Annotated in this window: 41 protein-coding genes; 19 read left to right on the top strand and 22 right to left on the bottom strand. The window is 64.1% G+C overall.

What is annotated here, in order from left to right:
* The 5 genes from GXB81_RS17060 to glmS form a co-directional block, all read left to right on the top strand.
* Positions 1-653, top strand: a 653-nt coding sequence (locus tag GXB81_RS17060; RefSeq protein ID WP_205989838.1) for an SDR family oxidoreductase, incomplete at its 5' end; no start/stop codon positions are given.
* A gap of 90 nt (positions 654-743) precedes the next feature.
* Complete coding sequence (locus GXB81_RS17055; protein WP_167047507.1) at positions 744-1,139, top strand: dihydroneopterin aldolase; 396 nt, start codon at positions 744-746, stop codon at positions 1,137-1,139.
* A gap of 3 nt (positions 1,140-1,142) precedes the next feature.
* On the top strand, positions 1,143-2,180 hold the full coding sequence (ttcA, locus tag GXB81_RS17050; RefSeq protein WP_205989837.1) for a tRNA 2-thiocytidine(32) synthetase TtcA: 1,038 nt from the start codon (positions 1,143-1,145) through the stop codon (positions 2,178-2,180).
* A 148-nt stretch (positions 2,181-2,328) separates the two neighbouring features.
* Positions 2,329-3,690 carry a bifunctional UDP-N-acetylglucosamine diphosphorylase/glucosamine-1-phosphate N-acetyltransferase GlmU gene (gene glmU, locus GXB81_RS17045; protein WP_167047510.1) on the top strand — a complete coding sequence of 454 codons (1,362 nt, stop codon included), beginning with the start codon at positions 2,329-2,331 and terminating at the stop codon, positions 3,688-3,690.
* A gap of 55 nt (positions 3,691-3,745) precedes the next feature.
* Positions 3,746-5,563 (top strand): glutamine--fructose-6-phosphate transaminase (isomerizing), encoded by a 1,818-nt coding sequence (gene glmS, locus GXB81_RS17040; protein ID WP_205989836.1) that lies wholly within the window; start codon positions 3,746-3,748, stop codon positions 5,561-5,563.
* A 53-nt stretch (positions 5,564-5,616) separates the two neighbouring features.
* On the opposite strand, the gene GXB81_RS17035 is transcribed toward glmS, so the two are convergent.
* Positions 5,617-6,522 carry a collagen-like protein gene (locus GXB81_RS17035; RefSeq protein WP_240159210.1) on the bottom strand — a complete coding sequence of 302 codons (906 nt, stop codon included), beginning with the start codon at positions 6,520-6,522 and terminating at the stop codon, positions 5,617-5,619.
* Positions 6,523-7,058: 536 nt separating this feature from the next.
* Between GXB81_RS17035 and GXB81_RS17030 the strand changes: the two genes are divergently transcribed.
* Positions 7,059-7,649, top strand: a complete 591-nt coding sequence (locus GXB81_RS17030) for a rhomboid family intramembrane serine protease (protein ID WP_240159212.1) — start codon at positions 7,059-7,061, stop codon at positions 7,647-7,649.
* 223 nt (positions 7,650-7,872) lie between these two features.
* Here GXB81_RS17030 and GXB81_RS17025 read toward each other — a convergent pair whose 3' ends face one another.
* The gene (locus GXB81_RS17025; RefSeq protein WP_205989834.1) at positions 7,873-8,523 is read right to left on the bottom strand and encodes a hypothetical protein; all 651 of its coding nucleotides are present in this window, start codon (positions 8,521-8,523) and stop codon (positions 7,873-7,875) included.
* Between the two features lie 100 nt (positions 8,524-8,623).
* Positions 8,624-8,884 (bottom strand): DUF6723 family protein, encoded by a 261-nt coding sequence (locus GXB81_RS17020; RefSeq protein ID WP_167047524.1) that lies wholly within the window; start codon positions 8,882-8,884, stop codon positions 8,624-8,626.
* Between the two features lie 357 nt (positions 8,885-9,241).
* Between GXB81_RS17020 and GXB81_RS17015 the strand changes: the two genes are divergently transcribed.
* From GXB81_RS17015 to GXB81_RS17005, 3 genes are all read left to right on the top strand, one after another.
* Positions 9,242-9,931: a transglycosylase SLT domain-containing protein gene (locus GXB81_RS17015; RefSeq protein ID WP_205989833.1), complete on the top strand. Its 690-nt coding sequence runs from the start codon at positions 9,242-9,244 to the stop codon at positions 9,929-9,931.
* A gap of 208 nt (positions 9,932-10,139) precedes the next feature.
* The gene (locus tag GXB81_RS17010; protein WP_240159213.1) at positions 10,140-10,958 is read left to right on the top strand and encodes a DUF2242 domain-containing protein; all 819 of its coding nucleotides are present in this window, start codon (positions 10,140-10,142) and stop codon (positions 10,956-10,958) included.
* Between the two features lie 793 nt (positions 10,959-11,751).
* Complete coding sequence (locus GXB81_RS17005; RefSeq protein WP_167047530.1) at positions 11,752-12,003, top strand: hypothetical protein; 252 nt, start codon at positions 11,752-11,754, stop codon at positions 12,001-12,003.
* A gap of 37 nt (positions 12,004-12,040) precedes the next feature.
* Here GXB81_RS17005 and GXB81_RS17000 read toward each other — a convergent pair whose 3' ends face one another.
* Positions 12,041-12,970: a DMT family transporter gene (locus tag GXB81_RS17000; RefSeq protein ID WP_167047532.1), complete on the bottom strand. Its 930-nt coding sequence runs from the start codon at positions 12,968-12,970 to the stop codon at positions 12,041-12,043.
* Between the two features lie 486 nt (positions 12,971-13,456).
* Here GXB81_RS17000 and GXB81_RS16995 point away from each other — a divergent pair, with 486 nt between their 5' ends.
* Positions 13,457-13,672 (top strand): hypothetical protein, encoded by a 216-nt coding sequence (locus GXB81_RS16995; protein ID WP_167047535.1) that lies wholly within the window; start codon positions 13,457-13,459, stop codon positions 13,670-13,672.
* Between the two features lie 204 nt (positions 13,673-13,876).
* On the opposite strand, the gene GXB81_RS16990 is transcribed toward GXB81_RS16995, so the two are convergent.
* Together GXB81_RS16990 and GXB81_RS16985 are read right to left on the bottom strand one after the other, a co-directional pair.
* Positions 13,877-14,155, bottom strand: a complete 279-nt coding sequence (locus tag GXB81_RS16990; protein WP_167047538.1) for a hypothetical protein — start codon at positions 14,153-14,155, stop codon at positions 13,877-13,879.
* Positions 14,156-14,205: 50 nt separating this feature from the next.
* A complete protein-coding gene (locus GXB81_RS16985) occupies positions 14,206-14,964 on the bottom strand; it encodes a Mut7-C ubiquitin/RNAse domain-containing protein (RefSeq protein ID WP_205989832.1) in 759 nt (252 codons plus the stop codon).
* A 117-nt stretch (positions 14,965-15,081) separates the two neighbouring features.
* On the opposite strand from GXB81_RS16985, the gene GXB81_RS16980 reads away from it, so the two are divergent.
* Both GXB81_RS16980 and GXB81_RS16975 read left to right on the top strand, forming a co-directional pair.
* Positions 15,082-15,951 (top strand): NAD(P)-dependent oxidoreductase, encoded by an 870-nt coding sequence (locus GXB81_RS16980; RefSeq protein ID WP_167047544.1) that lies wholly within the window; start codon positions 15,082-15,084, stop codon positions 15,949-15,951.
* A 103-nt stretch (positions 15,952-16,054) separates the two neighbouring features.
* Positions 16,055-16,687 (top strand): LysE family translocator, encoded by a 633-nt coding sequence (locus tag GXB81_RS16975; RefSeq protein WP_205989831.1) that lies wholly within the window; start codon positions 16,055-16,057, stop codon positions 16,685-16,687.
* 337 nt (positions 16,688-17,024) lie between these two features.
* On the opposite strand, the gene GXB81_RS16970 is transcribed toward GXB81_RS16975, so the two are convergent.
* From GXB81_RS16970 to GXB81_RS16950, 5 genes are all read right to left on the bottom strand, one after another.
* A complete protein-coding gene (locus GXB81_RS16970) occupies positions 17,025-17,849 on the bottom strand; it encodes an OmpW family protein (protein WP_167047550.1) in 825 nt (274 codons plus the stop codon).
* Positions 17,850-18,034: 185 nt separating this feature from the next.
* The gene (locus tag GXB81_RS16965) at positions 18,035-19,285 is read right to left on the bottom strand and encodes a DUF2957 domain-containing protein (RefSeq protein ID WP_167047553.1); all 1,251 of its coding nucleotides are present in this window, start codon (positions 19,283-19,285) and stop codon (positions 18,035-18,037) included.
* A 147-nt stretch (positions 19,286-19,432) separates the two neighbouring features.
* On the bottom strand, positions 19,433-20,818 hold the full coding sequence (locus tag GXB81_RS16960) for a DUF2957 domain-containing protein (RefSeq protein ID WP_167047556.1): 1,386 nt from the start codon (positions 20,816-20,818) through the stop codon (positions 19,433-19,435).
* Between the two features lie 527 nt (positions 20,819-21,345).
* On the bottom strand, positions 21,346-22,293 hold the full coding sequence (argC, locus tag GXB81_RS16955) for an N-acetyl-gamma-glutamyl-phosphate reductase (RefSeq protein ID WP_205989830.1): 948 nt from the start codon (positions 22,291-22,293) through the stop codon (positions 21,346-21,348).
* A gap of 199 nt (positions 22,294-22,492) precedes the next feature.
* A complete protein-coding gene (locus GXB81_RS16950; protein WP_167284452.1) occupies positions 22,493-23,095 on the bottom strand; it encodes a YbhB/YbcL family Raf kinase inhibitor-like protein in 603 nt (200 codons plus the stop codon).
* A gap of 265 nt (positions 23,096-23,360) precedes the next feature.
* On the opposite strand from GXB81_RS16950, the gene GXB81_RS16945 reads away from it, so the two are divergent.
* Positions 23,361-24,050, top strand: a complete 690-nt coding sequence (locus tag GXB81_RS16945) for a response regulator (RefSeq protein WP_167047565.1) — start codon at positions 23,361-23,363, stop codon at positions 24,048-24,050.
* Between the two features lie 109 nt (positions 24,051-24,159).
* On the opposite strand, the gene GXB81_RS16940 is transcribed toward GXB81_RS16945, so the two are convergent.
* Entirely contained in the window at positions 24,160-24,849 is a 690-nt protein-coding gene (locus GXB81_RS16940) for an orotate phosphoribosyltransferase (protein WP_167047568.1), read from the bottom strand.
* 461 nt (positions 24,850-25,310) lie between these two features.
* Here GXB81_RS16940 and GXB81_RS16935 point away from each other — a divergent pair, with 461 nt between their 5' ends.
* Entirely contained in the window at positions 25,311-26,549 is a 1,239-nt protein-coding gene (locus tag GXB81_RS16935; RefSeq protein ID WP_167047571.1) for an MFS transporter, read from the top strand.
* A gap of 355 nt (positions 26,550-26,904) precedes the next feature.
* Positions 26,905-29,187 carry an NADP-dependent malic enzyme gene (locus GXB81_RS16930; protein ID WP_167047574.1) on the top strand — a complete coding sequence of 761 codons (2,283 nt, stop codon included), beginning with the start codon at positions 26,905-26,907 and terminating at the stop codon, positions 29,185-29,187.
* A 213-nt stretch (positions 29,188-29,400) separates the two neighbouring features.
* On the opposite strand, the gene GXB81_RS16925 is transcribed toward GXB81_RS16930, so the two are convergent.
* The gene (locus GXB81_RS16925) at positions 29,401-33,024 is read right to left on the bottom strand and encodes an indolepyruvate ferredoxin oxidoreductase family protein (protein ID WP_205989829.1); all 3,624 of its coding nucleotides are present in this window, start codon (positions 33,022-33,024) and stop codon (positions 29,401-29,403) included.
* Positions 33,025-33,402: 378 nt separating this feature from the next.
* On the opposite strand from GXB81_RS16925, the gene GXB81_RS16920 reads away from it, so the two are divergent.
* A complete protein-coding gene (locus tag GXB81_RS16920) occupies positions 33,403-33,585 on the top strand; it encodes a hypothetical protein (RefSeq protein WP_167047580.1) in 183 nt (60 codons plus the stop codon).
* 154 nt (positions 33,586-33,739) lie between these two features.
* Here the strand turns inward: GXB81_RS16920 and hppD are convergent, their stop codons facing one another.
* Positions 33,740-34,837, bottom strand: coding sequence for a 4-hydroxyphenylpyruvate dioxygenase (gene hppD, locus GXB81_RS16915; RefSeq protein WP_205989828.1), 1,098 nt, complete (start codon positions 34,835-34,837; stop codon positions 33,740-33,742).
* 190 nt (positions 34,838-35,027) lie between these two features.
* Here hppD and GXB81_RS16910 point away from each other — a divergent pair, with 190 nt between their 5' ends.
* Positions 35,028-35,525 carry an Lrp/AsnC family transcriptional regulator gene (locus tag GXB81_RS16910; RefSeq protein ID WP_167047585.1) on the top strand — a complete coding sequence of 166 codons (498 nt, stop codon included), beginning with the start codon at positions 35,028-35,030 and terminating at the stop codon, positions 35,523-35,525.
* A 114-nt stretch (positions 35,526-35,639) separates the two neighbouring features.
* Here GXB81_RS16910 and GXB81_RS16905 read toward each other — a convergent pair whose 3' ends face one another.
* The 8 genes from GXB81_RS16905 to paaA form a co-directional block, all read right to left on the bottom strand.
* Positions 35,640-36,308: a GNAT family N-acetyltransferase gene (locus GXB81_RS16905; protein WP_205989827.1), complete on the bottom strand. Its 669-nt coding sequence runs from the start codon at positions 36,306-36,308 to the stop codon at positions 35,640-35,642.
* Positions 36,309-36,631: 323 nt separating this feature from the next.
* Positions 36,632-37,243 carry a TetR/AcrR family transcriptional regulator gene (locus GXB81_RS16900; protein ID WP_167047591.1) on the bottom strand — a complete coding sequence of 204 codons (612 nt, stop codon included), beginning with the start codon at positions 37,241-37,243 and terminating at the stop codon, positions 36,632-36,634.
* 11 nt (positions 37,244-37,254) lie between these two features.
* A complete protein-coding gene (locus GXB81_RS16895; RefSeq protein WP_167047594.1) occupies positions 37,255-38,070 on the bottom strand; it encodes a DUF1835 domain-containing protein in 816 nt (271 codons plus the stop codon).
* Positions 38,071-38,282: 212 nt separating this feature from the next.
* A complete protein-coding gene (paaE, locus tag GXB81_RS16890; protein ID WP_205989826.1) occupies positions 38,283-39,371 on the bottom strand; it encodes a 1,2-phenylacetyl-CoA epoxidase subunit PaaE in 1,089 nt (362 codons plus the stop codon).
* 1 nt (position 39,372) lies between these two features.
* Positions 39,373-39,951 (bottom strand): 1,2-phenylacetyl-CoA epoxidase subunit PaaD, encoded by a 579-nt coding sequence (paaD, locus tag GXB81_RS16885; protein WP_205989825.1) that lies wholly within the window; start codon positions 39,949-39,951, stop codon positions 39,373-39,375.
* An 8-nt stretch (positions 39,952-39,959) separates the two neighbouring features.
* Positions 39,960-40,763 (bottom strand): 1,2-phenylacetyl-CoA epoxidase subunit PaaC, encoded by an 804-nt coding sequence (gene paaC / locus GXB81_RS16880; protein WP_205989824.1) that lies wholly within the window; start codon positions 40,761-40,763, stop codon positions 39,960-39,962.
* An 8-nt stretch (positions 40,764-40,771) separates the two neighbouring features.
* Positions 40,772-41,056, bottom strand: coding sequence for a 1,2-phenylacetyl-CoA epoxidase subunit PaaB (gene paaB, locus GXB81_RS16875; protein ID WP_167047604.1), 285 nt, complete (start codon positions 41,054-41,056; stop codon positions 40,772-40,774).
* 47 nt (positions 41,057-41,103) lie between these two features.
* The gene (gene paaA, locus GXB81_RS16870) at positions 41,104-42,102 is read right to left on the bottom strand and encodes a 1,2-phenylacetyl-CoA epoxidase subunit PaaA (protein ID WP_167284458.1); all 999 of its coding nucleotides are present in this window, start codon (positions 42,100-42,102) and stop codon (positions 41,104-41,106) included.
* A 249-nt stretch (positions 42,103-42,351) separates the two neighbouring features.
* Here paaA and GXB81_RS16865 point away from each other — a divergent pair, with 249 nt between their 5' ends.
* Positions 42,352-43,974 carry an NAD(P)/FAD-dependent oxidoreductase gene (locus tag GXB81_RS16865; RefSeq protein WP_167284459.1) on the top strand — a complete coding sequence of 541 codons (1,623 nt, stop codon included), beginning with the start codon at positions 42,352-42,354 and terminating at the stop codon, positions 43,972-43,974.
* Positions 43,975-44,086: 112 nt separating this feature from the next.
* Positions 44,087-45,364, top strand: a complete 1,278-nt coding sequence (locus tag GXB81_RS16860; RefSeq protein WP_167047613.1) for an SGNH/GDSL hydrolase family protein — start codon at positions 44,087-44,089, stop codon at positions 45,362-45,364.
* The last annotated feature ends 194 nt before the right edge of the window (positions 45,365-45,558 follow it).

The raw sequence follows: 45,558 nt of genomic DNA, 5'->3' as shown, positions 1-45,558 counted from the left end.
AAGTGGTCGCGCGGATCGCCGCAATGGGCCGCCGCGCGGTCGCGCTGCATGCCGAACTCGGCGACGAGGCGCAGGTCGAGCGGCTTTTGCCGGGCTGTACCGCGGCGCTCGGGCGGCCCACGTGCATCGTCAACAACGCGTCGCGTTTCGAGGAAGACACGGCGCGCGACGTCGGCTACGAGCTGCTGCTCAAGCTGACCGCGATGAACCTCGGCGCGCCGCTCGTGCTCGCGCGCATGCTGTTCGAGGCGACACCCGAGGCCGCCTTGCGCGACGAAAGCCAGCGCGCGGTGGTCATCAACGTGCTGGACCAGAAGCTGTACAACATGAATCCGGATTACCTGTCGTACACGCTGTCGAAGGCGGCCTTGCAGACCGCGACGGTCGCGCTGGCCCAGGCGCTCGCGCCGAAGGTCCGCGTGGTCGGGCTCGCGCCAGGCCTCACGCTGCAATCGGCCGATCAGACGCCGGACGGCTTCGAAGCCGCTCACCGAACGACGCCTCTGGGCCGTGCGTCGCGGCCCGAGGATATCGTCGCCGCCGCGCTGTATCTCGCGGATGCAGCCGGCGTCACCGGAACGACGCTGGTGGTCGACGGCGGGCAGCATCTCGTGCCGCTGCCGCGCGACGTGATGTTTTTGACGGGCGCCTGACATGCGCGCGGCCTGCCTTGCCGAGGCGGCCGGTGCGCGTGGTGATGCGCCCCTTTGCGTGCCACGCACGCTTTTTTGACTGGAACGAACATGTTTGACGCTCTTTCGCATCCCCGGCTTGCCGATTGCCGCCGGCTCTTTCTGCGCAATTACGAGGTGCACATCAATATCGGCGTGCACGACTTCGAAAAGCGCGGCGAGCAGCGCGTCGTCATCAACGTCGAACTGTTCGTGCCGCTGTCGCTGTCCACACCGGTGCACGACAAGCTCAACGAAGTCGTCGACTACGACTTCATGCGCTCGACCATCGCGCAGCGCGTCGCGCAAGGCCATATCCATCTGCAGGAAACGCTGTGCGACGACGTCGTAACGACGATGCTCGAACATCCGCACGTGCGCGCCGCGCGCGTGTCGACCGAGAAGCCGGACGTCTATCCGGACTGCGACGCGGTCGGCGTCGAAGTCTTTCGCATCAAGGAGATTTGAGCGATGAACGCTCCGCAAACGCTCAACGAAGGCCGGCACGACGCTCACGCCGAAGCCGTGGCACAGGCGGCGGCGCAAAGCGCGGTCGACGCCACCGAAACCGCTACGGCCCCGAAGTCGCCGCTCACGCGCCGCGAGCAGAAAGAGGCGTACGAGAACAACAAGCTGTTCAAGCGCCTCGCGCGCCAGGTCGGCCAGGCGATCGGCGACTACAACATGATCGAGGACGGCGACAAGGTGATGGTCTGCCTGTCGGGCGGCAAGGACAGCTACGCGATGCTCGACATCCTGATGCGGTTGCGCGAGCGCGCGCCGATCAATTTCGACATCGTCGCGGTGAATCTCGACCAGAAGCAGCCGGGCTTCCCCGAGCACGTGCTGCCCGAATACCTGACGCAGCTCGACATCCCGTTTCATATCGAGAACCAGGACACCTACAGCATCGTCAAGCGGCTCGTGCCCGAAGGCAAGACCACCTGCTCGCTGTGCTCGCGACTGCGGCGCGGCATCCTGTACCGCGTCGCGGGCGAACTCGGCGCGACCAAGATCGCGCTCGGCCACCATCGCGACGACATCCTCCAGACGCTGCTCCTGAACCTGTTCTACGGCGGCAAGCTGAAGGGCATGCCGCCGAAGCTGCAATCGGACGACGGCAGGAACATCGTGATCCGGCCGCTCGCGTACGTGAAGGAAACCGATCTGGAAAAATACGCGGAGCTGCGCGAATTTCCGATCATTCCGTGCAATCTGTGCGGCAGCCAGCCGAACCTGAAGCGCGCCGAAATGAAGGCGCTGGTCCGCGACTGGGAGAAGCGCTTCCCGGGCCGTATCGAGAACATGTTCAACGCGCTCTCGAATGTGGTGCCGTCGCATCTTATGGACCATCAGCTGTTCCCGTTCGCGGGGCTGCGCGCGAGCGGCGAAGCCGATCCGAACGGCGACATCGCCTTCGACGAAGAGCCGTGCTCGACCGGCAGCGACGAGGGCGCACCGCTCACCGGCGCGAAGACCATCTCGCTGGTCCAGTTCGACGACCTCTGAGAGCCGCCCGCGAAAAGCGCCCGATTTTGCGGATATGCCGGCGCTTTTCCGCTGGCCTTCTGTTCCCGCCAAGGCCGCACCCGCGGCCTTTTTTGCGGGTGCAGCATGCTAGAATCGTCGGCTCCAAACTCGTCTGATTGCCGACGCCATGAACATCGTGATTTTGGCGGCGGGTACCGGCAAGCGCATGCGTTCCGCGCTTCCCAAGGTGCTCCATCCCCTGGCTGGCCAGCCGCTCCTCGCTCATGTCATCGACACCGCTCGCGCGCTGAAGCCCGCGCGTCTGATCGTCGTGATCGGCCACGGCGCCGAGGCCGTGCGTGAAGCGGTCGCGGCGCCCGACATTCAATTCGCGGTGCAGGAGCAGCAGCTCGGCACCGGCCACGCGGTGCAGCAGGCGTTGCCGCTGCTCGATCCCTCGCTACCCACCCTCGTGCTGTACGGCGACGTGCCGCTCACGCGCGCGCAAACGCTGCAGGCGCTGACCGAACGCGCGGGCCGCGACGGCTACGGCGTGCTCACCGTCACGCTCGACGACCCGAGCGGCTACGGCCGCATCGTGCGCGACCCGAGCGGCAAGGTGCAGCGCATCGTCGAGCAGAAGGACGCGAGCCCCGAGCAGTTGAAGATCGCCGAGATCAACACCGGCATCATCGTCGCGCCGACCGCGCGGCTCGCCGGCTGGCTCGCGGCGCTGAAAAACGACAACGCGCAAGGCGAGTTCTATCTGACCGACGCGGTCGAAATGGCGATCGAAGCCGGCCTCGAAGTCGTCACCACGCAGCCCGACGACGAGTGGGAAACGCTCGGCGTGAACAGCAAGCAGCAGCTCGCCGAACTCGAACGGATTCATCAGCGCAACGTGGCCGACGCGCTGCTCGTCGCGGGCGTGACGCTCGCCGACCCGGCGCGCCTCGACGTGCGCGGCACGCTCGAATGCGGCCGCGACGTGTCGATCGACGTGAACTGCGTATTCGAAGGCCGCGTGACGCTGGCCGACAACGTGACAATCGGCCCGAACTGCGTGATCCGCAACGCGAACATCGGCGCGGGCACGCGCGTCGACGCGTTCACGCATATCGAAGGCGCAGAAGTCGGCGCGAAGGCCGTGCTCGGCCCGTACGCGCGCTTGCGTCCCGGCGCGGCGCTGCAAGACGAGTCTCACGTGGGGAACTTCGTCGAGATCAAGAACGCAGTGCTCGGCCATGGCTCGAAAGCGAACCATCTCACCTATATCGGCGACGCGGATATCGGCGCGCGCGTGAACATCGGCGCGGGCACGATTACCTGCAACTACGACGGCGCGAACAAATTCCGCACCGTGATCGAAGACGACGTGTTCGTCGGCTCGGACACGCAACTGGTTGCGCCGGTGCGCGTGCGGCGCGGCGCGACGATCGCGGCGGGCACGACGGTCTGGAAGGACGTCGAGCCCGATGCGCTGGTGCTGAACGACAAGACTCAAACGAGCAAAACGGGCTACGTGCGCCCGGTCAAGAAGAAAAACTGACGGAGACGGCGCGCGAGGCGCGCTTTCTGAATCCGGCTCTGAAAAGGAATAAACCATGTGCGGCATTGTCGGCGCGGTTGCGCAACGTAATATCGTTCCCGTCCTGATCGAAGGACTCCGGCGCCTCGAATATCGCGGCTACGATTCGTGCGGCGTCGCCGTGCTCGGCGCGAACGGACCGAGCCGCGCGCGCAGCGTTGCGCGCGTCGCCGACCTCGACGACCAGGTGCGCGACGGGCAGCTCGAAGGCGTGACGGGCATCGCGCATACGCGCTGGGCCACGCACGGCGCGCCGGTCACCGACAACGCGCACCCGATCTTCTCGCGCGACGCGCTCGCGTTGGTACACAACGGCATCATCGAGAATTACGAAGCACTGCGCGAGATGCTGCGTGGCAAGGGTTACACGTTCGTTTCGCAGACCGACACCGAGGTTATCGCGCACCTGATCCACAGCCTGTATCGCGGCGATCTGTTCGCGGCGGTGCGCGAAGCGATCGCGCAACTGCACGGCGCGTATGCGATCGCGGTGCTGCACAAGGACCAGCCGCACACGGTGGTCGGCGCGCGCCAGGGCTCGCCGCTCGTGGTCGGGCTCGGCGACGGCGAGAACTTCCTCGCCTCGGACGCGCTCGCGCTCGCGGGCAGCACCGAACGCTTCATCTTCCTCGAGGAAGGCGACGTGTGCGAACTGTCGCTCGACGGCGTGCGTATCGCCGATCGCAACGGCGAGCGCGCGCAGCGCGAAGTGCGCCAGGTCGCGGCCTATGGCGGCGCGGTCGAACTCGGCCCGTATCGCCACTTCATGCAGAAGGAAATTTTCGAGCAGCCGCGCGCGATCACCGACACGATTCCGCAGACCGATGCGTTCGATCCGTGGATCTTCGGCGACAGCGCGAGCAAGGTGTTCGGCGAGATCGACAGCCTGCTGATTCTCGCGTGCGGCACGAGCTACTACTCGGGGCTCACCGCGAAGTACTGGCTCGAATCGATTGCGAAGATTCCGACCCAGGTCGAGATCGCGAGCGAGTATCGCTATCGCGAGTCGGTGCCGAATCCGAAGTCGCTCGTGGTCGTGATCTCGCAGTCGGGCGAAACAGCCGATACGCTCGCGGCGCTCAAGCACGCACAGGCGCTCGGCCACGCGCACACGCTCGCGATCTGCAACGTCGGCACGAGCGCGATGGTGCGGCAGACGGAGTTGTCGTTCCTCACGCATGCGGGCCGCGAGATCGGCGTTGCATCGACGAAGGCGTTCACGACGCAACTGGTCGCGCTGTTCGTGCTCGCGGCCACGCTCGCGAAGCTGCGCGGTCACCTGAGCGACACGCAGGAAGCGGACTACCTGAAGCAGTTGCGCCATCTGCCCGCCGCGCTGAACAGCGTGCTGGCGCTCGAGCCGCAGATCATCGCGTGGTCGGAAGAGTTTTCGCGCAAGGAGCATGCGCTGTTCCTCGGCCGCGGCCTGCACTATCCGATCGCGCTCGAAGGCGCGCTGAAGCTCAAGGAAATTTCGTATATCCATGCCGAGGCGTATCCGGCCGGCGAGCTCAAGCATGGGCCGCTCGCGCTCGTGACCGAAGCGATGCCGGTGGTCACGGTCGCGCCGAACGATGCGCTGCTCGAAAAGCTGAAGTCGAATATTCAGGAAGTGCGCGCGCGTGGCGGCGAGCTTTACGTGTTCGCCGATTCGGATACGAAGATCGTCAACGACGAGGGGCTGCATGTGATCCGGATGCCGGAGCACTACGGGCTGCTGTCGCCGATCCTGCACGTCGTGCCGTTGCAGTTGCTCGCGTATCACACGGCATGTGCGCGGGGGACGGATGTGGATAAGCCGCGGAATCTGGCGAAGTCGGTGACTGTCGAGTGAGCTTTGGGCGGGACGCGATGGTATCCCGCCTCTCGCTTCTCTCCGGCACACAGCTACAACTCGAATTTATTGCTACGATCCCGCCGCGCATTCCCTTCCTGAAGCAGTTTCATTTGCTCGTCAAAGCGCTGCCGGGACATATTGAGTTCGTGCGCGTACTTCATTTCCATCAATCGCACTCTGAATTCGAGAAGATTCTTTTTGTGCGATTTTTCGTCGAGCAGTTTCTTCGCCAGTGCGCAACAGAGAAGCGCAACGGAAAGGATCAGTGTGTACGCGCAAATGAATATCAACAGCGAAACGAGCAACTCGTAACCGAGATAGACGATACCGACGAGTCCGCAGCACACGATAAGCAACTGAAGCACGCGGGCAATATTCGATTGCTCGCGGGTTCTGTTGCGTCGGGCCCGGTATAGGGCCCGACGCCGGTTGAAGTCCTGCCTCGTGAGCGCGGCAATGAGCTTCTCACGGTCGAATTCGGAGAGATCAGGCGAGTGAGATATCTTGCTTTCCGCGTATTCTCTCGATTCCCGCAGAGTCGGTGGGCGACCCGCGGAGAGGTTGCGTTTCCATATCTCGAGCAAAGCGAGAACGATCGGCGTCAATGCCGTGACGAGTTTTGCGAGAGAGGTCAGGAGGTTCTCTGGGGGCGAGCCGGAACCTCCATCCGGTTTGGGATTGTTGTTGCCATCCGCCGACTTTCCTTGCGGGTAGAGCAAACTGACCAGCGAAACGCCGGCAGGGCCTTGCAGACCATCACGGCCGGGAGGCCCGGGTTCGCCGCGGTCGCCTGTTTCGCCCCGGTCACCCTTTTCACCGCGATCGCCTCTCTCGCCCTTGCTGCCCGAGTCGCCGCGATCGCCTTTCTCTCCGCGTTCGCCACGCTCGCCTTTCGCACCGGTGTCGCCTTTTGCCCCCTGTTCGCCGGGCTTGCCGGCCGCACCTTGAGGGCCCACGGACCCGGCAACGCCGTTGACCCCGTTGACCCCAGTATTCTCCCTCGCACTCCGGCTGCCTCGGCCAGTATCCCCATTCGCGGTTTGCCCGCCTGGAAGCAGCACGTTCGTGACGTACCCGGTGCCTATGGGCGTGTTATCGGGGGCCGTAGCCGCGTGACCGGACTGATCGCGACTCGCGCACGCCGAAAGAGTCATGCAGAATCCTATCGCCGCAACACTCAATAACCGCTTCATCGGATTATCTCGATTGTTTTATTTCGTCGTCGTGGTCAAGCAAATAGCCTTTGCCCGATGAGGTGACGCTGCCGGATTCAACGACTGTCGCGTCTTCAGCATAGCGGAATTCTGAAAGCGAAACCGCGGCATGATTCGCCAAAAGAAAGTGCAATGACCCAGCGTGGCGAAGCGCCCATGCCGTGTCGGCTTAATCCGTTTTTTCCACGACGGCTCGACGCGGCGGCACCCTATCGACTACGCTCGGCCGATACCACGCAGGGCATCATCGACACATGAAGACCTCGGCTTCCGACCCAATGCGAACCGCGACGTTCACCGCCCAACTCAAAACTCGAGCCGTACTGCTCGCGCTCTTCGTCGGCTCGATGTGGGCGGTGTTCTTTCTGTCGGCCGCGTTGCCGTTCCTCCATCTGAACGAGCACGGTGTCGTGCCGCGCACGTTCGGCGGCCTGCAAGGCATCCTGTTTGCGCCGTGGCTGCATGCGAACCTCGCGCACATCGCCGCCAACACGAGCGGGCTGCTCGTTCTCGGCTGGTTGTGCACGTGGCCGGACATCGCCGGCTTCTGGCGCGCGACCCTCGGCGCGATGCTGGGCGCGGGTCTCTGCGCGTGGTTATTGGGCGCGCCTTATTCGGTGCATATCGGCGCGAGCGGCTTGGTGTTCGGCTATGCGGGCTATCTGGTTGCGCGCGGTTACTACACGCGCAATCTCGTCTCGATCGTCGTGGCGCTGGTCGTCGTGAGCAGCTACGGTCTGAGCATGCTGTTCGGCGTGCTGCCGGTCTATCCCGGTGTGTCGTGGCAGAGCCATATCGGCGGCGCGCTCGGTGGCGTGCTTGCGGCGCGCGCGGCGGCCGGGGCGGCTAGAAGCGTGCGCATGCGCTGATTGATGCGCATGCATCGCCACCTCGGTATGTCGTCGTGGTATGGCCGACGGAGTCGAGGCGGGCTGCGTATATCCAACCGCGCGGCGCTTGGCTTCGGAAGCGCGCGCGTTTATCGGCAAGCGTATTCCCGTTTCCTCAAATCGGGTTCGGCGCAGGTGGCAAACAATCCGCCCATTCCCGGACACGGATACGCCGGCGCGAGCTTGCCCGACAACGCGGCGCTCACTCTCTCACCAACGACACCGCCGCCGCCGACACGAACTCGGCGCGCACGCTCTCGCCAACGTGGAGTTCGTCGAGCGGAATATCGCGCGCGACTTGCAGCAGTTGCCGATGTTTCGGTCCACGCAGCGTCACCGTGCGGTTCTTGCCATCGATCCTGACGACAGTCGCGACGATCCGCACCCGATGCGCGGACGACACCACGCCCGCCGATGCCGGCAGTGCGAGCGTCGTTTCGGTGCGCTCGCGCACATCTTGGGTTGCGAGCTTCTCGACGCGAATCAGCATCGCCTGCTGATACGCGACGTTGAGGCGATCGCCGACACGCAACCGGCTCACGTCCGCGATGCCCCGGTTGACCTCGACGTCGGCGAGTTGGCCGCGCGGATCGCGCAGCAGCACACGATTGCTGGCGGCATCGACGGCATCGACGTGCACGCGCATATGAACGACGTCCGCTTCGCGCAGCGCCGCTTGCACGGTATCGGCGGCGACGGCGGTGTCCTGCGCGAAGCCGGGTTGAGCCAACGCGCTCGCGAACAGAGCCGCGCCACAGAGCGCCGCAACCGGTAGCCTCGCCGTGCGCCGACGGCTCCTGTCATGCTGCCTGTCGTGGCTCATCGCGCTTTCCATGTCGGTCTTCTTGTTCATTCTTCATTGCGCCTGTTCGCTGTTGCGCCCTTGTTTGCCATATGCGGGCAACCTGCTGTCACTGCCGCCGTCGTCGCATGCACAGGCGCAACGCCTCGCGCTAAAGCTCCGGCCGGGCCAGATCGCTCGTGACGATATGCTCTCCGTACACCTGCGCGGCGGCAATCGCTTCGAGCCGCGTCGCATGCGGACCGAGCTCCGGTGCGCCGTCGAACGGAAACAGCACGCGGCCGTCGGTATTGCGCACGACTTTCAGCACGCCGTAGAAGCGCCGATAGCCGGCCATCTTCGCGGTCGCCGAAATGTCGAAATCGTCCTCCGACGTGCCGGGGACACTGGGAATGAATGCGGTTTTGCTCATGGTTGAAAACATCGGTTATTCGCCGAACCGGCACGCCAGCAAGAGAACACTGTGCAGCCGGAGTTCGCGCTGACGGGCGTGCGGACCGCACCCATTGTCTCAAATCTCCGCTTGCAACCGCTGTCGATCCATAAATGCAACTAACCGCATAAATTGGGCAGACAAACAGAAGGCGATCACCTCGTCTTCGTTACTCGCACCGCTACCTGGTGGCTTTTATCCCAAGAGAGAGTCGTTCAGGCAACCGACCCGCATCCCGATTCCCCTTGATTTAAAAGACAAAAATTGTAATGACCCAGTGTCGAACAACAGGGCAGGGATATAATACGAGGATTGCCGCTACCTTCCGTCCCCGTTATGAGCCGGTTACTTTGCCTGATCGTGCTTTCGTTAGGTTTGATGCAAACCGCAGCAGCCGACGAAAACAGCGACCGAATATCGGCGTATCTCACGCACAAATTCGGCCTGGCCAAGGACAAAGCTCAAAAGATTTCCGACGCGGTGCAGTCCGCCTCCTCCAAATACTCCCTCCCGCCGGCGCTGCTGCTCGCCATCATCTCGATCGAATCCCGTTTCAAGGAAAAAGCCCGCGGTGCCAACGGTGCGACGGGGCTCATGCAGGTCGTGCCGCAGGCGCATCGCGGACTGCTGCGCAACGTCAAGGACCTCACCGAGCCGGGCGCGAACATCGAAGCCGGCTCGGCAATCCTTTACGGCTATATGCGCTCGGCCAACGGCGATCTGAGCGCCGCGCTGAAGAGCTACGGCGGATCGAAGGCATATGCGCAGAAGGTGAGCTTGCGCGTCGAAGACTTCGCCGCAATCGCTCCGCCGCAGAACCTCACGCAGCATGCCGACGGCCAGGCCGTGCCGTGCGAGGCCGATCGTTGCGCCGGGGCGAATCAGTGGGCCGATGCGTTTAGCGTGCCGGCGGTGCAACCCGCGAGTGCGGCGGTGACGGCGTCTTCCGTGTCTTCCTCTTCGGCCGCCACTTCGGCTCCGGCTACACGTTCGGTTTCAGGCTCGGCGCGTACCGCATCGAATTAACCGCATCCGCGCGGTTTTCCCTTCGCTTCCGCCTGCTTTCCGTATCAGAGGCTGCTGCAATCACTGCGAATGCAGACTGTCGCGGCATCCACGCAACCCTCCCCGGTTTCGTCTCTTTATCGCTCACCGCCACGCGGTGACGGGTTCCCGCCGCACGCTTTTACGCACACCCGGCGGCGCGCTCTACAATGCATTTCCATTCGCGCCCATGCGGCGCTCCTTGTACTCGATCATGCAGATCCCGTTTTCCAGAACCACCGCCGCGGCCCTGTTCGGGCTGCTGGCGCTCGCGGCATGCAGCAGCACACCGCAACCGCAATTCCAGCAGGAATTGTTCGAAACCGGTGCGAGCCCGTACGCCCGCAACTTCAATTCGAGCACGACCGACGCCTGCGAAGCCGCGCGCCGCGCCTTGCTGAGCCAAGGCTATCTGACGACGATGGCGCGTCCCGATACCGTCGACGGCACGAAGAATTTCCAGCCGACGAGCGATACCCACGTAGTCGTCGAATTTCATGTGGTGTGTACGCCGGGAGAAGAGGCGGCCAGCACGAGCATCGTCTACGTGAACGCGGTGCAGAACGGCTTCGCGCTGAAAAAAAGCGATACCTCGGCGAGCGTCGGGCTGAGCGTGCTTGGCTCGCTGTCGCTGCCGATCCGCTCGAACAGCGACGCGATGGTCAAGATATCGAGCGAGACGATTCCGTCGGGCAAGTTCTACGACCGTTTCTTCGGCCTCGTCGATCACTACCTGCAAACCGTCGTGCGCACACAGCCGGTGACGAGCAGCACAATCGAAACGCGCGTGCTGCCGGCCCCCGAACCGATGCCGACGCCGGTACTTGCACCGGAGCCCGCATCGGCGCCGGTTCCGGTGACGACGCCCACCGCGGTTCCTGAGCCGGTTCACGCGTCAATCGCCGCTGCGGCGCCAGTGGCGGTCCCCGCGCTGGCTCCTACTTTGCCCGATGCGATCGGCCAGGCGGCCGGCATCCAGCCGGCGAGCGGAGCGAGCCCCGCACCATAAACGTCGAGGCGGCCAACATCGTGGTGCAGCCTGCGGATTCAGGTCGATCAAGCGCTGCCCAGCCTGTCATCCGCGCGCGCACCGGGACTTATCCTATGTTTTTTACTTCATACGTATACATATGTAGTAATAGTTAACAAGGGTTTACCCGTTCTGTGGATAACGCCAAAATTCCTCGCTTCATCAAGGCGATGCAAAACCCATAACCCTGCGGAACACTCCTGTAGAAAAACTACATAAGTGGGATAAGTTCGGCAGCACGTTGACCGGCACCCGTCTTTATCAAGATTTCGCACACAAGCTGTTCGACGGGATATCCCGACGTTGTTCATAGCTTGTTGTGGATAACCCGTCGCCTCGAGCGCCTTTCGCCGTGTGCGACAGCCCGCAGTTCGCGCGACGCGAAGCGCTCGCCACCGCACAGACCCTCGCGCGCCGGACGCGCACATTTGAACCGCGGCATGAAGATTGCGCGCTTTCTTTTTGCAAGCGCAACTGTTGCTATTTAGTCAAAAACATTTGGGCACCGAGCCATCCCGGCATAGAGTTAAAGTGATTTCTGAGGTTCTTGGTGCAATGCGGGGGGATGTATGAAACGCAGATCAGCACGACAACTCGTCCGTCTTCTCTCGGACCTTCGGCATGCGGCTCATTGCAGTACCTTGAGGGCGGCAGCGACCAATCGGGCGATGGCGCTGGCCGCCGCCGAAACCGACGAACATGCCGCCGACGACGGCGACAGCATCGAGTCCACGCGCGACGCCCATCAGGACAAACCGGTCCGGAGCGGATCATGAGATCCGCAAGCGAGCAGTCGCTGCGGTTTCTGGTCGAGAAGTGGCTTGCGCCGCTGCCTTCGGCGCTGGTTCACGTCACGGAATTCAGCCGCACGCGCTTGGGCGGCCGGCGTTATGTGCGGGTGGAGACGTCGTCGGAAGAGGGCGCGCGCGGCCTGTTCTTCTTTCGTCACGACGACGGCTGCTGGTGCGTGTTTCCGCCCACCGCCGATACGCCGAAGCTGTATGCGCATCCGCGGGCCGCATGAAGGGTTTCAATCGGACAGGCCCCGCTGGGTTTGCCGCTTACGACGCTTGCGGCACGCGTTCGCGGTTGCGCCGCCAGCCTGGCAGCACCTGACACACGATTAATCCCGCCAGCATCAGCGCGCAGCCGGACAGCGCGCGCGCCGTCAGCGTTTCTCCGAGCACGAGCCAGCCGGCGAGGGCCGCGAACACGCCTTCCATGCTGAAGATCACCGCTGCGTGCGACGGCGCCGCATGCTTTTGGGCGACCACCTGGATCGTATAGGCGATGCCGACCGACATCGCTCCGCCATACGCGATCGTCGGCGCCGCGCGTGTGAGCACCGCGACGCTGACCGGCTCGACCGCGAGGCCGATTGCGAGGCACACGAGCCCGCAGGTCACGAACTGCACGAGCGCGAGCATCAGCGTGTCGTGGCGCGCCGCGAAGCGGCCGACGAGCATCATCTGCGCGGAAATCACCAGCGCGCCCGCGAGCTGATACCAGTCGCCGTATAGCATCGAGAAATGTTCGTCGACGCTCAGAAAATACATGCCGACGGCCGCGAGCAGCGCGCCGAGCCACGTGCCGAGTCCGGTTTTATGGCGAAACAGCACGCCGAGCAACGGCACGATCACGACATACAGCGAACTGATGAAGCCGGCGTTGGCGATCTTCGTGTATTGCAGCCCGATCTGCTGCAATGAAATCGATACGGCCAGCACGACACCGAGCAGTCCACCGGCGCCGAGCAGTTCGCGAGCACCGCCCGGCTCGCGCCTCGTCAATTCGGCGAGCGCCGGGCGGCGTACGCAGACGATCATCGTCAGCACGACGAGCGCGCCGAGCAGAAAGCGCAGGCCGGTGAACAGAAACGGGCCGATCGCGTCGAGGCTCAGCCGCTGCGCGACAAACGCGGAGCCCCAGATCATTGCGGCGATCAGCATCAGCACGTTGGCGCGCAGGTGTTGGCGGGTATCGGAATTCAAGTTTTTTGGGTTTCTGGAGTGGGTCGTGCCGGCAAGCGCGCTATTCATTTGCGGTGGTGCGCGCGGGCAGGCTGTCGAGACGCGGCCCGTGGTGCCGGCTACAGCTTGCCGGGATGACGTATCCGGCGTCGGACCGGCCGGAGATTGTTCACATGATACGCGGGCGTCTCGCGGCCGGACAGGCAAGCGGCGCGACTTGCGCGACGATCGCGTAACCGTCGGCCGAGCGCTGCCCTGTTTGAATCGGCGAGCTTTGCGGCGAACGGCCTGGTGTTGTCCCTGGTGCGCTATTCAGGATGGGTGAAAGCATCACGAAAGCTCGTTGTCTCCCAGAAAATACATATTGAGTTTTGGGCATGACAAACCGCCTACGCTTGGGTAATACTCTTTCGCGGGGAGTAAAAGGCGCCGTGAAGCCCTGTCTGCTCTACCGTGCAGGTGTCTTCTTTCACATTCGACTCAGTCGTCCGGTTTGGGGAACAACATATGAAAAAAGTTATCGTCTCGCTCGCAGCTGCTTCGATCGCGCTGGTTTCGGTTCAGGCATTCGCACAGGCATCCGACGCAGCCGCTGCGCCGGCTGCTGCCGCTCCTGCACCGAAGAAGCATCACATCAAGAAGCTGAAGACCCACGGCAAGCGCGCTCCGGTTGCTGCCGCAGCGTCGGCAGCCGGCACGAACGACAAGGGCGCGACGAACTAAGTTGACGCCCGTTCGTCGGGCACGCGTGCCGTACCGTTGCACCGGGCCGTTAGCGGGCCGTCGCAGTCGGGCGCGGCAAGGCGTTGCCAGCAAAAAGGCCAGAGCTTGTGCTCTGGCCTTTTTGCATGCGCGACGGGTTCGCGGTCCGGCCCGGCATTCGCGCGAACCGTGCGCCGCGAGCGTGTCGACGCGCGCGGTTCGGCGTCAGCCCGCGAGGCCGCGTCGGATGATTTGGTCCAGCAGGCCGTTCATGCCGTCCGGATGCGCGGCGGCGCGCGTTTTCAGTTCTTCCGCGAGTTCGCTGTTCAGCTTGCACGCGAATGGAACGAGGCCCTGTGCCTGATCGAGCTTGCGTTGCTCGCGCCGGTCGATCTTCGGCTCGGCCGCGAGACCTGTGCCGCCCCGGCCGACGCCCGCTTGCTTCATTGCGTTGTTCAGTTTCAGTGCCTTGTTCTTTTCAAGGTCGGTTTTTTTCATCGCCATCTGGAAGGCCTCTGCGAAATAGGTAATCCAGCATTGTACGCAGCGCGCCCTTAGCCGGAGTGATCCGACGTTCCCGTCGCAACACTGTCGATCAATGCGCGCATTTTCTGCCAATGCGTGCCTTCCCAGAACACGCGCTCGCACACGTCGCAGGTGACGAAGCGGCTATGCCGCTGCAGCACACCGCGCGGCGCGCGCGGGCCGACCTCTTCTCGTGCAATGCGCCGCAGCGGCGCATTGCACATCAGGCACAAACGAAACGGCTGCACGCTGCGCGCGAGATCGAGCCGCTCGAATACTTCGCGAAACTGCTCGCGCGGCCGCAGCGCGCGCACGTAGCAGCCATGCGTGATGTTGCGGCGTTTCAGCAGCTCGCGGTCGCGCGTCAGCACGATGCGCTGCTGCGCGGCGGCGAGCGCTTCGATGTCGGCGTCGGGATAGTGGTTGTCGTAGAGCGTATCGAAACCGGCAAGGCGCAGAAGCGGTGCAAGGCCGCCGAGGTGCGCGTCGGCGATGAAGCGCGTCACGCGCAGCGGCCGTTCGCGCACGCGCAGCAACGGTTGAATGTCGAGCGCTTCGAACTTCGGATAGACGGCGACGCGGTCGCTTTCCGCGAGCAGGTGATTGAAACCGACCGATTCGCCATTCACGAGAATCAGCTCGACCTCGGTATGCGGCACGCCGAGCACTTCGATCATGTGCTTGGCCGTCGCGCCGCGCGCGCAGACGCAGGCGAACTCGCGCCGGCGCAGCGGCCGGGCGAGAAAGTCGTTCAGCTCCTCGTAGAAGCGGAATGTCGCGGTGACCATGCGAGCAGTATCGCACCGCTTGCGTTATTCGCTGTGCTGCCCGCCGTATTGCTTGTTGTCCTGCGCGTGTCGCATGAGTGTGCTCTACTTCGGGTTCTTTAGAAGACGGAGCAATAGATGGACATCGGTTTTATCGGCCTCGGCGAGATGGGTGCCGCGATGGCTGAAAACATTCTGAAAGCGGGCCACCAGGTGCGCGTGTGGAACCGCTCGCCGGAAAAGGCGCAGGCACTGGCCGGGCAGGGCGCGCAAATCGTCGCGACGCCGGCTGAAGCGTTTGCAGGCGACGCCGTGTTCTCGATGCTCGCCGACGATGCCGCGCTGCGCGAGGTCATCACCGCGTCGCTGCTCGAACATGCGCCGCGCGGGCTGATCCACGCGAACATGGCCACGATCTCGGTTGCGCTCGCCGAGGAACTGGCGACCGCGCATGCGTCGCGCGGCATTCACTACGTGGCCGCGCCGGTGCTCGGGCGGTCCGACGTCGCGGCCGCGGGCAAGCTGACGATCGTCGCGGGCGGGCCGGCGGAATCGATCGACCGGCTCCAGCCGATTTTCGATGTGCTCGGCCAGAAGACCTGGCGCATCGGCTCGCTGCCGCAGCAGGCGAACGTGATGAAGCTCGCCGCGAATTTCATGCTCGGCGCGGCGATCGAGACGCTCGGCGAAGCGGCCGCGCTCGTGACCGGCCACGGCCTCGCGATGCAGGACTTCCTCGACGTGATCACGAGCGGCCTGTTCCAGGGGCCGGTGTACTCGGGTTACGGCAAGCTGATCGCCGAGCAGCGCTTCGAGCCGGCGCTCTTCAAGGCTCGGCTCGGTCTGAAGGACCTGCGCCTCGCGCTCGCCGCCGCCGATGCGGTGACGACGCCGATGCCGGTCGCCAGCGTGGTGCGCGACAGCCTGATTGAAGCCATTGCGCATGGCGACGGCGAGAAGGACTTCGCGGTGCTGGGCCAGGTCGCGACGCGCCGCGCCGGCCGCTGAGGCCGTTAGCGCGCTGACGCTCCCTTGCGGTTTGCCGGAGTCGAGCAGGGTCGCATCGGGTAGCGGGCATAATAGCCCGCCCGCTTCTTCTGCTTCCATTCCGATGACTCTACATACCTGGTGCTTGTACGTTGCCACCGTTTTCGTGATTTCCTCGATTCCCGGTCCGAACACGCTGCTCGTGATGACGCACGGCGCCCAGCACGGTTTGCGCCGCGCCAGCGCGACCATGGCCGGTTGCCTGTCGGCGCTGGTGCTGATGCTGGCAGTATCGGCGGCGGGGCTCGGCGTGTTTCTCTCCGCGTGGCCGGCGATGTTCGACGCGCTGCGCATGATCGGCGCGGCCTACCTTGTCTATCTCGGCATCAAGGCGTGGCGCGCGTCGGCAGACGCCGCCGCGCCGAACGTCGACGAACTCTCGGCGCGTCCGGTGCGTTCGCGTTTCTCACTGTTTCGCAACGGTTTTCTCGTCTCGAGCAGCAATCCGAAGGCGATCATGTTCGCGGCCGCGCTGCTGCCGCAATTCATCGATCCCGCGTTGCCGAAGCTGCCGCAGTTCGGCGTGCTCGTCGCGACTTTCGCGGCGATCGATGTGAGCTGGTATTTCGTGTATGCGGGCTTCGGCACGCGCATCGGCGCGAAGCTGAAGAGCCGCAGCGTCGCGCGTATGTTCAACCGGCTGACGGGCGGCGTGTTCGTCAGTTTCGGCGCGATGATGGCGCTGGTGCGTCATTAGGTGTGTGTTCTGTCAATGGACGAGGGGGCAATCCCGGCGACAGCGAACGCAATTGTTGCATTTATGCGACATTGAGGGTCAACCCTAATTTTCATGTTGCGACGCACCAGGTGGTTTGCTATAGTACGTCTTGTCTCCTCCATGTCTCCTCTGATATGGATTCAGCCCGCCAACCTAGGCGGGCTTTTTTTTGCCCTGAATTTGCCGCGCGACGCCGAAGCGGCGGCGCAATCCTGCAGTCGATGCGAACAAAAAAGCCGACGGTCCCGTGCACAGGGACCGCCGGCTTTGTCGTTTCTGGCGTCCGGCCGTACGCCTCGCCGCACCGGAACCGAATTCAGAATTTATACGACACGGCCAGGAAGGAAATGATCGGATCGGCGCTCAGATCGGCCTTCGACACCCCGAGCTCCGTGCCGTCCGCCGCCTTGATGATGACCGACGACGTCGTCTTCAGCGGAATATAGGTCACCGACGCGACGAGCCCCCAGTGATCGGTGATGTTGTACGCGAGCCCCGCGTTGAACACCGGCGCCCACGACGACGACGCCTTCGCCGAGACCTGCGTCTGCCCCGGCTTGCCCGCGCCGGCCGCGAGTACCGCGCCGAGGTTGTTCTGCGTCGATTGCACGAAGCCGTTGCTGAGCTGGACATCCGAGAACCAGTTGTAGGACACGCCGATGCCGACGAACGGCCGCAGCTTCGCGGTCGGCTCGTTGAAGTAGTACTGGAACAGCAGCGCCGGGCTCCACTGGCGCACGCTCTTCACGATCGGATTGGCCTGCGGATCGCCGAGATCCTGCTGCCCGAGCGCGCCGGCCGGTCCCGGCGGCTTGATCGTGCCGTGGCCGTAGATCTTGAACGTCGGCGGCACGCCCGCCACCGTCGTCACGGCAATGTGGTCGGTCAGGTAATGGCTGAACACGAGGCCGACCGTGTTGGCGCTGTTGGTCGACAGGCCCGTGCCCGCCGACGTGAACGTGTTCGGCAGACGCAGCGGCGTGTTGATCGGTGTCGGCGCGACGTTGGTCGTGAGCGGCGTGCTCGAATCCTGCGGCATCACATGGAACCAGCCGAGCACGGCGACGTTGTCGCCCGCATGCTGGGCGTATGCACTGGCCGACAGCAGCGTCGCCAGTATCGCGAGACAGAATTTTTTCATCGTGTTTCTCCTCTGGCGCCCGCGCGGCTCACGTGCGCGGCGGGCGGCTGCGGGTGGCGAAGGGCTGGGCCCGGCCGCTGCGCGGGATGTTCGTGGGGCTCCGGCCGCCGCGTCGCGCGATGCTCGCGGGGCCGGAGGCCGGCATGCGGCGCCCTCGGTCATGACGGCGCTGCATGCGGCGCTCGTCACTGGACGAACGCGCCGATCGTGAAGTACGGTGAGGCGGCGTTGGTCATGTCGAGGTAGCCGAACACGCCGCCCGTGAAGATCATCTTTCCGGTCGGCTTGGTGCCCGTCGACGCGCCCACCTGGGTGGTCGTCACGACGCCCGGCACGGTCTGCGTGAAGTCCAGATTCAGCGCGGTCGCGAGCGAGGCTTGCGACGCGTTGAACGGATCGAGCAGGGTGGCCTCGCTGCCTTCGAGCGCAGTGGTGCGGTAGTCGAACTGGCTATCCACGCCGATGTACTCGCCGTTCTGCGCGTTCACCGTGGTCGCGGTTTGCGGCGACAGGATCGAGATGCCCGATTCGTCGTCGGCGTACGGACCGGCCGCGCCGTTGACCGTCTGGGTCGGCGACGGATTGGCCGCACCGGTGCGCACGAGGATCGGCACCAGCTGACCGCGCAGCTTGCCGACGATCATGTAGCCGCGTCCCTCGGCGGTCGTCGCGAGCGTCGGCTTTGCCTGGCCGAGGAAGTGATCGGTTTCGAATGCGCCGCTGCCGTCGGCCGCGGTCGGGAAGTTGCCGCCGGGCTGCTGGCACGTGCCCGCGTTGATGCCGGTGTTGTCGCACTCGCTCCACGTGCCGTCGGCGTTGATCGTGATCTTCGAATCGACCGCGACCGGCGCGAAGTTTTGCGACGGCACCTGGTGATAGCCGACCTGGTTGTAGGTGCCCGCGACGGCCGAAAGATTCGTCTCGATCGACGAGAAGCCGATGAACGGGTAGTACGGGAACGTGGTGTCGGGCACCGCGCCGACGCCGAGCACGCCCGCGAACGAGATTTCCGCACCGGGGATTGTGCCGCCCGCCACGCCCTCGCCGACGAAAATCCGCGCCGGACGGCTGGCGTCGAGGCTCGCGCCGTTCAGGCGGAACGCGCACTGGTTGAGCTTGCTGGTCGGCAGGAGCGTTTCCTGGGTCAGCGTGCCGCTCGCGGTCTGTCCCGCGCGCGTCGGGACCACAGTGCCGGTGGCGGCGGGGATCGACGACTGGATGTAGCTGATCTGCCACGTCATCTTCGTCGTATCGAGCTGCAGCTTGACGAGTTCGCCGTCGCCGCCGCCGCCCGTGAAGACCGTGCCGTAGTCGAGCGAGGAAGGACACAGCCGGGCTTCGGTCACCGGTCCGTCGCCGCTTCCGCCGCCGCCACCGCCGCACGCGCCCAGCATCGGTGCGCAAAGAGCAAGCACCGAAACGATTCTCCAATTCATACTGCCTCCCTGATGTTCTCGTTGTATGCGGCCGGCTCCCATTCCGGCCACGTTCTGCTGATATGTCCCGGCCGTGCCGTGAGCCGCCGCCGGGTGATTGCGCTGCGCCGCCGCCTTCGTTCTGACCTTTGCGCGTGAGTGCTGCGGCTATTTGCTGATCTGCGCGCCGATGCCGAAGTACGGTGCGCTCGGGGTGTCCGCGTTGGCCGAGGTCGGCGTGATGCCGCCGTTTTCCGCGCCCTGCACCACGATCGCGTACAAGCCGCCCGAGGCGATCGCGAGGCCGGTCTTGCCGTTGCTGTCCTGAACGTCGACGAGGCCGGGGCTCGATGCGCCGTAGCTCAGCCCGATCGAGCTTTCCGCGGCGGACGTCGAGGGGTTGAGGAAGGTCGCGGCCGCGCCTTGCACGAGCGTCGCCGTGTACTTGAAGTTCGAGTCGGCGCCGACGTAGCCGCCGTCGAAACCGCCCGAGGCGAGCGGGGTCGCCGCGGCGAGCATCGCGATGCCGGATTCGTCGTCGACCTTGGCGGTCAGCAGGTTGCTGGTATCGACGTAGCCGGTGCGAACCACGAGCGGAACCGTCGCGCCGTTGAGCTGGCCGAGGATCATGTGCGCGGTACCGAAGTTGCCGGTGCGGAACGGATTGCTGGTCCCGCCGGTGCTCGGCACGATCTGCGGCGGGTTCGTGCTGTCGAAGTAGCCGTTGCTGTTGAGCGTCAGCGCGTTGCCGGTGGACAGGCAGCCCGCCGAACTCGACGACGTGCAGTTGCCGCTCGCGTCGAACGTTTCAAGCGAGTTCGTCGCGACGGTTTCGTAGTTGGCCGTCGGCGAAAGGTGATAGAGCAGGCCGTTGTAAGTGCCGGGCAGTTTCGTGATGTCGGTGGTCGTGCTTGCGAAGCCGAGGAACGGATAGAAGTCGAAGTGCCGCTTGTTGACTGTGCCAAGGGTCAGGACGCCCGGAATGATCGTGACGCCTGCGTATTCGACCGTAGCCCCGGGAATGCCGCCGCCCGCGACACCCTTGCCGATCAGGATCATCGGCGGATTCGGGTTGTTGACGAAGTCCGGCGTCGTGTAGGTCGTGCCGTCCGACGCGGTGCCGCTGCCCGCGCCGAGAATGAATGCGCAGCGCGTCTGCTCGGCGGTCGGCAGCATGCCGGTGGGCGGATGAATCACCGCGCCGGTGATCTGCGTGCCCTTGCGCGTGATCGAAACGCTCGCGCTCGTGAGCGGGATCGGCGACTCGAGCCATTTGAGCGTGTAGGTCATCGCCGTCGCGTCGATGTTCAGCTGCACGATTTCGCCGCTGCCGGCGCCACCGAGGTAGGTGCTCTTGACGATGTCGCCGGTATCGGGACACAGCGTGGCCGTGCTCGCCGCAGGCGTCGGCGCCCCTTGGGGGCCGCAGCTCGCACCCGAGCATTGCGGCGGATTGACGGGGCCCGGACTGTCGGCGTTGCCGCCGCCGCAGGCAATCAGGAATGGCGCTGTGGCAATGGCCATTGCCAGGCCGCGGGTCATGGCGTGCGACATGCTGCTGTCTCCCTTCATGTAATTGTGCGGAGTCATTTTGCTGTGCGTTTAATCGCTGTCAATTGAATGAGCCGTCTAAAAAGGCTGATTCAAACAGCACGAATTTCAGCGCACGTGCACTGCATGGACACTTGCGGTCCTTTTAAACGGAAAAGGATTTTTCGCGCCGGACGCGGCAGCGTTGCTTCGTCGCACTCCCTTGTTGGGCAAGCGTTGCGGCAAAAAGGCTCTATGATCCTGGCACGAGCGTTCGCAAAAAAATCCGGAGTTTCCCCAGGCGGAAAACTATGCTGAACAATGCAATTGAACGCATGAATTACCGGAGCCGGACGGCAGTCCGGTTTAACGATCGGATGCGCTATTCCGGTTTTTATATTTCAAGTAATACGGGCTACTACCAATTAGCTTTTCGCGCGAATTCGGATTGACGGGCTTTTAAAACAGAAAAGCCGGTCTGTCTGGACCGGCTTTCGAAGCGGTTGCGGGCGCGCCTCTGATCGCGGCGCGGCGCCCGTGGGGCGAGCCGCTTAGCGTTTCAAGCCGGTGTCTTCAGCCGCGCCGATCGCGAGGTTCATGCACTGGATCGCCGCGCCCGATGCGCCCTTGCCGAGGTTGTCCAGACGCGCGACGGTCACGAAGCGCTCTTCGTTGCCGAACACGAACAGGTCGACGCGATTGGTGTCGTTGTTCGCCTGCACGTCGAAGAAGCCGCTGTCGAGATTCGCATCGGCATCGAACGGCGCGACGTGTACGAACGTCTCGCCCGCGTAGTACTCGGCGAACAGTGCCAGCACGTCCTGCGGCGTGGCCTTCTTCGCAAGCTGACCCGGCGAGAAGTATGTGGTGACCGCGAGACCCTTGTAGAAGCCGCCGACGATCGGCGTGAAGATCGGTGCGGTTTTCAGGCCGGTGTGCGCGGCCATTTCCGGCAGATGCTTGTGCGTGAGACCGAGCGCATACGGACGCGGGCTCTTGAGCTTGTCGTTGCCGCCTGCTTCGTAGTCGGCAATCATCTTCTTGCCGCCGCCGCTGTAGCCGGTGATCGAATACGAATGCGCGGCGAACTCGGGCGACACGACGCCGCCTTCGACGAGCGGACGCATCGCGAGCACGAAAGCCGAGGCGTGGCAGCCCGGCACGGCGATGCGTTTGGCGGTGCGCAGACGTTCGCGCTGCGAGCGGGCCAGCTCGGGCAGGCCGTAGGCCCAGTCCGGTGAGGTGCGGAACGCGGTGCTCGCGTCGATCAGCACGGTGTGGTCGTTTTCGACGAGCGAAGCGGATTCGCGCGAGGCGACATCGGGCAGGCAGAGGAACGTGACGTCCGATGCGTTGATGAGACGACGGCGCTCGTCGAGGTCCTTGCGCTTCGCTTCTTCGATACGCAGGATTTCAACGTCGGCGCGCTGCGACAGGTATTCAAAAATCTTCAGGCCGGTCGTGCCTTCCTGTCCGTCGACAAAAACTTTCGTGCTCATCTCGATCTCACTCGCTGGAAACGGGGCGCGTCGTCGCGCCGGAACGTTATATTTTAAGACCTCGGCGCCATGGACGTGCAAAACAGCGCGAAAAAACGACGATGCGCGCCGAACGTGACACGAGCGTGACCTGTTGAGCGCTGTTGCGGGGCGGTTCGCGGCAGATGCGCCGCAGCGGCGCAACGAACGACGCCCGCGCCTAGCGCCCGTAAGTGACGACGAGCCGCGCGCTGCCGATCGTCGCCGTGCCGATCTCATGATCGAACATCAGCGCGGGGCGTCCTTGCGCGAGCCGCAGATCGGCCGAGTTCAGCGCATACACGGTGATGACGTAGCGATGCGATTTGCCGGGCGGCGGACATGGGCCGCCATAACCGTCGGTATCGAAGTCGTTGCGCGCTTCGACCGCGCCGAGCTTCCTCAGGAAACCGGAAGAACTCGCATTTTCGGGCAAGCCGTCGACGCTGGCGGGAATGCCCGCCACGGCCCAGTGCCACCAGCCGCGCCCCGGCGCATCTTCGTCGAACATCGAGACCGCGAAGCTGCGCGTGCCGGCCGGTGCGTTGCGCCACGTCAGTTGCGGCGAGCGGTTGCCGCCTTTGCAGTCGCTCTGATCGAAAACCTGGGCGGCCTGCACGGTGCCGCCCGCGCGGAGACTCGCGCTCGTCAGCGTAAACGTTCCGTCGGCCTGCGCGTGCGAGCCATGCGCCACGCACAGCATGAGCCCGAGCATCGCGCGGATGAAGCGCGATCGACGCCACCACGGTGAAGCCAGCGAAACAGCCAGGCAACGCACGCGCATGTGCGGGTTCTCCTGTCAGGGCGCGAGGCGCGGGTCCTCGCGATGGTTGTTGTCCTTAATCGTGCCCCAAGGTCGAATCAAGTCTACTAACATTAGCTCTGCGATGCATGATTGTTCGCAACTTGCGGAATTCGCCGAGGGAAATCAGATATAGTGGGACACATTATTGCCGCGTGACTCTTGCTGCGTTTTACCCGTTGGAGTCGTCAGCATAGAAAAAGCGTTTGAAGTCATGGAGACCGGTTTATCCGTACAAAGAGGGGCGATGCAAGGTTCATTCAGGGTCGTGGTTGCGGATGACCATCCGGTCATTCTGTTTGGTGCGGAGCATGCGTTGCACAAGTTTCCCGGTCTGCGGGTCGTGGGGCGTGCGCGGCAGTCAACGGATCTTGTCAGGATTTTGCAAACCACCGCCTGCGACGTGCTCGTCACCGACCTCGCGATGCCCGGCGGTCAATACGGCGACGGCCTGCAACTGATCGGCTATCTACGCCGCAACTTTCCGGTACTCCCAATCGTCGTGCTCACCATGCTTGAGAATGTCGCGCTGCTCAGGCGGCTCGGCGAGCTGGGCGTAACGGCGGTCGTCAACAAGTCGGACGATCTCAGCCATATCGGGCGCGCAGTACAGCACGTCCTCGGCAAGCTCGGGTATATGAGTCCATCCGTCAAAGCGGCGCTCGATGCATTGCGAATCAATTCGCGCGGCAGGCATGCTGAAGTGATGCTGTCCGCACGCGAGCTGGAAGTCGTGCGTCTGTTCGTGTCAGGCATGACGATCAAGGAAATCTCCGAACTCCTGAACCGCAGCATCAAAACGATCAGCACGCAGAAGAATACGGCGATGCGCAAGCTCGGTATCGAGCGGGATTCGGAACTGTTCCAGTATGCGCAGAGCAATGGCTTGCTGAATCTGTCGTCGCATTCGAGCGACGACGTCGCCGACGAATCCTGATTTCGCGCACGATTCGAGTGAGCGAAAAAAAAGCCGCCTGTCGAGAGACAGGCGGCTTTTTTTATTTATTGCGCATTAATCGCGTATTCACCGCATGATGCGAACGCGCTTATTGCGGCGTGGACGTGGCGCCGCCGTGCGCTGCCGACCATTCGGCCGGTGCGTGCAGGAATTTTTCCACTTCGTCGATCGTCTTCGTGTCGAAGTAGCTGTTTGCCTTCGCGACGCGCAATACGTCCCACCACGTAGCGAGCGCGTGCAGATCGACGTCGATGTCTTTCAGTACCGACACGCTTTCCTTGAAGATGTTGTAGTGGAACAGCACGAAGCAGTGGTTCACCGTGGCGCCGGCGGTACGCAGCGCATTGATGAAGTTGATCTTGCTGCGGCTGTCCGTGGTCAGGTCTTCGACGAGCAGCACGCGCTGGCCTTCGGTCAGCAGACCCTCGATCTGCGCATTGCGGCCGAAGCCCTTCGGCTTCTTGCGCACGTATTGCATCGGCACCATCAGGCGATCGGAGAGCCATGCCGCGAACGGGATGCCCGCGGTCTCGCCGCCGGCGACCGCGTCGATCTGCTCATAGCCGACATCGCGCAAGATCGTCGATTCGGCCATTTCCATCAGGCCGCGGCGCACGCGCGGATACGAGATCAGCTTGCGGCAGTCGATATAAACCGGGCTCGCCCAGCCGGACGTGAAGATATACGGTTTCTCCGCGTTGAAATGCACTGCTTGCACTTCGAGTAGCATCTTGGCGGTGGTGTCGGAGATCGTCTGGCGATCGAAGCCTGTCGTCATGGGCGGGTCCTTCGGAGTGAGCGGGGGAGAAGCGGGCGCATGGCCCGGTGGCGCAGCAAGCGGGGCAGGCCGCGCCATGTCGGGCGGAATACGTATCCGGCGAGTGGCGTACGGGATTGCGGCGTACGTACAGGCCGTTTTTTGCTGCGCGCGTGGGCGGCTATTTTACCCGAAATGGGTCTTCCCGAGGGGGAAGTCGTGCGCGGCGCCGGGCGCTCGTGTGCCTGATCGTGCGTCCGGCGGTGCGCCTGCTTGCGCGCCCGATGGCCGCGCGAGGCGCGCTTCGCCGAGGTCTTCGGACGGCCCTCGCAGAGGTGGGACCGATGGTGCAAGCGACGCGCGGCGGGCCACCTCGTCTGCCCGGTTGTCTTGTGACCGGCCCTGGCCGCCTTTACACTCACGCGACTTTCTCCTGGGCGCAGCCTCGCGCGAGCCGCCTTTCGACCTACGGAATGCTTTCAATGAACGCCGCTCCTCCCGCCTCCGTCACCGATACCGGCTCCCCCGCGAAACAGGGCTATGCGGGCCGCGCGCTGCTCGCGTCGGTGCTCGGTTATGCGATGGACGGCTTCGATCTGCTGATCCTCGGCTTCATGCTGCCGGTGATCGCCGTCGACCTGCACCTGAGCTCGGCGCAGGCGGGTGCGCTCGTCACGTGGACGCTGATCGGCGCGGTCGCGGGCGGTGTGATCTTCGGCGTGTTGAGCGACTACTTCGGGCGCGTGCGCATGCTCACGTGGACGATCCTGATCTTCGCCGTCTTCACCGGTCTGTGCGCGCTCGCGCAAGGCTACACGGATCTGCTGATCTACCGGACCATCGCCGGGATTGGTCTGGGCGGGGAGTTCGGCATCGGCATGACGCTCGTGGCCGAAGCGTGGCCGGCCTCGCTTCGGGCGCGGGTGTCGTCGTATGTCGGGCTCGGCTGGCAGCTCGGCGTGCTCGCGGCCGCCTTGCTGACGCCGCTGCTGCTGCCGGTGATCGGCTGGCGCGGCATGTTCGCGCTCGGGCTGCTGCCCGCGGCCGTGTCGTTCTTCGTGCGCCGTCGCGTCGAGGAGCCGGCGCTGTTCAACGAGCGCGTCGCGCGCGGCATGCGCAAGCTGCCGCTGAAACTGCTGGTTGCCGATGGCCGCACGACGCGCGCGAGCATCGGCGTGACGATTCTCTGCTCGGTGCAGAACTTCGGCTATTACGGCCTGATGATCTGGCTGCCGAGTTATCTGTCGAAGACGTTCGGCTATTCGCTGACCCAATCCGGCTTGTGGACCGCCGCGACGATTCTCGGCATGGCGTCCGGCATCTGGCTGTTCGGCATCGCCGCGGACCGTTTCGGCCGCAAGCCGACGTTCCTGTTCTATCAGGCGGGCGCAGTGGTGATGGTGTTCGTCTATGCGCAGCTGACCACGCCGGTCGCGCTCCTGATCGGCGGCGCGGCCATGGGCGTGTTCGTGAACGGCATGATCGGCGGCTACGGCGCGCTGATTTCCGAGCTTTATCCGACCGAGGCGCGGGCGACGGCGCAGAACGTGCTGTTCAACGCGGGCCGGGCGGTCGGCGGCTTCGGGCCGGTCGCGGTGGGCGCGCTGGCAGCGCGCTATTCGTTCGGCGCGGCGCTGGCGCTGCTGGCGTCGATTTATCTGCTCGACATCTTCGCGACGCTGTTTCTGATTCCCGAGCGGCGCGGCGCCGAACTCGAATGAGCGGCGTATGCGCATCGGATCGATCGCGCATGCGCGCCGACATGACTCTGACATCGCGCCGATATAACGCGACACCCCGCCAGCCCTGCGCACCCATGTGGCGGCGCAGCATTATGAACCGCTGTTTCGCTCGTGGTTAGTCCTGTTAACCACTCAGTGCATCGACGCACCCGGGGTGTACACTAACCGACCCGCGAAGCACTCCGCATTGTCGTCCCGTCCTTCGTCGAGGTAAGCCATTGCGCCAACCGGCGCATGCGAAAACCGCCTCGGTCGACTATCCGTCCGACAGATGCAAGCGACGCCGACGTTGTGCTGCGACGGGCCCAATTACTTACGTCTCGCAGGCCTAGAAATGGACGAACAACTCAAGCAAAGCGCTCTCGCCTATCACCAGAATCCGAAACCTGGCAAGATTTCGGTGACGCCCACCAAGCCGCTGTCGAACCAGCTCGACCTGTCGCTTGCGTATTCGCCGGGCGTCGCGGCAGCCTGTATGGCGATTTACGACGAACCGCTCGACGCCCAGAAGTACACCTCGCGCGGCAACCTCGTCGGCGTGATCACGAATGGCACGGCGGTGCTCGGCCTCGGCAACATCGGTCCGCTCGCCGCGAAGCCGGTGATGGAAGGCAAGGGCTGCCTCTTCAAGAAATTCGCCGGCATCGACGTGTTCGACATCGAATTGAACGAGTCCGATCCGGACAAGCTCGTCGAAGCGATCGCGATGCTCGAGCCGACGCTCGGCGGCATCAACCTCGAGGACATCAAGGCGCCCGAGTGCTTCTACATCGAGAAGAAGCTGCGCGAGCGCATGAAGATTCCGGTCTTCCACGACGACCAGCACGGCACCGCGATCATCGCGTCGGCGGCGATTCTCAACGGCCTGAAGGTGGTCGGCAAGAAGCTCGACGAAGTGAAGCTCGTCTGTTCGGGCGCGGGCGCGGCGGCGATTGCGTGTCTGGACCTGCTCGTCAACCTCGGTCTGTCGAAGAAGAACATTCTCGTCACCGACTCGAAGGGCGTGATCTACGAAGGCCGCGGCAACCTCGATCCGTCGAAGGAGCGTTACGCGGCCAACACCGACGCGCGTTCGCTCTCCGACGCGATCCGCGGCGCCGACGTGTTCCTCGGCTGCTCCAGCGCCGGCGTGCTGAAGCCGGAGATGGTCGCCGAAATGGGTTCGCAGCCGCTGATTCTCGCGCTCGCGAACCCCGAGCCGGAAATCCGTCCGGAAGAAGCGCGCAAGGTACGCCCGGACTGCATCATCGCGACCGGCCGTTCGGATTACCCGAACCAGGTCAATAACGTGCTGTGCTTCCCGTTCATCTTCCGCGGCGCGCTCGACGTCGGCGCAACCACGATCACGGAAGAAATGAAGCTCGCCTGCGTGCGCGCGATCGCCGAACTGGCCGAGGAAACCGATCAGGGCGATGAAGTCGCGAAGGCCTACGAAGGCCACTCGCTCGAATTCGGCCCGGAATACCTGATTCCGAAGCCGTTCGATCCGCGCCTCATCATCAAGATCGCGCCGGCCGTCGCGCAGGCGGCGATGGACTCGGGCGTCGCGACCCGTCCGATTCAGGACATGGACGCGTATCGCGAACAGCTCGGCACGACCGTCTATCGCACCGGCATGGTGATGCGTCCGGTGTTCGCGGCGGCGAAGTCGGAGCCGGCGCGCATCGTGTTCGCAGAAGGTGAAGACGAGCGCGTGCTGCGTGCCGCGCAATTCGTGCTGCTCGAAAAGATCGCGAAGCCGATCCTGGTCGGCCGTCCGTCCGTGATCGAGATGCGTCTGAAGAAGATGGGCTCGAAGCTCAAGTGCGGCGAGGACGTCGAGATCGTCGATCCGGAAGACGATCCGCGCTATCAAAAGAGCTGGCAGGCGTATCACGAACTCGGCGCGCGCGAAGGCGTGACGCCCGACGTCGCGAAGGCCGCGATGCGCAAGTTCAACACGCTGATCGGCGCGATCCTCGTGCGCCTCGGCGAAGCCGACGGCATGATCTGCGGCATGATCGGCCAGTACCACACGCACCTGGACTTCATCGACCAGGTGCTCGGCAAGGCCGACGACGTGCAGAACTTCGCCGCGATGAACCTGCTGATGCTGCCGGGCCGTAACCTGTTCATCTGCGACACGTACGTGAACGAAGTGCCGACCGCCGAGCAACTCGCCGACATGACGATGCTCGCCGCGCGTGAAATCGAGAAGTTCGGCATCACGCCGAAGGTCGCGTTGCTGTCGAACTCGAACTTCGGCAGCGCGCCGTCGTCGTCGTCGAAGCGCATGGCCGAGGCTCGCAAGCTGATCGCGCAACGCGCGCCGTCGCTCGAAATCGACGGTGAAATGCACGGCGACGCGGCGCTGTCGGAGACGATCCGCAAGGCGGCATTCCCCGCCACGACGCTCGCCGGCGAAGCGAACCTGCTGATCATGCCGAACGTCGAAGCGGCGAACATCGCCTACAACCTACTGAAGGTCGTGGGTGGCGAAGGCGTGACGGTCGGTCCGATCCTGCTCGGCGCGAAGAAGCCGGTGCATATCCTGACGCCGGCCGCGACCGTGCGCCGGATCATCAACATGACGGCGGTGGCTTCGGCCAATGCGCGCAAGCCGGCAAACGCGAAGTAATGCGTAGGTTGCCGGGTTGAAGCGGGCGCGGCTGTAGTGCGCTCGCGGCGGCCTCGGCGCCGGCAAGACGCCACGGGATTCCGGTTCCGTGGCGTTTTTTTGTCGGCGAAAAAAAGCGACGGTCTATGAAGACCGCCGCTTTTTCAATCGGGACCGGCCGTGCCTTTATCAACCCGGCGGCTCCGATCCAGTCTTAAAGCTCCTGCATGCTGATCAGGCCGCGTGCTGTGTTTTCCCCGCATCCGGCGAGCGCCAACGCGCGAGCAGTTCGTTCCACCTGATGCGCACGCCCTTGAGGTTGTTCTCCTTCACGTGACCATATCCGCGAATGCCGTCGGGCAGATTCGCGAGCTCGACCGCGAGCTCGCGCTTTTGCGCTGCGTTTTGCACCTCGTTTTGGACCGTTAGTCCGCCGATCAGCTCGCGCACGAGCGCCTCGTATTCGCCGATCAGCGCGCGCTCGGTGCGGCGCTCCTCGGTCTTGCCGAACACGTCGAGCGCGGTGCCGCGCAGGAACTTGAGTTTCGCGAGCACGTGCATCGCGCGGAACATCCACGGGCCGTACTTTTTCTTCACGAGATGGCCGTGCGCGTCCTTCTTCGACAGCGTCGGCGGCGCGAGATGCAGATGCAGCTTCCAGTCGCCCTCGAACGTCGCATTCAGCTTTTCGATGAACACCGGGTCGCTATACAGACGCGCGACTTCGTATTCGTCCTTGTAGGCCATCAGCTTGTGCAGATTCTTCGCGACCGCTTCCGTGAGCGGCAACTGGCCGTCGATGGAATCGAGCGCTTCTTCGGCCGCCCGCACCTGCGCGACCAGTGCGCGATAGCGCTCCGCATAGGCGCGGTTCTGCCATGCGGCGAGGTAGTCGGCGCGCTTGTCGATCAGCGTGTCGAGTGCCTTCGGCGTGTGCAGCGCGATGATCTTGCCGCTCGCGTTGTCCGCCGCGTCGGCGCGTCCCTGCGTTTGCGCGATCTTGCGGACCTCGGCGAGATCGTGCGCGGCGCGCCGGCCCCATTCGAATGCCGCACGGTTTTTCTCGACCTGCACGTTGTTCAGCTCGATCGCGCGAATCAGCGACTGATACGTGAGCGGCACCCAGCCGCGCTGCCAGGCGTAGCCGAGCACGAACGGGTTCGTGTAGATCGCGTCACCGAGCAGCGCGACCGCGAAGCGATTCGCGTCGACGGTCGCGACGTTGTCGTCGCCGGCCGCGGCGCGCACGTCGGCTTCGGTGCTGCTGCCGGGGAAGCGCCAGTTCGGGTTCTTGATGAGTTCGGCGGTCGGCGTGTGCGCGCTGTTCAGCACGACGCGCGTATGGCCGTCCTGCATCCGCGACATGCAATCGGCGCTCGCGGTCACGATCGCATCGCAGCCGATCACGAGGCTCGCTTCGCCCATCGCGATACGGGTCGCGTGAATGTCGGCGGGCTGGTTCGCGATCTGCACGTGGCTCATCACGGCGCCGCCTTTCTGCGCGAGGCCGGTCACGTCGAGCACGGTGACGCCCTTGTTCTCTAGATGCGCGGCCATGCCGAGCAGCGCGCCGATCGTGACGACGCCCGTGCCGCCGACGCCCGTCACGAGCACGCCGTACGGACGGTCGATGGCCGGCAGTTCGGGCTCGGGCACCGGCGGCATTGCATCGGCGCCGACGCCCGACGCTGCCTTCGGCTTGCGCAACTGCCCGCCTTCAACGGAGACGAAGCTCGGGCAGAAGCCGTTCACGCACGAGAAGTCCTTGTTGCAGGTCGACTGGTTGATCTGGCGTTTCGTGCCGTACTCGGTGTCGAGCGGCTCGACCGACAGGCAGTTCGACTTTACCGAGCAGTCGCCGCAGCCTTCGCAGACCGCCTCGTTGATGACGACGCGCCGTGCCGGATCGGGATACGCGCCGCGTTTGCGGCGGCGGCGCTTTTCGGTCGAGCAGGTCTGGTCGTAGATCAGGATCGTAGTGCCCGGAATCTCGCGCAACTGCCGCTGCACCTCGTCGAGCTGGTCGCGGTGATGAATGTCGACGCCTGGCGCAAGACCGGTGTTCGTCGCGTACTTCTCGGGCTCGTCGGTGACGATGACGATTTTCTCCGCGCCTTCGGCGGCCAGCTGATGCGTGATCTGCGGCACGGTCAGCACGCCGTCGACCGGCTGGCCGCCCGTCATCGCGACCGCGTCGTTGTAGAGCAGCTTGTAGGTAATGTTCGCCTTCGAGGCGATCGCCGCGCGAATCGCGAGCAGCCCCGAGTGGAAGTAGGTGCCGTCGCCGAGATTGGCGAACACGTGCTTGTCGTTCGTGAACGGCGCCTGGCCGATCCACGCGACGCCTTCGCCGCCCATCTGGCTGAACGTGCTGGTGCTGCGGTCCATCCAGACCGTCATGTAATGGCAGCCGATGCCGGCCATCGCGCGTGAGCCTTCCGGCACGTTGGTCGAGGTGTTGTGCGGGCAGCCCGAGCAGAACCACGGCTTGCGCTCGACTTCGACGCGCGGGCGCGCGAGTGCCTTTTCCTTCGCGTCGATTACCGCGATGCGCGCGGCGATGCGGGCGCGCACGTCCGACGGCAGGTCGAACTTGTCGAGCCGCGTGGCGATTGCCTTTGCGATGATCGCGGGCGACAGCTCGTAGTGAGCCGGCAGCAGCCAGTTGCCCATCGGCACCGACCATTCGCCGCCCGCGCCGTCCTTTTCGTCGAACTTGCCGAACACGCGCGGACGCTGCGTGTCGGGCCAGTTGTACAGCTCTTCCTTGATTGCGTATTCGAGGATCTGGCGCTTTTCCTCGACCACGAGAATTTCGTCGAGACCGCGCGCGAAGGCCTGCGCGCCTTGCGCTTCGAGCGGCCACACGCAGCCGACCTTGTAGAGACGGATGCCGATGCGCGAGCAGGTTTCGTCGTCGAGGCCGAGGTCGGTCAGCGCCTGGCGCACGTCGAGATAAGCCTTGCCGCCGGTCATGATGCCGAAGCGCGCATGCGGCGAATCGATTTCGACGCGATCGAGTCTGTTCGCGCGCACGTAGGCGAGGCCCGCGTACCACTTGTAGTCGAGCAGACGCGCTTCCTGCACGAGCGGCGGATCGGGCCAGCGGATGTTGAGCCCGCCGTCGGGCATCACGAAATCTTCGGGCAGGATGATGCTCGTGCGGTGTGGGTCGATATCGACCGACGCCGACGATTCGACCACGTCGGTCACGCATTTCATCGCGACCCAGAGGCCCGAGTAGCGGCTCATGGCCCAGCCGTGCAGGCCGAAGTCGAGATATTCCTGCACGTTCGACGGAAACAGCACGGGCAGTCCGCACGCCTTGAAGAGGTGCTCGGACTGGTGCGCGAGTGTCGAGGATTTAGCCGCGTGGTCGTCGCCGGCGAGCACCAGAACGCCGCCGTGCCGCGACGAGCCGGCCGAGTTGCCGTGCTTGAGCACGTCGCCGGAGCGATCGACGCCGGGGCCCTTGCCGTACCACATCGAGAACACGCCATCGTATTTGGCGCTCGGATACAGATTGACCTGCTGCGAGCCCCACACGGCGGTGGCGGCGAGGTCTTCGTTGACGCCGGGCTGGAACACGACCTGATGCGCGGCGAGATGCTTTTTCGCCTTCCACAGCGACTGGTCGAGTCCGCCGAGCGGCGAGCCGCGATAGCCGGAGATAAAGCCGGCGGTGTTGAGGCCGGCGGCGCGGTCGCGTTCCTGTTGCAGCATCGGCAGACGCACCAGCGCCTGGATGCCGCTCATGTACGCGCGGCCGCGTTCGAGGGTGTATTTGTCGTCGAGCGTGACGGAAGACAACGCGGCTTCGAGCGAGGCTCGCTGACCTGCGTCTAGCGGGGCATTCATTATGTGTACTCCTCCACTCAGCTTGGGATCACCAAAACTTTTCTGGCTCCCGGCATCTTGTGAATGCTGGGGCCGGGGTCGTCATATTGACGGGTTTTAAGCGATGGTAGCACTGGTGGAAACCCGCCGCAGCAGCCCGAAAAATGCGGCGATGCGGCGTGGGTTCGGCGCGAATGGCAGCAGGTTGCAAGCCGTTTTCATGCATTTGCCTTGCATTTCGCTCCTATTGCGATTGCGCATGTAACAAGCTGTAAAACCTACAAAATCGCGGAACCGTAGTGAAAATCACTGTCTAATCCGCGACCTGCGTGCAATGTCTTCAATGCGCCGCATTCGGCGGAGCTGCGTGACAGCAGGGCAGTCAGAAAAGGAGTACGCATGAACACGAGAAATATCCAGACCTTCCTGATGGTATCGGCCGCTTTTTTCGCGATGAGCGCGCCGGTCCGTTCGAACGCGGGCAGCACCAGCGCGTTGTCGAACGCAATCAGCCGCGCGGCGCAGGTCGCGCCTGTCAGGCTGGCAAGGAGCCAGAGCGAGCGTTCGGTCAGAGCCGACTAGAGCCCGCGGAATTCGTGATGTACCGCGTTTGCGGTGTGTCGTTTGACAACCGGCCGCGCTCCCGATGAGGATCGCGGCGTAAGCGGAAAAAGGGCGAGGGTCTTACGATCCTCGCCCTTTTTTCATGATGGCGCGTGCCGGTCGCGTTGCGCTGTCAGGTCTTGTCCTGCACGACGCCGCGGCGAATCTGATCGAGCTCGATCGATTCGAACAGCGCCTTGAAGTTGCCTTCGCCGAAGCCCTGATTGCCCTTGCGCTGGATGATCTCGAAGAAGATCGGGCCGATCTGGTTTTCGGTGAAGATCTGCAGTAGCAGATCGTTCGGCGCGCCGTCGATCAGGATCTTGCGCTTGCGCAGTTCCTCGAGCGGCTCGCCGTGGCCCGGTACGCGGCGATCGACGAGTTCGTAGTACGTGTCGATCGTGTCGAGCAGCGAGATGTGCGAGCCGCGTAGACCGTCCACGGTGCGGTAGATGTCGCCGGTGCCGAGCGCGATGTGCTGAATCCCTTCGCCGTGGTAGGCGTCCAGATACTCCTGAATCTGGCCGGCCGTATCCGAGCCTTCCTCGTTGATCGGAATGCGGATCTTGCCGCAGGGCGAGGTCATCGCCTTCGACTTCACGCCGGTCACCTTGCCTTCGATGTCGAAGTAACGCACCTCGCGGAAATTGAACAGGCGCTCGTAGAACTCGGCCCATTCCTGCATGCGGCCGCGATGCACGTTGTGCGTGAGGTGATCGATATAGGTCAGGCCGTGGCCGACCGGGTTCGGATTCGCGCCGGGAATCGGTTCGAAGTCGACATCGTAAATGTCGATATCGCCGATGCTGTTCGGCGTCGCGCCGTTCTTGCCGCGCCAGCGGTCGACGAAATAGATCAGCGAATCGCCGATGCCCTTGATCGCCGGAATGTTCAGCTCCATCGGGCCGGTCTTGTTGTCGAAGCCCCACGCGCCTTTTTCGAGCGCCTGGCTGTAAGCCTTGGCAGCGTCCTGCACGCGGAACGCGATCGCGCAGATCGACGGGCCATGCAGCCGTGCGAAGCGCTGTGCAAACGAATGCTTTTCCGCGTTGACGATGAAGTTGATCTCGCCCTGGCGATACAGCGTCACGTCCTTATGACGATGCCGCGCGACGGCGGTGAAGCCCATCCGCTCGAAGAGCTTGCCGAGCGCTTTCGGGTCCGGCGCGGTGTACTCGATGAATTCGAAACCGTCGGTGCCGACCGGGTTTTCCCAAGTTGAAACCTGCATTGTCTGTCTCCGTTTCCCATGCAAGAGGGCTGCTGAGGTGCGCTGGCGGTGAGCGCGTGGGGCGGTCGGTTGAGGGCGACCGGATACCACCAGTGTAGAACCGTGGTGGAGACAAAAACTTGCGAACTTAATCACGCATCACTACGCTTGAGCCAGTTTATGGCTCAATTGCAAAGGTATATGGCAGAACATGGCTAATTCCGAGATAGATGCGATCGACCGGCGCATTCTGGCCATCCTTCAGCAGAACGGCAGGCTGTCGAATCAGGAGATTGCGGAACGGATCAATCTGTCGCCGAGTCCGTGTCTGCGGCGGATTCGCCGGCTGGAGGAAAGTGGCGTGATTCGCGGCTATGTCGCGCTGCTCGACGCGCAGCGGCTCGGGCTCGATCTGCTTGCGTATGTCAGCGTGCGGCTCGAAAAGGGCGGCGGCCGCGCCTTCAGTCCGCACGGCGAAGCCACGCATGCCGATCTGTTCGGCGCGGCCGTGCAGACGTGGCCCGAGGTGGTGGCCTGTCACGCGATGACCGGCGAGATGGACTATCTGCTGCGCGTCCAGGTCGAGGACATGGCGCATTTTTCGCGCTTCGTGCAGGATCAGTTGCTGCGGCATCCGTCGGTGATCGACGTGAAATCGAGCTTCTCGCTCGAAAAGATCAAGGAAACGACGGCGCTGCCTATTCTGTGAGCGTTGTCGGCGGCATTACCGGTGCGAAGCGTGGCGTTTGCCGCGAGGCAAAGCGCGGACAGAAAAAAGGGCGACCTTGCGGCCGCCCCCTTCTCATTTCCCCGTAGCGATTATTCAGGCAGCGACGGCTGCCGGCATGAACGACTCGAAGAGCCGCGATGCCTGGCGCGCCTGGCGCTTGAGTGCGTAGTCGAGCACTGCGGCCTGCTCCTGCAGCATCTCGGCGAGGATGCTCGACCGGTCGGCGGGGGCCAGCGTCAGATAGGCATCGGCTTCGCCGTACGCGTATTCGATCTTCATGCCGGCCTTTTTCGCGATATGCATCATCGTCGAATTGCGTGACAGGCAGTGGATATACAGCATCGTGACGCGCGTGTTGCGGCTGCGGATCGCGGCGCGCTCGAACAGCTTCGTGCCGATGCCCTGGCCGCGCGCGCTTTCCAGTACCGACACGCCGAATTCGGCGGTGCGCTTGTCGCCTTCGGCCGGCAGATAGGCCAGATGGCCGACGCCGGTGAGTTCGAGCTTGCTGTTGAATACGCCGAACACGGTGTCGCGCGTGAAGTCGATCGCGCGCACGTAGTTTTCGATGACGTGATTCGGTACGACCTGGCCGAAGCGCAGCAGACGATCGTCTTCTTCGAGCGCAAGGAAGTGGGCCAGCAGCCGTTCGCGGTCGATCGCGGTGAGCTCACGGACCAGAGCGGGCTCGCGTCCAGCAGACAGCGACGGACGATCGTTTGCGACGATCGGCTCGGCGATGCGGGGTGTCAGCGTGTTCATGGTCGGGTTCTCCTTTTGATCAGGCGGCGTGGTGCACCGCAAAATCGATTCTAGCGGAAACCAAGCTCACTCACTAGGGAAAACCCGTATAAAAACCCGAGGGGATAATCTAAAATACTCTGGCTCTATTTTTAATTATTTGATTTGTATGTAAAAAATAAAATGAACGGGCGTTCGTGGAAGGATGCCTCACGCATATAATTCAGACATGTCTTAAGCGGTCAACCGTTCTGGATATTGCTGCTTTGCGTCATTTCGTGTGGTGCGCGAGCCGGCATTCCGCCGTGGGCCGGCGCACCGGCTCCTTGCGCGGAGCCGCCGTCTCAGTGCGCCGGCGCCGGGCCGAAACCGTGCTCGAGCACGTCCACCACCTGCTCGGCGAACTCGCGGTAGCCCATCTTGCCGTCCGGCTTCAACCACGTGAACGTCCAGTTGATCATGCCGAACACCATCATCGTCAGCGCGGTCTGGTTGTCGCGCGTCGCGCGCTCGGGGTAAGCGCGCGCGAGCTGGCGCGCGAAGGCCGAGACTACGTCGCGCTGACGGTTCAGGATGATCTCGCGTTGCGCGTCGACCAGATACTTCACGTCGTTCAGCAGCGCGACGTGCCGGCTGTGCGACGTTTCATACTCGGAGAGGAACGCGCGGATCAGCTCGGCGAAGGTCTCGCGCTCGCTGAGTCCGCGCCGCTGGCTTGCGCCTTCCACCTCGGTGATGATCAGCATCAGCCGCTTCGTGTAGCGGTCGAGCAGATCGAACAGGATCGCTTCCTTGCTCGCGTAGTAGTGATAGAGGCGCGCTTTCGAGGTGCCGCTCGCCGCGGCCAGATCGGCCATCGACGTGCTCGGATAGCTGGTCTGCGCGAATTTTTCCGCGGCCAGTTCGAGAATCTGCTCGCGTTGGGTTTCGTGGTCGGGGGCTCGGGTGCGGGCCATAGTCGTTTGTTTTACGGGTTTGAGCGGAGGGCGAACGTGGCGCACAGTTCGAGCGAGCGCCAGGCGTTCGTGTCGCCGCGCAGGCGGATACGCCGTCTGGCCGCCAGTTCGCGCAGGCGCCACAGCACGATGCTGTCGCTGACGAGGAACCAGAGTTCGGCGCTCATCACCCCGGCGGCGATGCGCGCGGCGGGCTGCCATGCTTCGGCGGCGTGATCGAGGATCAGCGCGTCGAGTTCGGCGAAGCTGCTGCTCGTGAACGTGTTGTCGCGCCAGCGCCGGGTTTCGCCGTTCGCGTGCTTGACTTCCTGCCATTCGAGCGCAAGCCGGCTGATACGTAGCACGGAAATCGGCGCGGCGTCGGGCAGGCGCGACTGCAGCACATCCGGTGCGAACATGCCGACCGACGTCGCGCGGTCCTTGCGGGTATGCGCCCACGCGAGCGGATCGGTGAGATCGGCAATCGACAGCCGCACCTCGTTCAGACGCTGCGGACTATTGCGCAGGTAGTAGCAGACCCGGCGCAGCATCAGCTGATCGGACGAGCTTTCGCCGTGCCACACGACCAGATTCGCGGTTCCGTTCGCGATGCTGTTCAGCGCCGCGGCCTGATCGCGGAATTCCTGCAGGAAATTGCGCTTTGTGTCCGCGCTCACGCGCTCCCAGAAATCGGCGCGCATGTCTGGACCGTCGTCGATGCCGCGCAGCGGGCCGACGGCCAGATCGTCCCGCAACGCCTGCACGCGGTCGTCGCGGCCGGCCTGGGCCAGCGCGGAACGGAGGGATTCGGCGGCGACGTCGCCGTTGGTGAGGTGAATCGTGCTCATGGACAAAGGCTTGCTGTGGCGCTTGCGGCGGTGACAAAAAGAGGCCGCTCATCGACCGGAAACCGACGTTCCGGTCGATGAGCGGCCCCTAGTGTAAGCGGATCGCGAAATGGCCGAAAGCGCGCCGGCCGTCGGGCAGACGTAGCGCCGCGTCAAAAGCGCAATGCTGCCGAGTCGTGTCCGACCATGATAGAGCGCGGATTGCCTTTGGCTTAACGCTCGTCGTAGCTCACCACCACGCGCTCGCTGACCGGATGGCACTGGCAGGTCAGCACGAAACCGTCGCGGATTTCGTGTTCTTCGAGCGTGTAGTTCTTTTCCATCTTCACTTCGCCTTCGAGCACCTTCGCGCGGCAGGTGCAGCAGACGCCGCCCTTGCACGCATACGGCAGCGCGAGGCCGGCGCGCAGGCCGACGTCGAGCACGCTCACGCCCTGATAGGGCAGGCGCAGCTTGCGCCGTTTGCCGTCGAGCACGATTTCGAGATCGGCAGCGGGCGTGTCTTCGGTGATTTCGACGGGCGGCACGCCCGCTTGCGGCAGCGGCGTGCCGAAGCGCTCGACGTGCACTTTCGCGGGCGGCACGCCGGCGGCTTTCAGCGCGGCTTCGGCGGCGTCCATCATCGGCGCGGGGCCGCAGATGAACGCTTCGTCGATTGCCTCGGCCGGCAGCAGCTGTTCCATGAAGGCCGCGCACTTCTGCTGATCGAGCACGCCGTTGAACAGCTCGACGTCCTGCAGATCGTCCGACAGCACGTGGTACAGCACGAAGCGGTTCATGAAGCGGTTCTTCAGGTCTTCGAGTTCCTCGGCGAACATGATCTGGTCGACGCTGCGGTTGCCGTACACGAGCGTGAAGGTGCTGCGCGGCTCGATTTCGAGCGTCGTCTTGATGATCGCGAGCACCGGCGTGATGCCCGAGCCGCCCGAAAACGCGAGGTACTGCTTGCCCTGCTCGGCGTTCAGGTGCGTGAAGAAGCGGCCATCCGGCGTCATCACGTCGATTGTGTGGCCGGGCTGCAGCGTGTCGAACGCGAAGTTCGAGAAACGCCCGCCGCGCACGCGCTTGATGCCGATGCGCAACTCGCCGTCGCGATCGTAGTCGGTGACGCCCACACAGATCGAATACGAGCGGCGCGTTTCCTCGCCGTCGATATGCGTCTTCAGCGTGACGAACTGGCCCTGCGTGAAGCGATAGTGGTTGCGCAGTTCGACCGGGACTTCGAACGCGACCGAGACCGCGTCGGCGGTTTCGGGGCGCACTTCGCGAATACGCAGCGGATGAAATTGCGGGGTGGCCATATCAGTACGGTTTGAAGTAGTCGAAGGGTTCGCGGCAGTCGAGGCAGCGGTACAGGGCTTTGCAGGCGGTCGAGCCGAATTGCGCGAGCCGCTCGGTGTGCGCGGAGCCGCAGCGTGGGCAGGCCGGCGCCGACAGCGAGCGCGGCACGAAGCGCAGCACTTTTTCCCGCGGCGCGGCTTGGGTCCTGGCGGCGGAACCGCAGTTGCCCGTCGGCGGCGCGATACCGTAGGCGCGCAGTTTTTCGCGGGCGTCGGCGGTGATCCAGTCGGTGGTCCAGGCCGGCGCGAGCACGGTGGCGACGCGGTAGGGCGCGAGTTGCGCGGCGTCGAGCGCATGACCGACGTCTTCGGCGATCTGCGACATCGCCGGGCAGCCCGAGTAGGTTGGCGTAATCACGACTTCGAGCACGCCGTCGGCGGCGCGCCGCACGTCGCGCAGGATGCCGAGCTCGCGGATCGATACCACCGGAATCTCCGGGTCCGGCACCGCTTCGAGCACGGCCCACGCGCGCGCGAGCGCCGGGTCGGTGGCGGTATGAGCAGCGGTATTGGCTGCGAGCGGAGCGGTCGAGGTCGTCATCGCGCGCTTTACCAGGTTGCGCCCGGATGCTGGCGCGCGAGGCTCTGCATTTCGGCGAGCACGAAGCCCATATGCTCCGAATGCTCGCCGTGCTTGCCGGTGCTCACGTGCCTGACCGCTTCGGGCAGCGTCAAGGTCGCTTCGTCGAGTGTGGCGCGCACGTCTTCGAGCCAGGCGGTTTCCAGTTCCGACGTGCGCGGGCCGATGCCGGCCGCGGCGATCACGTCTTCCACCGCATCCGCGCTGAAAAACTCGCGCGTGTACGGCATCAGATAGTCGAGCGCGGCTTGCGCGCGGCGATGCGATTCGTCGGTGCCGTCGCCGAAGCGGATCAGCCACTCGCCGGCGTGATGCACGTGGTACGTCGTTTCCTTGATCGACTTCGCGGCGATCGCCGCCAGTTGCTCGCCCGTGGAGTTCGCCAGCGCGCTCCACAGATGCGCCATCAGCGTCGAGTACAGGAAATTGCGCACGATCGTGACCGCGTAATCCTTTTCGGTTTGCGCGGTGCCGGCGAGCGGGCCGTAGTGCGGCAGCTCGACGAGCGTGTAGTTGGCGAACTCGCGTTCGGTGCGGAAGTACGCGTAGTCGTCCTCGGTACGCTGCTTGCCGGTGAGCTGCTGTTCGAGCGCGGCCGCATGCGTGTACAGCAGACGCGCCTGGCCGATCAGGTCGAGGCTCATGTTCGACAGCGCGATGTCCTCTTCGAGGATCGGGCCGTGGCCGCTCCACTCGGTGTTGCGCTGACCGAGGATCAGCGCGGTATCCGCGAGACGCAGCACGTACTGGAGGTGTTGGGGCGTGATAGGCATGGCCGCGCTTACATGTGGTTGACTTCGTCGGGGAGCGTGTAGAACGTCGGGTGACGGTAGATCTTGTCGGCCGCCGGTTCGAACAGCTCGGCCTTCTCGTCCGGCGCGGACGCCGTGATCGCCGAAGACGGCACCACCCAGATGCTCACGCCTTCCTGGCGGCGCGTGTAGACGTCGCGCGCCATGCGCAGCGCCATCGGCGCGTCGGCGGCGTGCAGACTGCCGCAGTGCTTGTGGTCGAGGCCCTGCTTGCTGCGCACGAACACTTCCCAAATCGGCCATTCCTTGTTCATTGCTGATCTCCTGATTCCTGACTTTCGCTAATCGCGCGCCGTGCGGTTCAGGCGGCGTGCTGCTGCGCGCGCTGGCGCTTCTTTTCGGCGTGGGCGAGCGCGGCTTCGCGCACCCAGGCGCCGTCTTCGTGGGCTTTGACGCGGGTCGCGAGGCGCTCGCGGTTGCACGGGCCGTCGCCGTTCACGACGCGCCAGAACTCTTCCCAGTCGATGTCGCCGTAGTCGTAGTGGCCGCGCGCCTCGTTCCATTTCAGGTCCGGGTCGGGCAGCGTGACGCCGAGCACCCTGGCCTGCTCGACGGTTGCGTCGACGAATTTCTGGCGCAGGTCGTCGTTGGTGATGCGCTTGATGCCCCATTTCGCCGACTGGTTGCTGTGGACCGAATCCTTGTCGCTCGGGCCGAACATCATCAGCACCGGCCACCACCAGCGGTTCACGGCCTGCTGCACCAGTTCGCGCTGGGCTTCGGTGCCGGCCATCATCGCGAGCAGCGAGTCGAAGCCCTGGCGCTGATGGAACGACTCTTCCTTGCAGATGCGGATCATTGCGCGGGCGTACGGGCCGTACGTGCAGCGGCACAGCGGGATCTGGTTCATGATCGCGGCGCCGTCGACGAGCCAGCCGATCACGCCGACGTCGGCCCAGGTGGGCGTCGGGTAGTTGAAGATGCTCGAATACTTGGCCTTGCCCGCGTGCAGCGCGGCGATCAGTTGATCGCGCGACACGCCGAGCGTTTCTGCGGCGCTATATAGATACAGTCCGTGGCCCGCTTCGTCCTGCACCTTGGCGATCAGGATCGCCTTGCGCTTGAGGCTCGGCGCGCGCGTGATCCAGTTGCCCTCGGGCAGCATGCCGACGATTTCCGAATGCGCGTGCTGCGAGATTTGCCGGACCAGCGTTTTGCGGTACGCCTCGGGCATCCAGTCCTGCGGCTCGATCTTGCCGTCGGCGTTCATGACCGCGTCGAAGCGCGCCTGCTCGGGAGAGTTCGCGTCCGCATCGAGCGGGGCGACATTGCCGGGAATATCCAGGGATTGCGTGTACATGGGACGCTCTCTGCGGAAGTGATCTGTGTCGGCGTAGTATAAATCAACCGACCGGTCGGTTAATAAATTTTTTGAGGATAAATGTGTCGACTAATAGGGGCTACCGGGGCGTGTTACGAATCCATTGCGGGTATGCCGCAGTCCTGCGGCACGGGCGGTTCATGACCGGCTGAGGCCCCGTTGCGGCACTTACCCCGGTAAAATTGCGAATTGGCCGCGATTTGCGGCCCACTTGCATCTCCGGTACCCATGTTACGTCTAAGCGAAATCAAACTCCCGCTCGATCATCCCGAAAGCGACCTCGAAGCGGCCGTCCGCGCGCGCCTCGCGGAACTCGGCGTGGCCAGGGACGGGCTCATCCGATACACGGTGTTTCGCCGTGCGCACGACGCGCGCAAACGCGCCGACATCAAGCTCACCTACATCGTCGATGTCGAAGTAACGGATGAGGCGGCCGTGCTGAGGCGGCTCGCCGACGTGCCGCACTGCGGCGTGACGCCCGACATGAGCTACAAGTTCGTCGCAAAGGCGCCCGCGCAGTCGAATGCGCCGCGCCCGGTCGTGATCGGCATGGGGCCGTGCGGGCTGTTCGCGGGGCTGATCCTCGCGCAGATGGGCTTCCGGCCGATCATCCTGGAGCGCGGCAAGGCCGTGCGAGAGCGCACTAAAGATACGTTCGGCCTGTGGCGCAAGTCGGTGCTCAATCCGGAGTCGAACGTGCAGTTCGGCGAGGGCGGCGCGGGCACGTTCTCGGACGGCAAGCTGTACAGCCAGATCAAGGACCCGAAACACTACGGCCGCAAGGTGCTCGACGAATTCGTGCGGGCCGGCGCGCCGGAAGACATTCTTTACCTGAGCCGGCCCCATATCGGCACGTTCCGGCTCGTCAGCATGGTCGAGAAGATGCGCGCGACGATCCACGAGCTGGGCGGCGAGGTGCGCTTCGAAACCCGTGTCGAGGACCTCGACATCGATGACGGCAAGGTGCGCGGGCTGAAGCTTTCCACGGGCGAGACGCTGCGCTGCGATCACGTCGTGCTCGCGGTCGGCCATAGTGCGCGCGATACGTTTCAGATGCTGCACGATCGCGGCGTTTATGTTGAAGCGAAGCCGTTTTCGCTCGGTTTTCGCATCGAGCATCCGCAAGGTGTGATCGACCGCAGCCGTTTTGGCAAATTTGCCGGTCACAAACAACTGGGCGCAGCCGACTATAAGGTGGTGCACCACTGCAGCAACGGGCGCGCGGTCTACAGTTTCTGCATGTGCCCGGGCGGTACGGTGGTCGCGGCGACTTCCGAGCCGGGGCGCGTCGTCACGAACGGCATGAGCCAGTACTCGCGCGCCGAGCGTAATGCGAACGCCGGCATCGTGGTCGGCATTACGCCTGACGATTACCCCGGCGGACCGCTCGCCGGCATCGCTTTCCAGCGCAAATGGGAAGAGCGGGCGTTCGAGCTCGGCGGCGGCAACTATATGGCACCGGGCCAACTGGTCGGCGATTTCATCGCGGGGCGGCCGTCCACGTCGCTCGGCTCGGTGGTGCCGTCGTACAAGCCTGGCGTGCATCCGACCGATCTCAGCACCGCGCTGCCCGATTACGTGATCGAGGCGATCCGCGAAGCGCTGCCGCAGATGGAGAAGAAAATCGCCGGTTTTGCGATGCATGATGCGGTGCTGACGGGCGTCGAGACGAGAACGTCGTCGCCGGTCCGGGTGCGTCGCGGCGACGATTATCAGAGCGTGAACGTCGAAGGGCTGTATCCGGCGGGCGAGGGGGCCGGGTATGCCGGCGGGATTTATTCGGCAGCGATCGACGGGATCGAGGTTGCGGAAGCGCTCGCGCTGAAGCTCGTGGGAGAGCAGACGGCTTGAACTGCGGTGGCGGCGGCGTGCGCGCGGGCGGTGTACGTCGTTGGGTAGCGTTGTCCGCGATTGCCGCGGCGATCGGGCACAATGCGCGTTTCGCCCCGAACCGATCCTCCGAATGACCATTCGCACCTTGGCGGCCGCCTGCGGCGCGGCGCTGCTTGCCCAATTCGCCTCCTTTGCCGTTTCCTCGAACGCTTTTGCCGCCGACACCTCCGGACACTGGGTCGCCGCATGGGCAACCGCGCTGCAGCCCATTCCGCAACGGGCCGAATTGCCCTCGCTTTATCGCGCCCCGGAAGTGGCCGGGCGCACGGTTCGCCAGATCGTTTATCCGACGCTGTCGGGGAAAAGTGCTCGCATTCACCTGAGCAATGCGTATGGCAAGACGCCGCTCGTCATCGATGAGTTGCGCATTGCGCGCTCGGCGGGCGGCGCAGCAGCTGTCGGCGATGGGGTTCGCGTGACTTTCGGTGGTAAGGGGGCGTTGAGCATTCCGCCGGGTGGGGAGCTGGATAGTGATCCGATCGCGCTCGATATCGCTGAAGGCGCACCGTATGCGATCAGTGCGCTCATGGGGCCGGAGCAGCGGATTGTCGCCTGGCACCGCGTGTCGAACCAGGTGAATTATGTGTCGGCGCCCGGCAATCACGCGGCTGATCCTGCCGCCGCGGCGTTTCGTGGCCGGTTCACGCAATACGTGTGGGTGACGGGGTTGTCGGTGGAGGCCGCGGCGCAGTCGGCTGCCATCGCCGCGATCGGCGATTCGATTACCGACGGCATGCGCTCGAGCCTGAACCAGAACCGCCGCTGGCCGGATGCGCTGGCTCACCGGCTGGCAGGCAGTGGCGTGCAGTCGACCGCGATCGTGAATCTCGGTATTAGCGGCAATCGGCTGCTGAGCGATTCACCCTGCTACGGTGACGCGCTCCTGAGCCGTTTTGAGCGCGACGTTTTGCGCCGGCCGGGCGTCAAGGTGGCGATCTTGCTGATCGGTATCAACGACATCAATTTTGCGGCGATGCCGCCGCATGGCGGGCTCGACTGCGATTTCCCGCATACGTCGGTGACGGCCGCCGACCTGATCGCCGGCTATCAGCGAGTGATCGCGGCCGCGCGGCGCGATGGCGTCAAGGTGTTCGGCGCGACGCTGACGCCGGCTTCGTTGCCGCCGGAGCGGGAAAATATCCGGCTCGCCGTCAACCAGTGGATTCGGAGCGGCCATGCTTTTGACGGCGTCGTGGATTTCGACGCGGTGTTGCGCGACCGGGCGCAGCCGGAGCGGTTGCAGCGCGCTTTCGATAGTGGCGATCACATTCATCCGAGCGATGCAGGCTATGCCGCAATGGCTGATGCCGTTCCGATCGAGGCTGTGGTGAGCGCGACGCGGAAGTGAGTCGCTGGAAGTAAGCACCAACATTTTTTAAGTGAAAGCGAAAATGGGGGTTGACGGAGTGGGAAACAGTCTCCATAATCTCGTTTCTCTGCTGCAGACGCAGCGACGCAAACGAAGCGGTGCCGGGTGGTGTTGGGCATGGTTGAGTGAGCGGACTGATCTTTAAAAACCAACAGCCGATAAGTGTGGGCGCT

Source organism: Paraburkholderia sp. Ac-20336 (assembly GCF_017105025.1).
GTDB lineage: Bacteria > Pseudomonadota > Gammaproteobacteria > Burkholderiales > Burkholderiaceae > Paraburkholderia.
This window is presented reverse-complemented; position numbering and strand designations above follow the sequence as displayed.

Bases quoted from the DNA above. Each gene is read 5' to 3' on its own strand.
- GXB81_RS17055 (WP_167047507.1), top strand. From the start codon at position 744: ATGTTTGACGCTCTTTCGCATCCCCGGCTTGCCGATTGCCGCCGGCTC.
- ttcA (WP_205989837.1), top strand. From the start codon at position 1,143: ATGAACGCTCCGCAAACGCTCAACGAAGGCCGGCACGACGCTCACGCC.
- glmU (WP_167047510.1), top strand. From the start codon at position 2,329: ATGAACATCGTGATTTTGGCGGCGGGTACCGGCAAGCGCATGCGTTCC.
- glmS (WP_205989836.1), top strand. From the start codon at position 3,746: ATGTGCGGCATTGTCGGCGCGGTTGCGCAACGTAATATCGTTCCCGTC.
- GXB81_RS17030 (WP_240159212.1), top strand. From the start codon at position 7,059: ATGCGAACCGCGACGTTCACCGCCCAACTCAAAACTCGAGCCGTACTG.
- GXB81_RS17025 (WP_205989834.1), bottom strand. From the start codon at position 8,523: ATGAACAAGAAGACCGACATGGAAAGCGCGATGAGCCACGACAGGCAG.
- GXB81_RS17020 (WP_167047524.1), bottom strand. From the start codon at position 8,884: ATGAGCAAAACCGCATTCATTCCCAGTGTCCCCGGCACGTCGGAGGAC.
- GXB81_RS17015 (WP_205989833.1), top strand. From the start codon at position 9,242: ATGAGCCGGTTACTTTGCCTGATCGTGCTTTCGTTAGGTTTGATGCAA.
- GXB81_RS17010 (WP_240159213.1), top strand. From the start codon at position 10,140: ATGCGGCGCTCCTTGTACTCGATCATGCAGATCCCGTTTTCCAGAACC.
- GXB81_RS17005 (WP_167047530.1), top strand. From the start codon at position 11,752: ATGAGATCCGCAAGCGAGCAGTCGCTGCGGTTTCTGGTCGAGAAGTGG.
- GXB81_RS16995 (WP_167047535.1), top strand. From the start codon at position 13,457: ATGAAAAAAGTTATCGTCTCGCTCGCAGCTGCTTCGATCGCGCTGGTT.
- GXB81_RS16990 (WP_167047538.1), bottom strand. From the start codon at position 14,155: ATGGCGATGAAAAAAACCGACCTTGAAAAGAACAAGGCACTGAAACTG.
- GXB81_RS16985 (WP_205989832.1), bottom strand. From the start codon at position 14,964: ATGGTCACCGCGACATTCCGCTTCTACGAGGAGCTGAACGACTTTCTC.
- GXB81_RS16980 (WP_167047544.1), top strand. From the start codon at position 15,082: ATGGACATCGGTTTTATCGGCCTCGGCGAGATGGGTGCCGCGATGGCT.
- GXB81_RS16975 (WP_205989831.1), top strand. From the start codon at position 16,055: ATGACTCTACATACCTGGTGCTTGTACGTTGCCACCGTTTTCGTGATT.
- GXB81_RS16970 (WP_167047550.1), bottom strand. From the start codon at position 17,849: ATGAAAAAATTCTGTCTCGCGATACTGGCGACGCTGCTGTCGGCCAGT.
- GXB81_RS16965 (WP_167047553.1), bottom strand. From the start codon at position 19,285: ATGAATTGGAGAATCGTTTCGGTGCTTGCTCTTTGCGCACCGATGCTG.
- GXB81_RS16960 (WP_167047556.1), bottom strand. From the start codon at position 20,818: ATGTCGCACGCCATGACCCGCGGCCTGGCAATGGCCATTGCCACAGCG.
- argC (WP_205989830.1), bottom strand. From the start codon at position 22,293: ATGAGCACGAAAGTTTTTGTCGACGGACAGGAAGGCACGACCGGCCTG.
- GXB81_RS16950 (WP_167284452.1), bottom strand. From the start codon at position 23,095: ATGCGCGTGCGTTGCCTGGCTGTTTCGCTGGCTTCACCGTGGTGGCGT.
- GXB81_RS16945 (WP_167047565.1), top strand. From the start codon at position 23,361: ATGCAAGGTTCATTCAGGGTCGTGGTTGCGGATGACCATCCGGTCATT.
- GXB81_RS16940 (WP_167047568.1), bottom strand. From the start codon at position 24,849: ATGACGACAGGCTTCGATCGCCAGACGATCTCCGACACCACCGCCAAG.
- GXB81_RS16935 (WP_167047571.1), top strand. From the start codon at position 25,311: ATGAACGCCGCTCCTCCCGCCTCCGTCACCGATACCGGCTCCCCCGCG.
- GXB81_RS16930 (WP_167047574.1), top strand. From the start codon at position 26,905: ATGGACGAACAACTCAAGCAAAGCGCTCTCGCCTATCACCAGAATCCG.
- GXB81_RS16925 (WP_205989829.1), bottom strand. From the start codon at position 33,024: ATGAATGCCCCGCTAGACGCAGGTCAGCGAGCCTCGCTCGAAGCCGCG.
- GXB81_RS16920 (WP_167047580.1), top strand. From the start codon at position 33,403: ATGAACACGAGAAATATCCAGACCTTCCTGATGGTATCGGCCGCTTTT.
- hppD (WP_205989828.1), bottom strand. From the start codon at position 34,837: ATGCAGGTTTCAACTTGGGAAAACCCGGTCGGCACCGACGGTTTCGAA.
- GXB81_RS16910 (WP_167047585.1), top strand. From the start codon at position 35,028: ATGGCTAATTCCGAGATAGATGCGATCGACCGGCGCATTCTGGCCATC.
- GXB81_RS16905 (WP_205989827.1), bottom strand. From the start codon at position 36,308: ATGAACACGCTGACACCCCGCATCGCCGAGCCGATCGTCGCAAACGAT.
- GXB81_RS16900 (WP_167047591.1), bottom strand. From the start codon at position 37,243: ATGGCCCGCACCCGAGCCCCCGACCACGAAACCCAACGCGAGCAGATT.
- GXB81_RS16895 (WP_167047594.1), bottom strand. From the start codon at position 38,070: ATGAGCACGATTCACCTCACCAACGGCGACGTCGCCGCCGAATCCCTC.
- paaE (WP_205989826.1), bottom strand. From the start codon at position 39,371: ATGGCCACCCCGCAATTTCATCCGCTGCGTATTCGCGAAGTGCGCCCC.
- paaD (WP_205989825.1), bottom strand. From the start codon at position 39,951: ATGACGACCTCGACCGCTCCGCTCGCAGCCAATACCGCTGCTCATACC.
- paaC (WP_205989824.1), bottom strand. From the start codon at position 40,763: ATGCCTATCACGCCCCAACACCTCCAGTACGTGCTGCGTCTCGCGGAT.
- paaB (WP_167047604.1), bottom strand. From the start codon at position 41,056: ATGAACAAGGAATGGCCGATTTGGGAAGTGTTCGTGCGCAGCAAGCAG.
- paaA (WP_167284458.1), bottom strand. From the start codon at position 42,102: ATGTACACGCAATCCCTGGATATTCCCGGCAATGTCGCCCCGCTCGAT.
- GXB81_RS16865 (WP_167284459.1), top strand. From the start codon at position 42,352: ATGTTACGTCTAAGCGAAATCAAACTCCCGCTCGATCATCCCGAAAGC.
- GXB81_RS16860 (WP_167047613.1), top strand. From the start codon at position 44,087: ATGACCATTCGCACCTTGGCGGCCGCCTGCGGCGCGGCGCTGCTTGCC.